Genomic DNA, 53,774 nt, shown 5'->3' with positions numbered 1-53,774 from the left:
GCGAGCTGGTCTGGACCGTCGACCCGACGCATCCGATCGCCCAGGGCGTGCCCCACCCGTTCGTGATCCCGCAGCAGGAGATGTACGGGGAGTTCTTCGACGTGCCGGCACCCGACGAGCTGGTGTTCCTCTCGACGTTCTCGGGCGGCGAGGTGTTCCGCTCGGGCATGACCTGGAAGCAGGGGCACGGCAAGATCTTCTTCTTCTCGCCCGGCGACCAGGACTACCCCGTGCATCACCACGCCGACGTGCGCCGCGTGATCGCGAACGGAGTGGAGTGGGCGCGGACCGTCCGACCCGAGCGCACGCTTCCGGTGCTGCAGCGCTACGAGACCGAGGACTTCTACACCGGGCACGACTACCAGGGGAGCGCTCGTCCGATGAGCGCTCCGGTGCGCATCGTCCAGGTCGGCGCGGGGGCGATGGGGCGCGCGTGGCTGCGCGCGCTGCGCGACTCGGCCGACGTCGAGCTGGTCGGGCTCGTCGACCTCGACACCGCCCTGGCCGAGCAGGCCGCGGCGGAGGAGGGGGTCGCCCCGGTCGCGATCGGCACCTCCGTCGCCGAGGTCGCCGCGCGCTCCGGCGCCGACGCCGTGGTCAACGTGACCGTGCCGCGCGCGCACCTGCCGGTGAGCACCGAGGCGCTGTTCGCCGGTCCTGCCGGTGCTCTGCGAGAAGCCGATCGCGCCGACGGTCGCCGAGGCGCTCGTGCTCGCGGCGACCGCCGAGGCCTCCGGGCGACTGCTGATGACCGAGCCAGTCGCGCCGGTACTACGCCGCGATCGCCGCGTTCCGCGCGCAGATCGCCGAGCTCGGGACGCTCGGGACCGCGACCGTCGACTTCGCGAAGGCGCCGCACTTCGGCGGGTTCCGCGAGGAGATGCCGCACGTGCTGCTCGTCGACATGGCGATCCACGCGTTCGATGCGGCGCGGTACCTGCTCGACAGCGATCCGGTGTCGGTCTACTGCGAGGAGTACAACCCGGGTTGGAGCTGGTACGCCGACGGCGCCGCGGCGACCGCGGTGTTCGAGTTCGCCGGCGGGCTGCGCTTCACCTACACGGGCAGCTGGTGCGCCGACGGGTTCGAGACGTCGTGGAACGGCAGCTGGCGCGTGAACGGCGCGGGCGGCACGGCCCGCTGGGACAGCGACGGGGCGCCGGAGGTGCAGGCCCGGGAGTCCTCCGAGGTGCGGACGGCGTCGCTCGGGCCGGTCCCGGAGGAGATCCACGGCTCGCTCGCCGAGTTCGTCTCCGCACTGCGCACCGGTGGCACGCCGTCGGGCGAGGTGCACGCGAACGTGCGGAGCCTGGCGATGGTGGAGGCGGCGGTGCGCTCCTCCGAGACGGGCTCGAGGGTGCGGATCGAGGACGTGCTCGAGGGCGCGTACGCGGAGGCGCTGGGACTGGCGCGCGACCAGCGCGTGCAGGGGCGCTGGGCGCGTGGGGGACGGCGGCCGCGGGCCTCGCGGCGGCCCCTCCCTGCTGGTCGAGTAGCCGCGCAGCGGCGTATCGAGACCCGCCCTCCTGGGCCACGTAAATCTCGATGCGCCCGCTCCGCGGGCTACTCGATCAGCAGGCCGGAGAGCCCTCGCCTCACAAGTAAGGCTGAGGAGATCGATCCGCCCGGATCGCCGCGCTCAGCCTCAGTTCTGCTGGTCGAGTAGCCGCGCAGCGGCGTATCGAGACCCACCCCTTGGAGCACAGGGAACTCGGAGACGCCCGCTCCGCGGGCTGCTCGATCAGCGAGCCGGCGAGCCCTCGCCCTCACGACTGAGACTGAGGCGGCCGATCCGCGGCCGGGACGCGCAGGCTCGTCGTCACCACGCCTCCCTCCCTCGTGAGGACGACCTCACCGCCCATCGAGCCCGCGGCCGCGCCGAGATCGCGCAGGCCCCGCTCGGACGACGACATGACCGGCCCCGCCGGGATATCCGGCGGGCGCTCGGGTGACGTCACCGCGGCGACCACGCCCCCGCGTTCGTCGATCCGCACGGCGACCCCGAGCGGCCCCTCACCCGCGTACTTCAGGGCGTTGGTCAGTCCCTCCCGGCAGAAGCGCACCAGCACGGCCGTCGTATCGCCGCTGAGCGTGCCGGGATCGCCCTCGATCTGCACGTCGAGCGGCCGCCCCGTGGCCTGCACGCCCGCGAAGAGGCCGTCCAGGCTCGCCGCCGCCTCGGTCGAGCGCGCGTCCGGCGCGGCCCGGAGCGTCGCCGTGAGCGAGTCCACCGCAGCGCGCGCTCTGCCGCCGGATGGAGTTCGAGAGCGCCCGCAACTCTTCCTGCGACAGGGAGTCGACGTCGCGCAGCGCTGCGGAGTGCAAGCTCAGAAGAGTCAGCGAGTGCCCGAGGGAGTCGTGGATCTCGGCCGCGATCCGCTCCCGCTCTCCGTCCCGCGAGCGCTCCGCCTCCACCGTGCTCCGGTCGACGGCGGCGAGGAGGCGCTCCTCCGCCGCACGGTCGCTCCGGGCATCAGCGCCGCCGAGCATGCCCGCGAGGCCGATGACGACCGTGACCGCCATCGAGAAGACGCCGACGAGGATCGACGCGCCGAGGGTCTGCGGAGTCGCCCACCTCACGATGTAGAGCCCGAGCAGGAAGCCGTTGGCGAGGGCACCGGCGAGCACGAACCTCAGTGCGGTCCTGCGCGGCAGGCGCAGTCCCAGCACGACGAGCGCGGTCCACAGTGCCGGAGTGGCGATGGGAGTGAGGGCGGCTCCGACGATCGCGAACGCCGGCGGTCCTCGGGTGCCGGCGCTGGACGCCGAGGGGGAGGATCGCGGCGAGGCCGATCACCAGGGTCAGGAGGAGGTTCCAGAGCGGGAGCCGCGGTGCGACGAGAGAGAAGATCGCGAGTCCGAGGACGAGGTTGCCGCTCATCAGCAGCGGACCGGCCGTGCGCCGCTCGAGCCAGGGGGTGGAGGTCATGGTGGGGTTCTCTCGGAGAGTCGTGCGCCGCGGGGGTCCGGCGAAGGGAGTGCTAGTGGCTGCGCGGGGTCCCTCCGCCCTGCGCAGGCCCGAGACGGGAGAGGACATGGGTGCCGACGACCCCGCTGCACTCCCCGCACCGGGAGTACGGGTGCGCGTCCTCCTCGTCGACGACGACCCGCTCGTGCTCCTCGCTCTCCGCCAGGTGCTCCGCACCGATCCGCTCCTGGAGGTCGTGGGCGCACTCGACGACGGCGAGCTCGTCCTCGCACAGGCGCGGCGGCTGCGTCCGGACGTGGTTCTGCTCGACGTCCGGATGAAGGCGGTCTCGGCCCCGCAGGTGATCGGCCCGCTGCGACGCGCCCTCCCCGGGCTGGGCATCGTCGTGATGTCCTCGTTCCTGGGGGAGCAGGCGGAGGCGGCGGTCCTGCTCGCGGGAGCCGACGCGTTCCTGCCGAAGGTCGCTCCAGTCGCGTCGTTCTCGCAGGTGATCCGCCGCGTGGCGGGAGTCGCCCCCGCACCGGCACCCCGCGCAGCGCTGTCGGCCCGCGAGCGCGAGGTCGCTGCCGCCGTGGCCGCGGGCCGGGGCAACGACGAGATCGCGGTCGCGCTCGGCCTCTCGTCGAGCACCGTCCGCACCTACGTCTCCCGATTGTTCGACAAGGTCGGCGTGCGCACGCGGGTGGAGCTGGCGACAGCGGTCCAGGCGGGAGTCCTGCTCGTCGAGGGCGTGGAGGAGCCGCGCTGAGCGGGGCGCACGCGGACCCGGTCTGCTCCGTCCACCCGTGGCCGGTCGGCGTGAAGACGCCTGTCGACGCTGCGGCACGCCGTCCCGCACCTCCTCCGCCGCCTTCCCGGTGGGCGACGAGCCCGTGAGTGGACGCCCCGCTCGGGGCGTCCAGGGAGCGGCGGAGTCGGGCAGGATGAGGCGATGACGCAGCGGCGGACGTCCACAGCGTTGCCAAGGTGGAGTGCGAGCGCCGACCGCGCGCGACGACGGCGTTCCGGGCTCAGACGATCGCTGCCGGACTGATCGGTGCGGAGGCGTCCGCGCCGGTGGTCACCGACGTCGTCCTCGTCAGGGGCTGGCCGACAGGAAGACGAACAGGGCGGCGATCGGGCCCGCGGGCGAGCTGAACGAGTGGACGAGCGAGAAGAGCACGCTCACGCTCGACAGCGTGGCCCTGGATGCGCGCCGATCGTCATCGCGGTGACGACACCGGTCGGCAGCCGCACGCGCCTCCACCCGGTAGGCGCCAGGCTCTCCGAGCGGAGCGTCGAGGCGGACCCGGAGACGGCGGGCGAGGCGGCGGTTCCGTCCATCGAGGGCTCCTCCGCGCCGGATCGGAGGACCTGGCCGCCCGGGTTCCGCCCCGCTGACGGGAGCCAGACGGCCGTGTAGACGCCTGTTGATGCGGCCGGATGCCGTCGATCCGCCTCCTCCGTAGCGTTCGGGAAGCGGCTCGGGGTGCGCCGGTACCCGAACGACGCGCACTCCGAGCTCCGCCCTCCGACCCTCGTCGTGATGCCCCTCTCGAGAAGAGTCCGCCATGCTCCTGCCCGATGCTCCTCTGCCCCGACGCTCCCTCGTCACCGCCGGCATGTGGACGGCCCCGATCGTCGCCGTCGCCCTCGCAACCCCCGCCGCGGCCGCGTCCGGCGAGCCCGTTCCCGAGGCCGAGCGCTGGGAGAACAACCTGTTCCCGCAGTTCGCCCTCGGATCCTCGAACCTCGTCTGGGCCCGGACGACGGTGAACGTGCTCGGTCAAGGACCGCGTCCAGGTCCGCCTCTTCAACTACAGCTCCGCGGAGGACGTACCCGCGGGCGCCGCGACCATCACGATCACCGTCGCGCAGACCGCCGGGCCCTCGTTCCCGGCGGGCTCGCTGGTGGTCACCTCGCTGACCGCCCCGGCTGGTCTCCCGGCGCCGCTGGGCGTCACGGGCATCGGCACTTCGACGGTGACCTTCCTCAACCCGCAGGCGATCCTGCGGGACGGCGAGATCCGCGGCGTTCGACATCACGTTCCGCGTCGGCACCGGCGTGTCCGGCGTGGGAGCGGCCGCCGAGTGGTCGATGACGGTCTCGTCGACAGCCGGCGACGGCACGTACAACCAGGGCCGACTGGGAGCCTGGACCGGTCCGAACACGCTCTGAGCACGCGCTCTGAGCGCCGGACCGCACGGAATCGAGGGCGGGAGCCTCCCTTGGGCGCCGCAGCAGCCGCCGGCGCACTCCCGGCCTCGGTTCCGGACGGCGCACCGAGCGCCACGGGTCGGCGCCGGCGGAGCGGGGCCCCCGGCCTCCCGCTCACGGGGCCGCGGACACCTCGCGTTCCCCCGGCGGACACCCGAGCGACCCCGCGTTCACCCGGGCCGACCAGCGTGGTCGGGTTCCCTTCGAACCCGCTCAGGAGACCCGTGCCCCGTCCTCATGCCCCCGTCGCGCCGCCGGCGCCGCGATCGTCCTCACCCTCGCGAGCTGCACGCTCCGGAGCCGCCCTGCCCGCCGCGGCGAGCGGCGGCTCCTTCTTCACCCGCGTCGCCACCGTGCCCGCGTACCTCAACGCCGCCGACCCGGCCGTCGACTCCGCCGTCGCCGAGATCTCGAGCGCGTCGCCCGACGGCCGCCTCGTCTACTCGACCGACTCGGCCGGCCAGCGCATCAACGTCCTGGACATCAGCGACCCCGAGTCGCCCGAGCCGCTCGGCGGCGTGGGCGTCGGCGGAGAGCCGACCTCGGTCTACGCGACGGGCGAGTACGTCCTCGCGGTCGTCGACACGAGCGACGGCGACTTCGCGAACCCCTCCGGGCACGTGAGGGTCCTGCACCGCCTCCGACCTCGCGCCGGTCGCGACGATCGAGCTCGGCGGGCGGCCCGACTCCATCGACGTCACCACCGCCGGCGACACCGCCGTCATCGCGATCGAGAACCAGCGCGACGAGGAGTTCACCCCCGAGGGCGCCGAGGAGGGCGACCTGCCGCAGGCGCCCGCCGGCGAGCTCGTCGTCATGGACCTGGCCGGGGACCCCTCCGCCTGGGTCGCCGAGCACGTCTCGCTCACCGGACTCGCGGGCCTCGACACCCCCGAGGACCCCGAGCCCGAGTACGTCTCGATCAACCCCTCCGACACGGCCGTGGCCGTGACCCTGCAGGAGAACAACGCCGTCGCGATCGTCGACCTGGCCTCGCGCGAGGTGCTCACCTCCTACTCCGCGGGCACCGTCTCGGTCGACGGCATCGACACCCTCGACGACGACACGATCTCGCTCACCGGATCGATCACCGACGTGCCGCGCGAGCCCGACGCCATCGGCTGGGTCGGCGACGCGCACGTCGCGATCGCGAACGAGGGCGACTGGAAGGGCGGCACGCGCGGCTGGTCCATCCTCGACGCGGCCACCGAGGCGGTGCAGTGGGACGCGGGGAACTCCTTCGACCACCTCGCCGTGAGCCTCGGCCTCTACCCCGACAAGCGCTCCGACGCGAAGGGCTCCGAGCCCGAGGGCCTGCTCTCGGCGACCTTCGACGGCGTGCCCTACGTCTTCGTCGGCGCCGAGCGCGCCAACTTCGTCGCGGTCTACGACGTCTCGGACCCCACCGCGCCGCGTCTCGTGCAGGCTCTGCCGTCCACGCCCGGTCCGGAGGGGCTGCTCGCCCTGCCCGAGCGCGACCTGCTCGTCGTCTCGAGCGAGACCGACGACGCCGAGGCCGCTCTGCGCGCCACGGTGCAGCTCTACGGGCTCGGCGCCTCCGCCCCCGCGTTCCCCACTCTCGTCTCGGCCGACGTCGACGGATCGCCGCTGCCCTGGGGCGCCCTCTCTGGCCTCTCGACCGACCCGGCCGACGCCGACCGCCTCTACGCGGTAAGCGACAGCGCCTACGCCCCGAGCACGATCCACTCGATCGACACCTCCGTCACCCCTGCGGTGCTGGACGCGACGACGACCGTCACCGAGGCGGGTGAGCCGGCCGCCCTCGACCTCGAGGGCATCGCGGCGCGCGCCGACGGCGGCTTCTGGGCCGTGACCGAGGGCGCGACCGGACCCGAGAACGCCCTGCTGCGCCTCGACGACTCCGCCGCGGTGCTCGAGCGCATCGCCCTCCCGGCCGAGGTCGCCGACGCACTGGGCTCGCAGGGCTTCGAGGGCGTGACCGTCGAGTCCGGAACGGACGGCGAGATCGTCTGGACCGCGCTGCAGCGCGAGGCCTCGATCGACGCGGACGAGGTGGTGCGCCTGGGCCGCTACGACGTCGCCGTCGGGACCTGGAGCTTCTTCGGCTACCCGCTCGAGGCTCCGTCCGGGTCGAGGGGCGACTGGAACGGACTGTCCGAGATCACGCTGACCCCGGCGGGCACGCTCGCCGTGATCGAGCGCGACAAGCGCAACGGTCCGGATGCGTCGCTCAAGGCCGTCTCACGGTCCCGCTGCCCACGGGCGCGGGTGCCGCGGTCGGCGAGGAGCTGCCGGTGCTCGAGAAGACGCTCGCAGCCGACGTGCTGCCGGCGCTCCGAGGCGGGCAACGGCTGGACCCAGGAGAAGCTCGAGGGGCTCGGCATCACGGGCGCGGGCGAGGTCTTCGCGGTACGGACAACGACGCAGTCGACGACGCGAACGGCGAGACCGTGCTGGCGTCGCTCGGCTCGGCGGAGTCGGTGTTCGGCACGGCGGTCACGCCCGAGCCGACGCCGGTGCCGACGGGAGAGCCCACGGCGGAGCCCACGGTCGCGCCGACCACCGCGCCGACGGCGGAGCCCACCCCGGCGCCGACCGCGCAGCCGACGGTCGCCCCGACCGCGGCCCCCACCGCCGCGCCGGCCCCGCACGCCACCACCCCGGCCGCCGCCGTGCCGCCGCGCACCCCCGCGAAGCCGACCGGCGGACTCGCCAGCACCGGCGTCGAGGGCGGCTGGCTCTCGGCCGCGGCCCTCGGCCTGCTGGCCGCCGGCGCCGTCGCACTCGGACTCGGACGCCGCCGCTCCGCGCGCTGACAGCGCACTGAGCCGAGGGGCCGGCCCCCGCGAGACGCCCTGCGCGTCCCCGGGGGTCGGCTCCTCCGTCGTGGAGGCGCCGCTTCGGCCGAGACCCGCGCAGAACATCAGCTGAGAGAGGGGTCTGTCGCCTGACGGCCGAGAGACCCCTCTCTCAGCCGACGTTCCGCAGCACGCCTCCACCGCCCCCGTAGTCTGGAGCCCCCGCCCGGTCGCGGGTCCCCCGATCGAAGAGGCCGCCCCGGCGTGAACGTCCGCGAGCTCCTCACCCATCCCGAGCTCCAGCTGACCCTGGTGACCGGCGACGAGGTGCAGCTCTCCCGAGCGATCTCGGGCACCTACACGATCGACCTCCCCGATCCCGGCCGCTTCCTCTCCCCCGGCGACGTCGTGCTCACGAGCGCGCTGTGGACCTCCGGGCGCGAGAGCGTCGAGCGGTTCGTCGGCCAGGTCGCCGACCGCGGAGTCGTGGCGATCGTCGTCGGCCTCATCGCCGTCGGCACGCTGCCCGCCGGCATGGCCGAGATCTCGCCGTCGGCACGGAGTCGCGCTGCTGACGGTCTCGCCCGAGGTGTCGTTCAAGACGATCGGCCAGACCGTCGCAGGGGTGCTCGCGCAGGCCGATCTACCCACGCTCGGCCGCGACGCCCGCTTCGCCCGGCGGCTGCTCCAGGACCTCGCCGCGGGCGAGGGCGTGCACGCCGCCCTCCGCGCCTTCTTCGAGGAGTTCGCGCACGGCAGCTGGGCGATCGACCGCGCGGGCACGCTCGTCGCGTCGGCGGGCGGCATGCCGTCCCCCGCCGAGTCCGGATCCGCGTGGGACGCCTCGCTCGCCTCCTCCGACGACCGCTGGGACGTCGCGCCCGGCAGCCGCACCCTGTCCCGCAAGGCCCTGTTCTCCTCCTCCGGCGAACGGCTCGGCGTGCTCGTGGTGACCGGCGATCGAGGGGCTGGTCGGAGGAGTCGGCCGACGCCGCCGACCTGCTCGCCAGCACCGTCGCCGGTCGCCTCGCGCTCGCCCGCCGCCGCGAGCAGGAGGCGGCGGAACCGCTGATCGACCTGCTGCGCGCCGTCGAGAACGACGAGCTGCCGGACGGCGAGGTCTCGGTGCGGCTGCGCCTGCTCGAGCACGGCTCGGAGCGCCGCTGCGGGTGGTGCTCGCCCGCTCGGACGATCCGTCGCTCCCTCCCGAGGCTCTGCTGCGGCCGTTGCGCGAGGCGGGCGAGCGCGAGCACGCTCTGACCCTCGGTGGTGTGCTCGACGGAGGCGCGGTGCTGCTCCTGGGCGATCCGCACGACGAGGAGAGGCAGTCGGGGCCCGCCCTCCGCGCCGCCGTCGAGGCCGAGCCGTGGCTCCTGCGAGGACGTCGAGGTGTCGATCGGCGTCGGTGACGGCTCCCGCTCCGTCGGGCAGCTCGGAGCCTCCCTGCTCGCCGCCCGCGCCCGGGCGACCGCGGCCGCCGACTCCTCCGCAGACCCCGTCACGGTGCTCGCGCACACGGTGCCGGTCTCGAGCGGTGCTCTGCTCGAGCTGATCTCGCCGCGCACCCGCGCCGCCTTCGCCCGCGAGGTGCTCGGCGAGCTGGTCCGCTACGACGACGAGCACCGCTCCGACATGGTCGAGACCCTTCGCGTGTTCCTCGAGAGCGGAGGCGCGTGGCGCCGGGCCGCGGACCTCCTGCACCTGCACGCCAGCACGCTCCGCTACCGGGTGCAGCGCATCGAGGCGCTGACCGGCCGCGACCTCGGCTCGATGTCCGACCGCGTCGACCTGCACCTGGCGCTGCGGTACCTCTGAGCGGCGCCGACGCGAGTCGGAGGCTGTCCATCGCGACCAGCTCGCAAGCCGCGTGGGCCTGCTGGTGCCGGTAGAGCGTCGCACGGCTCCACCTCACGAGACGGGCAGCGTCCTCGGCGGTGCGGCCGCGTGCTCGCGCGTCCGAGGCGATCGCGAGCTTGACCGCAATCACGACCGGATCTGACAGAGGCCTACTGGAACTGGGCGCCGTTCGCGCGGGCGGCCGCGATACCGGCGTTGACCCGTTCGACGATCAGTTCGCGCTCGTACTCCGCGAGCGTGGCAAGCATGTTCAGCATCAACCGGCCCGTCGACGTCGGCGGATCGATGCCGTCAGAAATCGTCCGGACCTGCACACCGCGCTCGCGCAGCAGGTTCACCGTGTTCAGCACGTCGATCAGGGAGCGGCCAGCCGGTCGACTCGCCACGCGACGACGGTGTCCCCGTCCTCGGCCTACTCGAGGAGCTTCTTCATCCCGGTCCGCTCGATCGCGGTCTTGCTCCCCGAGGTGACGTCCGCGAACACGTCGCGCTTCTGCACCCCCGCTGCGACGAGCGCGTCGAGCTGCAACCGCGCGTCCTGACTCGACGTGCTCATACCTGTATGGCCGAGAAGCCTCACGACCTCGTTCTGACTCGGAAACACCCGCCGCGCCTCTTCCTGAGACGAGACGCGGCAAGAGGTCTTTCCAAGACAGCAGACCTTCCGAGAACCCGGACCTGCCGAGAGCGAAACGACCGCTGAACGGTGCGTCTCCGAAAAGCTAATGGTTTCCGGGCAGCCAAGGACAAGGTCCCCCTTCCCTGAACAGGGGGTCGGGTTTCGAGCTAGGCCCTCGGCGGCGGTCCTGACGAGGCGCCTTCCTCGACGACAACGCACTGCAGCCTCAACGTCTCCAAGACGTGGCTGCGTCGATGGCGGCTTCGACGTCACACAGCACGGGAGACGTCATGGGCATGACCGCGGGGTCGTCTCTGCAACCGCACGGTACGCGGTTGCGTGGCGGGGAGTCGGCATCAGCGACGTTCGATGCTTGAATATCTTTGGTGTTGCTTTGGGGTTGCACTTGCGATTCCTAACCCGGTTGATTTGGAGACCTTGTGGCCATTGACGTAGAGAAGCTGGCGCTTCTTCGATCTATTGCGAACGCACTAGCGGAGCGCGATCTGACGGACGTCAATCTGCTCTTTCATGAGGCGGGACTAGGTGAAATTCGATGGGAACGTTGGCACGACAACGACCAGTGGGACGTTACCGAAGCTGACCGCTCGGGGGCCGTGCTGGATACGATCCGGGATCTGCCTCGTGCGGAGGTGGACGAGCTTGCATTGGCCGTTCGCCAACTGTTCGAGGTGTCGATTGAGGTGCAGGCCGAAGAGGAGGCAACACCCCTATTCCTATTCGCGTCCCACCTGGCGTCACAGCGGGCTCTGGTTAGTGAGGTGGGAGAGCACCTCGCCGACTGGGGTGTCACGCTGTTCGTTGCCCACGATTCGATTGAGCCGGATCAGGAGTGGCACGCGGAGATTGAGCGCGCGCTACGCACCTGTGACGCGGGCATCGTGTTCCTCTTTCCGGGGTTCGTTGAGAGTCGGTGGTAAGCGACCAGGAGGTGGGTTGGCTCCTCGGCCGTGACGTGCCCTCCTACCCGCTGAAGTTTCGGGGAAGACCCCTATGGACCACTCGGAAAAAAGCAGGCCTTCACTGTTCGCAGCGGCATGACAGCAGCGCAGGTGGGCGACGCGATCATCGACTGGGTCGGCACCAAACCTGTCCTGGTATCCAAGCGCAATGCATCTTTGGTTGAAGCACTCAAAGCATCGCGAGAGCTTCAACCGCACAGACTTGATCTGGGCACGGTTGCATGCAGCGACTGGCATGGGTGCGCAGGAAGTGGGCGGGCTTCTAACTGCGGTGCGGGACAACGATCAGGTCTTCAATGCCTCCGGGGGCGTCCGAAACGGCGAGACGGGCCCGTATGCGGAGTTGGTGTTCAAGCTTGCGCTCGCCCAGCCTGGCTTCAGAGCCAACATCGATCTCGCGCGTGAGGTTGCCCGGGTGCGAAAACTTGAGAGCCTTCTCCCTACTGCTGCCGCACCAGATGCTGACCTAAGGATCTAGCCGGAAGCGACGCTAAACAGACGCCATTGCAGTCTCGCTACCGCTTTTTGACGACCCGCAGTGGCAGCGTCGCTCAGATCGGGTGAACCTTGAGCTCGTCGACGCGCCCGACCGATCGCGAAGCGAGATGGTAGGCCGTCGGTCGGTCAGCCCACGTCTCGAGCACGAGTGGAATACCTAGAGTGAGTGTTGCCATAGTGGCGGACCGCACACGCATCGGGCTCATCCTCGTCGAAGATCCACGGCCCGCACCAAATGAGTCGATACCAATCCAATGCAGGCCCGCACGACGCAGTGCGGCGCGCTCGTCGTCGTGAATGAGTTGCTGACGGTCGCGGGTGATGATGCCGTCGAACTGCTCGTCCGATAGGCGCGCCAGGAGATGCACATCCGAGGCCCCACGCGTCTGGAGATCCTTCGCGCTCTGAAACAGCGACCCTCGAAAAAGAATGCGCAGGGCCGTGGTGGTGCTCTCGCCAAGGCACTCGTCGACGAAGAACATGCGCCGGCCGTCGTGCCGGGTCACGCGACCATCCTCACGCGCTGGTCGAAGCGGAGAACATCGGCGATCGCCTCGCGCGTCACCCCGGGGTAGTCGTCAATGAATGCCTCGACGGAATCGTCCTCGAGCGGGTCGACCTGCTCGAGGACGGTCTCGATGTCGACGCGGGTGCCCGCCACGGTCGGCATGCCGCTCATCCGGTGAGGGTCGAGCTCAACGAACTTGGAGGGCCGACGGAAGTCAGCTGACTTCGTCTCCGCGGAAGTTTTGCGAAGCTCTCGGAGATGTCCTCGAAGGTGTAGATCGGTACCGACCCCGGACTGGCTGCGAGGCCGATCACGAGGCCATCCGGGCCCTCGACGAAGATCTCAGGCTTGGCATACCCGAACCGGTACTCGGAGGGATGGTCGATGAGACCGATGAGGGGGAGGGTCTCGAACGCCTTGGCAATGCGCTGCGCGCTCGCTTGGCCGCGAAGGCGGGCAATCGTACGCAGCGCAGCAAGGTCTCGGAACGAGTAGAGCGGCGGCCGTCCGGGACTGGATCTCCGGAACCAGAATCCTCTTCTTGCGCCAGAGTCGGAGCTGGGACGGGGTTACGCCGGTTAGGACGGATGCGAGCCTGTCCCCGTACATCTCGTACCCTCCCCCGGCGCCGTTACTGCTGCGTGTTCCCGGAGCTTATCGATCGGCGCCGACAGAGCACGAGCACCAGGCTGGCTGCGGCTACACTGACGCTCTGACACTCTGACGCGCGAGACCTTTGTGCTCAGATATCCGAGGGCGTCCGTGCCCTGCTGGACCGCGACGCCCAGCAGGATACGGAGGATGCGCATCAGACTGCGGTAGACCACCGGAACTCGTGGTGCCCGGAGCCGATCGCAGGCCAGTGTCCGGCGAGAACGTCGGCGCCGGCCTCGTTCTCGCGCTCGTGCAGCGCGCGCGCGGAGGGTGTCCCCAGCCCTCGGCGCTGCTGCTGCAGTTCCCATACACCGACCTCACCACGAGCAGGCAGAGCTTCGATCACGGACCGGACGAAAGACATCCTCAAACGCGACGACATCCTCAAGGTCGCCGCCCTCTACGCCGGCGACCACGATCTCCGCAAGCCCGGCATCTCCCCACTGTTCGGCTCCTCCGCCGGACTCCCGAAGACCTACATCTTCACCGGCACGCGCGACCTCATCCACAATGCCCCCCTCCTCCCGCATGGCGGCGAAGATGCGTGAAGACGGCGTCGACGTTCAGCTCGGAATCTGGCCTAACGGCACCCACCGCTTCACCGGCATGCCGTGGGTCGAAGACCGCGACGCCCGAGCCCGCGTGAACGACTTCATCCACGCCAACCTTCCCGCGAGTACTGACGAGCTGAACCCAGAGCCACGGATGTCTCCGCTCGAGCCTCCACGGAACCGACGCATCCGGTTTCTTCAGGGCGGGACTCACCGTGCCCAAGAGCACGGTCCCGTCCTGATTCCTGTTCGTCACGCCCCCGTGACCGCGATGCCCTGATTTGTATGACGCCGCGCAACGGCCTGAGAATGCCGCCGTGGAAGATTGAAATCAACGTATTGCGCCGCATCTGCTAAGACTTCTGGCTCATGGCGTCGGATGCCTCAAACTGTTCTGTAGCACCGAGAAAATCATCAGCGCATTTTGCAAGGCGACGACCGAGCACCAATTCGCCCTTCGACTCGCGGTCCGTCCAGTAGCTCCCACTCATGCGCGTCGTTGGGTCACCTGAGGCGCGAAGCACTCGGACCTGTGATGAATTGACTTCGGCCCCTAAACCTCAGCTCGGGTTCATTGGAATACAAGTAATGAAGAACCCACGTCTCATCCTCTCGAAGCACGCGAGCGGTCGACGATTTAGAACGCGACTCATTCGAGAGCATGGTCACGCTTACTTGCGAGCTCGTCTGCCTGACGACAATGTAGACCACCTTTGGCGAGATGCGAACACCGGTATTAGGATCGATCCAGAAGGACTCCAGCTGCGCCTCCCAAGTGCCGCTGAGATTGCGAGTCACGCCGGCAAACCGCTGAACTATTGGCCACTTCCAAACTACGCGATCCCATAGAGTAAAGGCGCTTGTAGCAAGAAACACTGCTATCGAAAATACCGCAAAAATGCGAAATCAGCCGAGTCTCCATTCAACCAGGAACCACCGACGAACACCGCTGAGATCAAAACAGCGATTATGCGGATCGTTGCTCCGCTAATCATTTCAAATCCCATGTATTCCCATGCGGCGGCGGCGAATGAGTGAACTTGGCTGCGAGTCCACTTTTGAGAAGAGTGGAAGAGATACTTAGCTTTCGTTCACTTCGAGCCATCGTTCGGACTCCTCGGAGGGCTCGGCCACTAGAGTGTAATTGAAAATGTCAGCAAGACACGCACGAAGAGTGGCGGTCCAAGTATTCGTCAAGAAATTGGAGTCAGGACATTGATAAATCAGGCACTCTAGAAGATAAGAAGGAAGTTCGTCTGTTTTTCCCGCGCTGACCAGCACGTTTTCTAGAGCGCTTAAGAATCCGTACGGTTTTCTTGTAGCGGTAGTTAGTACGGTTATTCTTCGCGATTCCGTTACTGAGCTGCAAGTTTCGCATAATTATCGAGGAAGCCGCCGTCCTTCTTGAAAACGCGCGTTCCTTCCCGCACAGCGCCATTAGCGAAATATTCCTTCAAAGTGAAATCCTCGGCACAACATCCGCGTCAATACGCGATGTGTTCGAATTTACTTTAATTGCAGTGGATCCTGAAGTATCGACGGCGTTCCCGAATTTCGCTCGAATCGCAATCTCTACTTGCTCACGTAGATACCGAGGCGTCCACTGCCCGGTATAGGGAGTTCCGGAATGGTCTCGGTTCGGATCTCTGTCATCATAGTAATAAACGCTTTGGCACTCCACCGCAACATCAACGTCGCTATCACTTCGCACATTGGTGTTGTTCGCGTACGAGCCTTTTGCATACACTGAATACGACGACTATCACTGAACGCAGGATGCGAATCGATCGCATCCTTAATCATCGTCTCAGTTCGTGTTTGCTTTTCCTGCTCCGTAGCACTGGACGGTCCCGTCCAATTTGCAAGCTGCTCTTCAGAAGTCAACGACCACCCCGTCCTCTTGTGAGGATCATTACTGAGGCATGGTGTGAACTGGTTCGCGGAGCACGCGGCAGACCGCCTCGCGGACGACCCCTCCTCCACCCTCCTCGCTTCTACCGCGACGCTCTCGCCCTCAGGCGAACTCTCCTCCACGGCGAGACGATGCAGTGGCAGCCTTCCCCGAGCGGCAGTCTCCTCTTCAGCCGCACCCCCACGTGGAGTGTGCTCACCAACTTTTCCGACGCGGCCAGGCCGCTGCCCGGCGGGACCGTCCTTCTCGCCAGCCAGCCGCTCCACGACGGATGCGTCCCACCCGACACGACCGTCTGGTACACCCCCGAGGATTCCCACTTCCACCAGGGTGGCCGACCGTGACAGCACGAGCCGTCACCCCGCCTCCTCGATCGAGGAACCGTGGCTCTGCTCGCGACCTTCACCGCTCGACGTGGGAAAGGGGACCTGATCGCGGAGCTGCTCAGCGACTACGCAATGACCGTCCGCGCAGAGCCGGGCAACCGCCTCTTCGAACCGTCGCGCTCAGCGGAGAACCCCGAGCGATTCGTCGTGGGCTACCTACCTGCACAGGTAGGTAGCCCGTGCTCGTTCAGCTCGCGGCGGCCGTCTCGGTGGCGGCCGTGGTACGGGCCGCCTCGACCTCGGCAGCGGCGTGGTGTCCCTGCACGTCGGCGTAGGCGACTTTGTAGGGGCGGGTGGTGTCGTTCCAGTCGAGGGCGACGGTCACGCTCTTGGGATTCACGCGGGTCACGACGTGCCAGCCGAACCGGTGATTGATCATGTCCCCCTTGTTGATCGTCTCGCGGCTGTGGATTGTGACCTGTCCGGCTGCGGCCTGCGCCTCGCGGACGGCGGCCCAGTAGTCGCGCTGGTCTTCGAGCTGCGCGCGCTGGGTGAGCAGGCGCTCCCGGTAGGCGCCGGTCGCGGGGGCGGTCAGTCCTCGATGTAGCCGCCGCCGAAGTTGTGCGAGCTGCCCTCGATCTTCCGCGTGCAGCCGCGAATATCGGTGTCGAGCCGGTCGATCCGGCGGGCGACCATCGCGGGCGCGTAGCGGGATTCGGTGGTGTGGGCGGCGACGTCGGCGCGGGTGCGGGCGCGGGTGGCCCGCAGGTCGGCCTTCGACGCTGCGGCCCATCGCGTTGTGGGCCTTCTCGATCGCGTTGCGGTGCCGGGTCTCGGAGTGGTGGCCGATCTTGATCGGCTCGCTACCCTCCGGGAGCCGGTCGAACGCGCGGCGCGCGGCCGCGTCGGCGGTGTCGGCGTCGGCGGCGGCGGTCGGCCTTCGCGTCGAGCGCGTCGACCCTGGCGGTCTGGCGGCCTGGCGCTCGATGGTCGCCGCCTCCGCCTCAATGGTCGGGCGGATCGGCTTCTTCGGCCTCGATGGTGACCTCGTGTCCCGCGTCGCGCAGGGCGGTCGCGGCGCGGTTGATGGTCCACCACTTCGGCAGGCTGTCCCTGGACTGCGGGACGTACCAGGCGCCGATGGAGCGGCCCCAGCGCCAGCCGAACGCCTTCAGGATCTCGGCGGTGCCGTCGCCGCGGCTGGTGCCCTCGATGAGGGCTCCGGCTTCTCCCGACCTTGATCGCCTCGCTGAAACTCCGCTGCAAAGCCCTACGCCGTCACCGCGTGGCGCGTCGATCCGCGCGAGCAGCTCCTCCTGGACCTCGGGGGACGCCCACGAGCCGAGCACCGAGTTGCGTGCCAGCTGCACCAGCTCGTCGCGCGTGAACCCGGCGCGGGAGGCCAGTGCGAGGTAGTTGTCGGCGATGTACCCGCCGAAGTAGGCCGGGTCGTCGGAGTTGACCGTCACCCGCACGCCGCGCTCGAGCAGCGCGCGCAGCTCGACCGCCTTCATGTCGCTCCGAGACGAACGAGTTCGACAGGGGGCAGCAGGTCAGCGCGAGCCCGCGCTCGAGCACGCGCTCGACGAGCTCGGGCGCCTCGACGATGTTCGTGCCGTGGTCGATCCGGTCGACGCCGATCTCTTCAAGCACCTGGCGCAGGTGCTCGATGCTGTTGGGCTGGTCCACGTCGCGGTGCATGGTCAGGCGCAGCCCCGCCTCGCGGGCGAGCCGCGAACACCTCGCGGAACTTGGCCGGCGGGTTGCCGCGCTCGTCGGAGTCGAGCCCCACGCCGATCAGCCGGTCGGCGAACGGCAGGGCGCGCTCGAGCGTCTCGCGCGCGCTCTCGGCCGACAGGTCGCGGAGGAAGCAGAGGATGAGCGCGGCGTCGATCCCGAGCTCGGCCGCGTCGACGGCGGCGCGGTGGTAGCCGCCGATCACCGACTCGAACGGCACGCCGCGCGAGGTGTGCGCCTGGGGGTCGAAGAAGACCTCGGCGCGCACCACCCGTCGGCGGCGGCGCGGCGGAAGTACTCCGTCGCCAGGTCGTAGAAGTCCTGCTCCTCGCGCAGCACGTCCATCGCCGGGTAGTAGACGGCGAGGAACGAGGCGAGCGAGTCGAAGTCGTACGAGAGCGCCGCGGGTACCGGCAGCCCGTTCCGCTCGGCGAGGCGGGCGCGCAGCTCCGGCTCGAGCGTCCCCTCGAGGTGCACGTGGAGCTCGGCCTTGGGGAGGCCGCGGACGAAGGAGTCGAGGGTCACGGGGGCCTTCCGGTTCAGCGGGCCGCCGCGATGAAGTCCATCGCGACGAGGGGTCGGGCAGTGCCGCGCCGAGCACGGTGCGGGCGGGCGGATCGACGGGGAAGCGCTCGGCGTAGACGGCCGAGGAGGCGGCGAAGTCGCGCTCGAAGTCGGCGAGGATCATCGTGATCCGCACCACGTCGCGCAGCTCCAGGCCGAACTCGGTGCCGAGCAGCCGCTCGATGTTGTCGAGCGCGGCCGCGGTCTGCGCCGCGACGCCCTCGGGCACCGAGCCGTCGCCCGGCGCGAAAGGGCCGATGGCGGATCCGTAGACCACTCCGTGCGCCTCGACCGCGTGGCTGTAGGCCCCGCGGGGCGCGCCGAGCGCTTCGGCCGAGACGAACCGGCGGGGTGCGGCGGTCATCGGAGCGCCGTGGAAGCGCGCCCGACACGACCCGGCCGCGGGACACGACGGCCACGATGCTCTCGGCCAGCAGGTCGTCGATGCTCTCCCACGGGCGCCCGCGCAGCACGACGAAGTCGGCGCCGAAACCGGCGGCGAGCCGCCCTACGCGGGAGCCGAGCCCGACGACGGCGGCCGCGTCGGAGGTCGCCGCGATCAAGGCGCGCTCGAGCTCCAGCCGAACGCCGTGCGCATCCGCCGCACCTCGTCGAGCTGCTCGCCCCAGTCGACGTAGACCCCGTTGGCGTCGGTGCCGAGCACGAAGCGCACCCCGGCCTCGCCCGCCGCGAGGAAGCCGGCGTCGCGGTGGCGACGACGTCCTGCGCCTTGAGCGACGCCTCCGGAGACGACGGCGCACGACCGGCGGCGATCACGTCGTTGATGAAGAGGGTGGGGGCGACCGGGAGGTTCCGCTCGACGAGCGTCGCCCAGTGCTGCGGCCCGATCGCGGTGCCGTGCTCGATCGAGTCGATGCCCAACGCGAGCGCACGGTCGAGGCCCTCGACGGAGCGGGTGTGCGCGGCGACGGGCATTGCCCAGCGCGTGCGCCTCGTCGATCGTCGCGGCGATCTCGGCGTCGGTCTGGTTGCGCCAGCCGACCCGGTCGCCCATCGAGAGCACTCCGCCGCTCGTGTAGATCTTGATGCCGTCGGCGCCCGCCCGCGCCCAGGTGCGGGACCAGCCGCTCGGCACTCGTCGGGGCTGTCGGCGACGCGGTCGCGGTGCGGGTAGTGCGGAGGCACGAAGAGGTCGCCGTGACCGGCCGTCATGCCGACCGCGCCGTGCGTGACGAGCCGCGGCCCGTCGGCGATGCCCTGCTCGAACATCCGCGCGACCGTCATCTGCAGCTCGTCGGCGCCGAGATCGCGCAGGGTCGTGACTCCGGCGCGGGCCGCCTTGCGGGCGTTGTTGGCGATGTGGAACACCCGCTCCTCGCGCGGGGTGATCAGCGGCCAGGAGGCGAAGTCGGCCGTGCCCGCGCCGGAGTAGGCGCCGAGGTGCACGTGGGTGTCGACGAGGCCCGGGATGATCGAAAGGGCCTCCTCGCCGCCGGGCGCCTGCCCGCGGGCGGGGTCGACGGCGGGGTCGACGGAGACGATCTCGTCGCCGCTCCACGCGAGGGTCGCGGTGCCGAGGGCGCGCTGCCCGTCCCAGACCGTGCCGGTGATGGTTCCGTTGCTGCTCATGCCGTTCCTCAGTTCTGTCCGGCCGTGAAGCGGACGGCCGCCAGTCTCTCGCCGATCGCCACGACCGCGTAGGCCACGACTCCCAGCGCCGTGATCACCGCGAGCGACGCCCACAGCTCGTCGTAGCGGAAGCCCGCCGACGCGCGCTGCACGGCTCCGCCCAGGCCCTTCCCCGTCGCCAGCCACTCGGCCAGCATCGCCCCGCTCAGAGCGGAGGGGACCGCCACCTTGGCCGCCGCGAAGATCGCCGGCACCGCGGTCGGCAGGGCGACCTTGAGCAGCACGTCCAGCGGCGATCCTCCGTAGACCGTCACCAGCTCGAACGACTCGCGGGACAGCGAGCGGAGCCCGAAGACGACGGTCACGAGCGCCCGGGAAGAAGACCGCGACCGGCTCCGACCACGGCGACCGCCGCGAGCCCGTTGCCGATCGCGAGCGTGATCAGCGGGGTGATCACGATCAGCGGCATCGACTTGAGCAGCATCGCGATCGGCATCACCGTGGCCTCGAGCGACCGGACGAGCACGAAGAGCACTGCGATCGCGAGGGCGACGAGCATGCCCGCGGCGTAGCCGATCAGAGCGTCGAGCGCGGTGACGCCGAGATTGCCGAAGACGACGGCGCGGTTCGCGGCGGCGTCCTCCTCGACGAAGAGGTAAGTCGCGACGTCGGTCGGCGTCTTGCCCAGCAGCGGCGAGACGTCGGCGATCGCGAGGAATGCGTACCAGAAGCCGATCGCGAGCAGCGCGGCGAGGGCGAGCGGGACCAGCTCGGCGCGGACGATGCGGAGCGCGAGGCGCGGCGTGAGGTCGCGGGCGCGGCGCGCGGGGGTGCGGGTGGCGGTGGCGGTCATACGACTCCTCCTGTGCGGCGCAGGATCGAGCGGCGCGTGGCGCGCGGAGTGCCGGTCACGCGGGGCATGACCCAGCGGCCGACGGCCGCGATGAGGGCGTAGCCGAGGATCGTGACCACTCCGCTCAGCACCGCGAAGGCCCAGGCGCGCTCGACGTCCATCTGGCGCTGCGCGACCGCGAGCGCGACTCCGAGGCCCGTCGTCACTCCGCCGAGGTACTCGCCGAGCACGGCGCCGAGGATCGCCGCGGGCACGCCGACCTGCAGCGCCGTGAGCGTCGCGGGCACGGCCGCGACGGCCTGCACCTTCACGATCTGCGCCCAGCGGCCGCCGCGGTAGGCCGCGACGAGGTCGAGCGCGGTGCGCGGCGCCGAGCGGACGCCCAGCAGCGCGCCGATGAGGGTGGTGAAGAAGACCAGCAGCGCGGCGAGGAAGATCGAGGTGGTCCGGCCGCCGAAGATCACGAGGATCACGGGTCCGACCGCCGTCAACGGGAGGCAGTGGCTGATCACGCCGATCTGCTCGATCACGCGGTGGGTCCACGGCAGCAGCAGCGCGACGACGGCGAGCGCCAGCGCCGCGAGGGTGCCCCAGAGGTAGCCCCACCCGGCCGCGAGCACGGTGTCGCCGACATTGCGGAGGTAGAAGAGCGGGCCGTCGCGGAGGAACGCGGCGACGATCGCGCCGGGGCTCGGCACGGCGCGGCTCTCGCGGTAGACGGTCTCGGCGAGGATCCACCAGACCGCGACGAAGACCGCGAGGCCGGCGAGGACGCGCCAGTTCGTGCGCAGCCGGGTCACCCCTCGTCCTCCATCGCCACGCCGTGCTGAGAGAACAGCAGGTCGGTGATGCGGTCCTCGATCGCGTGGAACTCGGGGCTGCGCAGCATCTCGACGGTGCGCGGACGCGGGAGGTCGATGTCGATGACCTCGACGATACGGCCGGGCCGGGGCGACATCACGGCCACCGTGTCCGACAGGAGGATCGCCTCGGCGATGCCGTGCGTCACCATCAGGGTGGTCGCCGGCCGCGCGGTCCAGATGCGCTGCAGCTCGAGGTTGAGCCGCTGGCGCGTCATGTCGTCGAGCGCTCCGAACGGCTCGTCGAGCAGGAGCAGATCGGGCTGCACCACGAGCGCGCGGGCGATCGAGGCGCGCTGGCGCATGCCGCCCGACAGCTGCGACGGGTAGGCGTCCTCGAAGCCGGTCAGCCCGACCAGGTCGAGCAGGTCGGGGATGCTGTCGCGCTTGGACGCCTGCCGCGTCAGCTCGAGCGGCAGGCGCACGTTGGAGCGCACCGAGCGCCAGGGCAGCAGCGCCGAGTCCTGGAACGCGATGCCCAGCTCGGCCTTCCGCTTGGTGCCGACGACGGGCGTGCCGTGGATCGAGACCGAGCCGGTCGTCGGCTTCTCGAGCCCGGCCAGCATCCGCAGGATCGTCGACTTGCCGCAGCCGGAGGGCCCCAGCAGCGACAGGAACGACCCGCGCGGCGTGACGAGGTCGACCTCGGCGAGCGCCTGCACCGACCGGGAGCCCAGGTCGAAGCGCTTGCTCAGGCCCGACAGGCGGATGCCCTCGGTGCCGTTCTCGGTGGTGGTCAACGTCTCGTCCTCTCGCGCGGGTCGTCAGGGGTGCTCGGGGCTCGGCCCTCGAGCAGCTCCGGGTGCTCGGGGCCTAGCCCTCGAGCAGCTCCGGGTGCTCCTCGTAGACCTCGTCGATCAGCGTGGTGTCGAACAGCTCGTCGGCGTCGAGCTCGATGCCGGTCAGCGCGAGGGAGGCGACCGACTGCTCCTGCAGCTCGTCGCTGATGGTGAGCAGGCCGTTCTCGTCGGTCTCGGGAGTGCTGATCAGCTCGGTCTGGGTGACCATGACCTGCGCCTGCTCCTCGACCTTGTAGTTCTGGTCGGCCGCGTAGTCGGTGACGACGGTCTCGGCGGTGGCCTCGGGGTCGGCGACGGCGTCCTGCCAGCCCTGCACGAGGGCCAGCAGCAGCGCCTTCACCTTCTCGCGCTCGTCGTCGATGCTCGACTGCGCGACCACGATCGTCTCGCCCACCATCGGCAGGCCGGTGTCGGCGAGCAGGAACTGCTGCGCCGAGAAGCCGCGCTGGTTGAGCGTGTTCGCCCCGGCGGTCGCGTAGCCGATGTAGCCGTCGACCTGGCCGGTGGTGAGCAGCGTGGAGTCGGTGAGGGGCACGCGGTTCACGTCGGACTCGTCGATGTCGTTGGCGGCGAGGAACGCGCGCCAGACGAGGTCGTTGCTGTCGCTGACCTGCCGATGGTCTTGCCGACCATGTCCTCGGGGGTCTCGATCGGGGCGTCGGTGAGCGACACGATCGCGAACGGGTTCTTCTGGTAGGTCGCTCCGACGATCTTCATCTCGGCGCCCTCCGAGATCGCGGGGCCGGTGATCAGGGGGAGGAGACGCCCGCGAACGCGGATCCGCTCGCGATGGCGGTCTCGGCGCCGGTCGCGCCGGTGCCGCCGGGGGTCAGGGTGACCGAGTCGAAGCCGGCGTCGGTGAAGTGGCCGTTCGCGTCGGCGAGGTACTCGCCGGCGAACTCCACGTGGGGGACCCAGGAGAGCTGCATCGCGGCCTCGCCGAACGAGCCCTCCTCGCCGGTCCCGGAGGCGCTCGCGTCGGAGCCGCTCGAGCAGGCGGTGAGGGCGGTGGTGGCGGCCAGGGCGACGGCGAGGACGCCGAGCGCGGCGCGGCGGCGCGACCGGGTGAGGACGGTGAGGGGCATGCGGGCTCCAATGAGGCGACGGGTGAGGTGGGGCGGGCCGGGGGAGGCGGGTTCCAGTCGACCGCAGTCGGGACGCCGAGCGCCTCGTCGCACGGAGGATTTCCGTCCGCGGTCCGCGCGCGCTCCTCGATGCAGGGGGAAACCGTGTTGCGGTCAGGTTTCCAGCCTGCCATCGCGGGTTTCGACTCCGCTCTGCGGGAGTGTGGGAAAGAGTCGCACCTGGAGTGCTGCACGATTCGAGGAACCTGGCGGGAGGCGGCCACGATGCGATCGGGCCGAGCCGCTCCGGGCACCCCCGGGAGGCCCACGCCGCGCACAACCTCAGCTGAGAAGGGGGTCCGACGGCTGACAACGGACAGACCCCCTTTTCAGCTGAGGTTCTGCGATCGGTCACTCCGAAGGACGCCCCGCGACGCCGCCCGAGCGCATTCGGCCCACCCGCTCGCCCACCCGAACCCCTGACGGGTGCCAGCGGACCTCGGGGGTGCGCTTCTAGGTTGAGGGACACCCGCCGCCGCGGGCATCGCCCCCAGGAGCCGCCCGTGTCCGATCCGTCGCTCGTCACCCGTGTGCCCGGAGAAGCGCTGATGCAGGCGCTGCGGGAGGCCATGTCACCGGAGCAGCCGCAGGCCTCCGCCGCCCGGCTCTTCGGGGCGAGCCCGATCCCGACCTCCGCGCGCAGCTGGTACACCGGCCTCCTCGGTGAGCTCGCGGTCGCCGACGAGCTCCGCTCCCTGCCCGAAGGGTGGCTGGTGCTGCACTCCGTGCCGGTGGGCGACCGCGGGAGCGACATCGACCACGTCCTCGTCAGCCCCGCCGGCCGGGTGCTCACGGTGAACACCAAGCACAGCCCGGGCGGACGGGTATGGGTCTCCCCGAGGGCCTTCCTCGTGAACGGGCAGCGGCGGCCGTACCTCCGCAACTCGGGCCACGAGGCCGCTCGCGCCGCGCGGCTCCTGAGCACGGAGACCGGCGGGAGCGTCGACGTGCTCGCCGTCATCGTGGTGGTGGGCGCGAAGCTCACCCGGAAGGGCACGCCCGAGGGCGTCGCGGTGATCACGATCCGCGAGCTGTCGGCGTTCCTCGCCCGGAACGCGTCTCCGACGCAGAGCGCGGTCTCGACGGAGCTCGTGCGCCACGCGGTCGTCCAGCCGCGGACCTGGACGCGCGGCAGCACGGCACCGGAGCTCTCGACCGATCACCTCGTGTGGTTCCTCGACCTCCGCGACCGCGTCCGCGCCGCCGCTCGACGCAGGAACGCCTGGGTGCTCACGGCGCTCGTCGGCTCTCTCGCCGTCCCCGTCGGTGCGTTCGCCGTGATGGCCGCGACGGTGACGTCGGTGGGCTTCTGAGCGGAGCGCCGCCTCAGGCCGGCGCCAGCTCCTGCAGGCCCGTCACCCGCAGCAGGTCGAGGCGCGCCTCGTCGCCCGATCCGGGGGCGGCCGTGTAGACGACGATCCGCAGGTCGCTGCCCGGCACGCTCAGCACGTCGCAGTCGATCGTCAGGGGTCCGACCGGAGTCGAGGTGAGCGTCTTGCGGCTCGACCGGTGCTCGGCGACGCGCGCCTCGACCAGCGGCGGGCGAAGTCGGGGACTCCGCCAGCAGCCGCGTCACGAGCTGCGCGAGCGCGCGATCGTCGGGGTAGCGGCCCACCGCGGTGCGCAGATCCGCCGTGAGGTCGGCCGCGAACTCCTCCTCGTGCCACTCGTCGAAGTCGGTGCCCGCGTGCCCCTGCGTGAAGTGCCGCCACACCAGGTTGCGGTCGAGCCCCGTGAGCGCCGAGGGATCGCCGTTCACCGCGGCCCAGAGCGGGTTCCACAGCAGAATGTCGTGGGCCGCGCTGAACACGGCGAGCGGCACGTCGCCGAGCCGGTCGACGATCCGCTGCACGCCCGGCGTGATGTGGCGCGGGACCTGCGCGCGGGTCGGCGGCGCGACTCCGGCGACCCGGAAGAGGTGGTCGCGCTCCTCCTCCGTCAGCCGCAGGGCGACGGCGAGCGCGCCGAGCAGCTGGGCCGACGGGTTCACGGCCCTCCCCTGCTCCAGGCGGACGACGTAGTCGACGCTGACGCCGGCGAGGGCGGCGAGCTCCTCGCGCCGCAGCCCGGCGGTGCGACGGCCGGACCCGGCGGGCAGGCCGACCTCGGCCGGGCGGACGCGCTCGCGCCAGGACCGCAGGACACTCGCGAACTCGCTCATGCCCCCATCGTCCTCCGTTCTCGGGCGCCGGTCCTGGTACCGGTGGTCCCCCTGTCGAGCGGTACCTGGGCGCCGTCGTCGACCTGCCGCACGCTGGGGACATGACAACGACACTGATCACCGGGGCCAACCGCGGCCTCGGACTCGAGACCGCCCGCCGCCTCGTCGAGGCCGGCCACACCGTCTATGCCGGCCTGCGCGACCCCGCCACGGGCGACGACGTCCGCGCGCTCGGCGCCCATCCCGTGCAACTCGACGTCGCCGACCAGGCGAGCGTCGACTCCGCCCTCGCCTCGCTCCCCTCCCTCGACGTCCTCGTGAACAACGCCGGCGTGCTCGGCACCTCGTTCGGCGTCGACGACCTCTCGGCGGAGGCGATGGCGAGCGTGCTCGAGACCAACGTGGTCGGCCTCGTGCGGGTGACGCAGGCCGCGCTGCCGCTGCTGCGCCGCTCCTCCGCCCCCGTGATCGTCAACGTGGCGTCGGGCGTCGGCTGGCCGCGCTCCCTGTCGACGGAGGGGCACGACGAGTTCCCCGTGCTCGCGGTGCCCTACGCGGCGTCGAAGGCGGCCGTGATCGCGCTGACCGTGCAGTACGCGAAGAACCTGCCCGCGATGCGGATCAACGCGAGCGACCCCGGCTACACGGCGACCGACTTCAACGGCAACAGCGGGCACCAGACGGTGACGGAGGGGACCGACGCGACCGTCGCGCTCGCCCTGCTCGGCGCCGACGGCCCGACCGGCGAGTTCCACGACCGGCGCGGGCGCATCGAGTACTGAGCTCGCGCGCCGCGCCGGACCGGGTGGCGGTCAGCTGCCGAGGGACGGAGTGTCGAGATCCGTCGGAGCCTCGGAGTCGTCCTCGGCGGGCGGAGTCGGGCGCGGCGCCTCGTCCCCGCGCTCCGCGGGCGGGGTCGGGTGCTCGCCCTCCGCGGGCGCGGTCGGGCGCTCGCCCTCCGCGGGCGGGGTCGGGCGCTCGCCGTCGGCGGGCGGAGTCGGGGCGCCCTCGGGAGGTGTGGGCAGCTCGCCGTCGGCCCCGGGCGCGGGGGCGTCGGGCGCTCCCCGTCGGCCGGCGGAGTCGGGAGCCCGGCGGCGCCCGGTCCGGCGGGTCCGCACTCGCCCGGCGCGGGGAGCGCCGGAGCCGTGCCCTCACCGGCCGCATCCGTCGCTCCGGGCGTCGGCGCCGTGCTCGACCCGGGCACGGGGCGGCGCTCGGCGTCGCCATCGCACTCGATCCCGGAGTCGACGAGGGCCCGGGTGCCGCTGCGAAGGCGGCCGTCGAGCCGAGGGCCGCGAGCCCGAGAGCTCCCGCCGCGATGCCGACCACGAGCCGGGTGCGGGGGCGGCGGGGCCGCGGGGCGTGTCGGTGGTGGTCTCGTCCATGGTGCTTCTCTCCTCCGTCCGGCGTTGCGGCGGACCTGGTCGGGCCCGGCTCGCCGCCGGTTCCTCATCAGACTCCGAAGCGGTTCTGAAGCCCCGCTTAAGAACAGCGTCCGCACAGGTGGCGCTGTGCCGGCCGATAACGGCCGCTCCTACGCTCAGCGGATGCCCTCCGCCGCCCGCGTCCTCCTCGTCGAGGACGACGACGTCCTCCGCTCCTCCGTCGACACCGCTCTGCGCAGCGAGCGCTTCACGGTCCGCGCCCTCGCGAGCGGCGAGGACCTCGCGCGGGAGGTCACCGCGTTCGCACCCGACCTCGTCGTCCTCGACTGGATGCTGCCGGGCCCGAGCGGCATCGTGCTGGCCGAGCGGATCCGCCGCTCCAGCGACGCCGCCGTGATCATGCTCACCGCCCGCGACGCGGTCGACGACTCGGCTCCGCGCGTTCGGCGAGGGAGTGGACGACTACGTGGTCAAGCCGTTCTCCCTCGCGGAGCTCGTCGCCCGGGTGACCGCGGTGCTGCGGCGACGCGGGCGCGTCCCGTCGATCATCGAGATCGGCGACCTGGTCGCGGATCCCGAGGCCGGTCGCGCGCGCCGCGCCGGTGCACTGCTCGACCTCACCGCGACCGAGTTCCGACTGCTCGCGTTCCTCGCGGGCAGTCGTGGACGCACGCTGACGAAGACGCAGATCCTCACCCAGGTCTGGGGCTACGACCATGTCGACCCCAACCTCGTCGAAGTCCACCTCAGCTCGCTGCGCAAGAAGATGGAAGTACACGGCGATCGCCTCGTCCACACCGTCCGCGGACTCGGCTACCGGGTGGACGCGTGAGCACCGTGCCGCTGCGCACCGGATCGCTCCGCCCGCACCGTCGTCGCGGTGCTGGTGCTGCTCACCGTGCTGCTGGCGGCCCTGTCGGTGACGGTGCAGGCCGTCCTCGGCGAGCGCCTCCGCTCGCAGATCGAGGGGCGGCTGGCCGATCGCGCCGCCGCCGCGGCCGCACTCGTGGGCACCCTCGGCGACGACGACCTGGCCGCCCGCCTGTCGGCGCAGGGCGTCTCGGTGCGCATCACGAGCCCCGACGGCGAGGCGGTCGTCGCGGGGCCGAGCCCGGAAGAGCTGCGCCGCGGACCCGGCAGCGGTCTGCCCTCCGGCCCCGGTCCCGCGCCCGAGACTCCGGCGGCGGCGAGCGCTCCGGCTGATCCGGCGGACACCGTCACCGTCGTCTCCTCCGCCGTCACCGCCGACGACGATCTCGTCACCCTCGCCTCGACCCTCAGCGACGGCACCGAGCTGGTCCTGACGGCCGACGGGAGCTCGGTCGGAGCGACGCTCGCCTCGCTGAACGGGATCCTGCTCGGGGCCTCGGCCGCAGTCCTCCTGCTCGCGGCGGCGGCGCTGATCGTGGTCGTCCGGGCGACCCTCCGGCCCCTCGAGCGGATGACCACCGTCGCCCGCTCGATCGCCCGCGGCGACCGCGGCCGCAGGCTCCGCCCCTCGCGCCCCTCGACCGAGCTGGGCCGCACGGCGTCCGCGTTCGACGAGATGCTCGACGACCTCGAGGCCGCGGAGAGCAGCGCTCTGGCGGCCGAGCAGCGGATGCGCGCCTTCGTGTCCGACGCGGCGCACGAGCTCCGCACCCCGGTGGCCGGCATCCGAGCCGCCGCCGATGCCCTCGTGCGCGCCGACGGCCTCGAGCGAGGAGCGCGAGCGGCTGGCCGTGCTCGTCGTGCAGGAATCGCTGCGTGCAGGGCGGCTGATCCAGGACATGCTGCTGATGGCGCGGCTGGACGAGGGGCTGGCCGTGCGCTGCGAGCCGGTCGACGCGTCGGCGGTCTGCGCCGCGGTGCTCGAGCGGCAGCGCCTGCGCCGACCCGGATCGCGCTCGAGCTGCGGAGCGCGGACGCGGCGCCGCTCGTTCTGGCGGATCCCGACCGGCTCGAGCAGATCGTGGGCAACCTGGTCGAGAACGCGGGGCGCTTCGCCCGCTCGCGCATCGAGGTGTCGATCGCCGCGACATCGGGCGGAGTCGCGCTGAGCGTCGCCGACGACGGGCCGGGCGTCGCCGAGGCCGATCGCGAGCGGGTCTTCGATCGGCTGGTGCGCCTGGACGATGCCCGCAACCGCGCCGACGGCGGCGCCGGACTGGGACTGCCGATCGCCCGCGGACTCGCGCGAGCGCAGGGCGGCGACCTCGTCTGCGAGCCGCGATCCGGCAGTGCGTGCTTCCGCGTGACACTGCCGGCGTCGACTCCGGCCGCCGCTCGCTCCGCCGCTCCGTCCGCCCGCTCTGCCGCTCCGTCCGCCCACTCTGCCGCTCCGTCGTCGCGCTCTGCCGCCCGCTCCGCCGCTCCGTCCGCCCACTCTGCGAAAATCGTCGTACTCGACTCCGAGCACGACGACTTCTGAGGACTCGACGACGGGTCGCTCGCCCCACTCCGCGGAGGTCGTCGCACTCGAGCCCGAGTACGACGACTTCCGAGGACTCGACCCGAGCAGAGCCGACCAACCGGCCCGCCACTCGCCAGAAGTTGCGGTGAACGCTCGCGCTTCCCGCAACTCCTGAGGAAGCGCCGCCACCGCGCCCGAATTTCGTTGGCCATGGCAACAAATCCTGCGAGCACCGGGCAGAATGAGCGCATGACGCAACGGAGCAACTGGGCGGGCACGTACGAGTACCACGCCGCCGACATCCCCGAGCCCGAGTCGATCGAGGAGGTGCAGTCCCTGGTCCGCTCGAGCGACCGGATCCGCGCCCTCGGGACCCGCCACTCCTTCAACGCCCTGCCCGACACCCCCGGCACCCTGGTGCACCTGGGCCGGATCGCGCCCGAACCGGTCATCGACGCCGAGGCGAGCACGATCACGGTCGGCGGATCGACGCGCTACGGCATCGTCGCCTCGCACCTGCACGCGGCCGGCTACGCCCTGCACAACATGGGCTCGCTCCCGCACATCTCGGTCGCCGGTGCGATCTCGACCGGCACCCACGGGTCCGGCGACCGCAACGCCAACCTCCTCCGCCGTCTCGGCGCTCGAGATCGTCACCGCCGACGGCTCGCTCCGCACGATCCGCCGCGGCGAGCCCGGCTTCGAGGGCGTGGTCGTCGGACTCGGCGCCTTCGGCATCGTGACCCGCGTCACCCTCGACATCCAGCCCACCTTCGACGTGCGGCAGGACGCGTTCGTCGACCTGCCCTGGGACCGCGTGCTCGACGACTTCGACGCGATCACCTCCTCCGCCTACAGCGTCAGCCTCATGACGCACTGGTCGAGCCCGACCGTCGAGCAGCTGTGGCTGAAGACGAAGGTCGAGAAGGGGAGCGTCGCCGACGTCGACGCGACGCACCTGGGCGCGGTCGCCGCCTCCGCGAGCCTCTTCGCCGTGTCGGAGGGAGTGGACTCGAACCTGAACCCGTTCGGCGGGTCGGTCGGGCCGTGGTCCGAGCGGCTGCCGCACTTCCGCCTGGACCGCGAGCCGAGCGCGGGCGACGAGATCCAGAGCGAGTACATGGTGCCGCGCGACCGCATCCGCGAGGCGATCGTCGCACTGCGCGCCATCGGCGACCGGATCGACGAGGTGCTGCTGATCACGGAGCTGCGCACCATGGCGGGCGACGACCAGTGGCTGTCCCCGGCGTCCGGTCGCGACAGCGTCGGCATCCACTTCACGTTCGCGAAGGACCGCGCCGGAGTCGACGCCGTGCTGCCCGCCGTCGAGGGCGCGCTGCTGCCGCTGGGCGCGCGCCCGCACTGGGGCAAGCACTTCCTGGTCGGAGCGGACGAGATCGCCCTGCTCTACCCGCACCTGCCCGAGTGGCGCGCGCTGGTGGGCGAATGGGATCCCTCCGGACGCTTCGCGAGCGACTTCGTGCGCGAGCGCCTGCTGGCCGACGCCCTTCCACGAGATGCCACTCCGGTACACGACACGCCGATGCCGGCGTACCGGAGTGGCATCTCGCGGGCTCGTCAACGGGGTGATGGCGGCGGGAGTCGGGTCGTAGCGTCGGAGGGGACGAGAGGGAGGCACCATGCCCGCACGCGACGAGATCCCGTCGACCATCGAGCGCTCCGACAAGCACGCGCAGGACCTCTGGTCGGCCGCGCACGACTCCGCCGTCGAGAGCTACGGAGAGGGCGAGCGCGCCCACCGCACCGCCTTCGCCGCGCTGAAGCACGAGTACGAGAAGGTCGGCGACCACTGGGAGCGCAAGGACGAGAAGGGTCCGTCCGACTCGCGAGGCCGCCGAGCGCGGCACCGACGGCGGCGGAGAGACGGCGGGCGGAGTCGACGCGAACGCCTCGAAGGCGCACCTGATGGACCTCGCCAAGCGCCTCAAGATCTCCGGCCGCTCCCGCATGACGAAGGACGAGCTCGTCGAGGCACTGCAGAAGGAGAACGCCCGGCAGACCCGCAAGGCCCGCTGACTCCCCTGCTGGTCGAGTGGCCGCGCAGCGGCGCATCGAGACCCGCCACCGCCCGGAGACGGGGATCTCGATACGCCCGCTCCTCGGGCTACTCGATCGGCAGACCCTGCTGGTCGAGTAGCGCCGCCGGCGGCGTATAGAGACCCTCCCCGCCCCGTCACCGCAGCAGTACCGGCCCCGCTCCGATCGCGACGCGGAACAGCGAGTACGGATACGCGCGCAGGTCCACTCCGCCCTGGTAGTCGGCCTGGCGGTGCAGCTGGTTCGCCGTGAAGTAGAGGTGCTCGTCCGTCGCGACCGACATCGTGTCGGGCCACAGCATCCGCTCGTCGTGGACCAGCGTCTCGAGCACGCCGTCGGTGCGCCGGCGCAGGATCGCGTTGTGCTCGTAGTCGGTGGCGTAGAAGCGGCCGAGCGCGTCGGTCTCGAGTCCGTCCGATCCGCCGCCCTTGTCGCCCTCGTCGACGACCGTCGCCGAGACCTCGTCGTCGGACACCGCCCGGTCGGCGAGCGCCGCCGTCGAGACGCTCCACCAGCGCCGCGAGACGAGCGGGCAGTACCAGAGCCGCTCGCCGTCGGCCGAGATCGCGATGCCGTCGGCACCCATGGTGACGGGCTGCGGATCGCCGTCCTCGGGCCGCTTCATCAGGACGCGTCCCTCCGCCACAGCCACCATCTCGGGCGGCGTGAGCGCCTTGGTCGAGGGGTGCTCGTGCAAGCGGCGCCAGGCCGTGCCCGATTCGAGGTCGACCACGATCAGCCCGTTGGGGCCGGAGTCGGCGGAGTCGGTGATGTACGCGACCCCGCGGCGCAGATCGAAGCGCACGTCGTTGAGGTAGGTCGTCGGCAGGGCGACGTCGGGCTCGAAGACGATGACCTTCTCGACCGTGTCGGTGGCGAGGTCGACGCAGACGAGCTTCGGTCCGCCCCGCTCCGTCGGCTGGAACAGCGGACTGCCGGTGTCGAGGATCCACAGCCGGTCGGCCGGATCGACGACGATGCTCTGCACCGAGACGAGCGCGGTCTCGTCGTGGTCGCTCGCGGGGCTGTTCCACTCCTCGCTCGGGAACGGCACCGCCACTCCGTCGCGCAGCTCGACGACCGTCGCCGGCACCTCGTCGCCCCACTTCGGGAAGTTCACGAAGATCCGCCCGGTGTGCGACACGCTCACCCCGGTGGGCATCGGCCCGCTCTCGAACGCGTGCACCAGCTCGAGCTCGCCGACCGGCTCGTCGACCGGCCTGGTCTCGCGTCCGGCGTCGTGCTGTCCCCAGAAACCCATCGGATGCCCTCCTCGCGTCGGCCGCGCGGCTCGCGACCTCTGTTCGACGCTAGGCATGCGGGGCGCGGAGCGGGGGCCGCTTGACAGGTCGCGGAGGGGCGGGGCAGAGCGGGACGGGCGCGCTCAGCGCAGCGAGTCGCGCACCTCCGCGAGCCCGAGCTCGAGCTCGGCGAACGTCGTCGACAGCGGCGACAGTCCGATCCGGATGCCGTCCGGGTTCCGGAAGTCGGGGATCACGCCCTCGCCTGCAGCTCCGGCACCAGCGCGGCCGACTTCTCGTGGTCGACGGTGACGTGCGATCCGCGGGCGGCGGGATCGCGCGGAGTCGCCACGCGGGCGCCGAGCGGCACCAGCCACTCGTCGATCAGCTCGAGCGCGTACGCCGTCATCGCCTCGGACTTGGCGCGGATCGCGGGCATCCCCACCTCGGCGATCAGCGCGATCATGTCCTGCATCGCGAGCATCCCGGTGATCGGCGGCGTGCCGCTGAGGAAGCGCCGCATCCCCTCGGCGGGACGGTAGCCGGGACCCATCTCGAACATGTCCGCGACGCCCATCCAGCCCTGGATCGGCTGCGCCAGCGACTCCTGGTGCCGCACGGCGACGTACGCCCAGGCCGGCGCTCCGGGACCCCCGTTCAGGTACTTGTAGGAGCAGCCCACGGCGAGGTCGGCGCCCCACGCGTCGAGCCGCATCGGCACGGACCCGACAGAGTGGGAGGCGTCCCACAGCACGAGCGCGCCCGCGTCGTGCGCCTGCGCGGTGATCGCCGCGGCGTCGGCGAGGAAGCCCGAGCGGTAGGCCACGTGACTGAGGAGCACGAGAGCGGTGCGGTCGCCGAGGACGGGCGCGAGCTCCTCGGGCCGCACTCCCGCGTTCGGATCGGACGCGACCCAGAGCAGCGTTGCTCCGGTCTCGGCCGCGATGCCCTCGAGCACGTAGCGGTCGGTCGGGAAGTTGTCGCTGTCGACCACGATCTCGTCGCGGCCGAGGGGCAGCTGGTGCGCGAGGGCCGCGCGGGCGAGCTTGTAGAGCAGCACGGTGGTGGAGTCGGCGACGACGGTCTGCCCGGCCGCCGCTCCCAGCGCCGCGGCACCGAGCGCGTCGCCGACGGTGAGCGGCATCCCGAGCCAGCTCTCGGACCAGCCGCGGATGAGGCGGCCGCCCCACTCCTCCTCGGCGAAGCGCTGGAGCCGCTCGATACTGGCGCGCAACGGCCGCCCGAGCGAGTTGCCGTCGAGGTAGGAGCGCACCTCGGGGGTGCGGACGAAGAGCTCGGGGTACTGCGCGAGCGGGTCCCGGGCGTCGAGGGGATGCATGCCCTCACCCTACGGTCGCGGCGCGTGCGGCTCCGGGGGTGGACGGCGCCCGCTTCTCGCGACCCACTCCTCGAAAGTCGTCGTACTCGAGCCCCAGTACGACAACTCCTGCGGACTCGAGCACCTTCACTCTCTCGCCCCCGCTGCCGCCGCCGCCGACTCCTCGAGAATCGTCGTACTCGAGCCCCAGTACGACAACTCCTGCGGACTCGAGCACCAGCCCGCTTTCCCAGCACCCCCACGACCCTGAGAAATCAACGAGCAGACGCGGATCCGCCCTGCACCTACCGTCGATGCAGGACGACCCCCACCCTCGACCCTCCGAGCCGCCCCATGCCCGCACCCACCATCGGCCTGCACGTCTCGCACGAGCAGCTCGACCCCCGCACCGCCCTCGACGTCGCCCGCCGCGCCGGCGAAGTCGGCTTCACCGAGGGCATGTGCTCCGACCACCTCACGCCGTGGAGCGAGCGGCAGGGCGAGTCCGGCTTCGCCTGGTCGTGGCTCGGCGCCGCGCTCGCGTCGACTCCGCTGGGCTTCGGAGTCGTCAACGCACCCGGCCAGCGCTACCACCCGGTGATCATCGCGCAGGCCGCCGCGACCCTCGAGCTCATGAATCCGGGCCGCTTCTGGGTCGCACTTCGGCAGCGGTGAGGCGATGAACGAGCACGTCACCGGCGAGCGCTGGCCCGCCAAGCCCGAGCGCAACGCCCGCCTCCGCGAGTGCGTCGACATCATGCGCGCCCTGCTCGCCGGCGAGGAGGTCAGCCACCGCGGTCTCGTCACGGTCGATCGGGCCCGCGTCTGGTCGCTGCCCGCGATCCCTCCGCCGTTCGTCGGAGCCGGAGTGACGGCCGCCACCGCGGGCTGGCTCGCCGAGTGGGCCGACGGCTTCGCGACCATCTCCCAGCCCGAGGACAAGCTGCGCCGCACCATCGCCGCCTACCGCGACGCGGGCGGTCGCGGCGAGGTCATCGTGCAGGCCCAGGTCGCGTACGTGCCCTCGCAGAGCGGAGGCGGCGCGCCGCCCGCAGACTCGCCCACGACCAGTGGCGCACCAACATCTTCGAGCCGCCGCTCTGCTGGGACCTCGACACGACCGAGCACTTCGATCTCGCCGCCGAGCGCACCACCGAGGACCAGGTCGCCGAGTCCGTGCTCTGCACCGACTCGGCCCAGGAGCTCTCGGACGCGATCGCGCTCTACGCCGACTGCGGCGCCGACCGCGTCTACCTCCACCACGTCGGCAAGGAGCAGGACGAGTTCCTCGACGCGATGGGCACCACCGTCCTCCCCGACTTCCAGGAGCGCTCCGCATGAGACTGACCGACACCAGCGACCTGTGGTGGCGCTCCGCCGTCTACTACAACCTCGACGTGAAGACCTTCATGGACTGGAACGACGACGGGGTCGGCGACCTCGAGGGCCTCGCGCACCGCATCGACTACCTCGCCGAGCTCGGCGTGAGCTGCCTCTGGCTGGCGCCGTTCTACCGTTCGCCCGGCAAGGACAACGGCTACGACATCAGCGACTTCTTCGGGGTCGACGAGCGCTACGGCCACCACGGCGACGTCGTCGAGGTGATCCGCACGGCGCACGACCGCGGCATGCGCGTGATCATCGACCTGGTCGTGAACCACACGTCCGACCAGCACCCCTGGTTCCAGGCCGCGCGCTCCTCCCCCGACAGCCCGTACCGCGACTACTACGTCTGGCGCGACGAGCCGCCGGCCGACCAGCCCGCGAACGTCTTCCCCGATGCGGAGGACGGCGTCTGGTCATTCGACGAGGAGGCCGGCCAGTACTACCTGCACAACTTCTACCGGCACCAGCCCGACCTCAAGACGGACAACCCGGCGGTGCGGGACGAGATCGCGAAGCTGGTCGGATTCTGGCTGCAGCTCGAGTCGACGGCTTCCGCGTCGACGCGGTCCCGTTCCTGATCGAGCCCGGCGCGCACGACGAGCACGAGTGGCTCCGCCTGCTGCGCCGCTTCGTCTCGCGCCGCTCGGGCGAGGCGATGATGCTCGGCGAGGTCAACGTGAGCCGCGACCAGCAGCTCGCCTTCTTCGGCGGATCCGACGCCGACGAGCTCTCGATGCAGTTCGACTTCATCGCGAACCAGCGCCTCTACCTGGCGCTCGCCCGCGGCGACTCCGCGCCGCTGGTCGAGGCGCTCGCGAGCCGTCCCGAGATCTCGGTCGGCAGCCAGTGGGCGAACTTCGCGCGCAACCACGACGAGCTGACCCTCGACCAGCTCGAGGACTCGGAGCGCGACGAGGTCTTCGCAGCGTTCGCCCCGGACGAGTCGCAGCGGATCCACGGACGCGGCATCGTCCGCCGCCTCCCCACCGATGCTGGGCGGCGATCCCCGACGCCTCCGCATGGTCTACAGCCTGCTGTTCTCGCTGCCCGGCGCCCCGGTGCTCTACTACGGCGAGGAGATCGGCATGGGCGAGAACGTCGGTCCCGGGCCGCAGCGCCGTGCGGACCCCGATGCAGTGGAGCTCGGCCGCGAACGGCGGCTTCTCGCGGGCCGACGCGTCGGATCTGATCGCGCCCGTCACCGGGGACGGCTTCGGCCCCGAGCACGTGAACGCCGCCGATCAGCTCAAGGCCCCGGAGTCGCTGCTCGCGCATCTGAAGGGCCTCGCGTGGCTCTACCGCCGCTCCCCCGAGATCGGCTGGGGCGAGTACACGCACCTCCTCGCCGACGAGTCGTGCGTCTTCGCGCACCGGATGTCGGCCTCGACCGGTTCGACCGTCGCGGTGCACAACTTCGCCTCGAGCCCGCGGACGGCGGCGCTGACCCTGCCCGACGTGCAGCCCGGCGCGCGCCTGGTCGACTCGCTGAGCTCGGAGGAGTACCCCGTCGGGGACGACGGCGCGGTGTCGATCCCGATCGACGGCTACGGCGGCCGCTGGTTCCGCCTGCTGTCGGACGGCTCCCGCCGCCTGGTCTGACGCGGGCGCCCGGTCGCCCGACTCCGACTGCGGCCGCGACCCCGCAGAAGTTGTCGTACTCGACGCCCAATACGACAACTTCCGCGTACTCGGGGCGATGCTCACCGCGCCCGAACCACCCGGCCGGCGACTCCGCAGAAGTCGTCGTACTCGACCACCCAGTACGACAACTCCTGCGGACTCGAAGGGAGTCCGGCAGCCGCGGGGGTCGGGCCGCTCAGCGCACCCCTGAGAATTCGCGAGGCGTTCTCACGGCGAGCATCCCTACTGTTGCTCCGTGGATCTCGACACCCTTCTCAACATCGGCCTCGTCGTCCTCTTCGTGCTGATCGGAGGAGTGTTCGCCGGCACCGAGATGGCGATCGTCAGCCTCCGCGAGAGCCAGGTCCGCGCGATCGAGGCGCAGGGCGAGCGCGGGGCCCGCATCGCGACCCTCGTGCGGAACCCCAACACGTTCCTCTCGGCCGTGCAGATCGGCGTCACGCTGGCCGGCTTCTTCTCGTCCGCCTACGGAGCGTCGACCATCGCGCCCGACCTCGCCCCGCCGCTCGAGGCTCTGGGCCTGTCGGCCGGAGTCGCCTCCACCGTCGCCTTCATCGGCCTCACGCTGGTCATCGCCTACCTCTCGCTCGTGCTCGGCGAGCTGGTGCCCAAGCGCCTCGCGATGCAGAAGTCGGTCGCGTTCACCAAGGTCCTGGCCCCGCCGCTCAACGGTTTCGCGCGCCTGATGCGCCCCGTCATCTGGCTGCTCTCGGTCTCGACCGACGGCGTCGTGCGCCTGCTCGGCGCCGACCCGCGCGAGAAGGGCGAGAGCGTCTCGGCCGACGAGGTGCGCGACATGATCTCGAGCAACACCGAGATCCACGAGGACAGCCGCCGCCTGCTGACCGACATCTTCCGCGCCGACGACCGCCGCGTCGCCGAGGTCATGCGCCCGCGACCGGACGTGGACTTCCTCCGCGGCGAGCCCCTCGAGGAGGGCTACCGCGCCGTCCTCGACCAGCCGCACTCCCGCTACCCCGTGGTGGGCGAGAACCGCGACGACGTGCTGGGCTTCGTGCACGTCCGCGACCTGATGGCCGCGTTCCCGGACGCCGCCCAGGAGGGCACCGCGAGCAGCGTCGCCGACATCACCCGGCCGATCCTCGCGGTCCCGGGATCGACGAAGGTGCTCGCAGCGCTGCGCACGATGCGGCAGGACGGCCATCAGATCGCCGTCGTCGTCGACGAGTACGGCGGGACCGACGGCATCATCACGCTCGAGGACCTGCTCGAGGAGCTGGTCGGCGAGATCTACGACGAGTACGACGGCGCCCGGCAGGAGGTCGACGCGAAGGCGGCCGAGCAGCTGCACGACCTCGACGGAGGCATGATCCTCGAGGACCTCGAGGAGATGCTCGGCGTCGAGCTGCCCGACGGCCCCTACGAGACGGTCGGCGGCTACATCCTCGACCGCATCGGCCGAGTGGCCGTGGTGGGCGACTCGATCGTCATCGGCGAGCACCTCCTCCGCGTCGCCGAGACGGATCGCTACCGCATCTCGCGCGTGACGCTCACCCCGCAGCCGGCCTCGTCGACCTCCGCGGACCCGGCCGAGCCGAGCGCGTAGCCCCCGCGTCCCGCGGCGACCGAGTCGCAGCGGCCGAGCCGCGCGCCCCCGCGCCCTTCTCCGGCAGCCGCGTCCCGACCCCTCACGGCAGCCGCGTCTCGACCCACCGCGTCGCCGGGAGCCCGCGCATCCCCGGACGCGCGGAGCCAGAGCCCGCCCGCGAACGGCGTGCGCCGCCCGCTCGTCGGCCGACAGGTCGCGCGACGCCGAGCTCACGACCGCCACGTCGAGCCCCTCGCCCGCGAAGGCGATGCTCGAGGAGTGCGGCGCGTCGACCTCGATGCCCTCACCCTCGACGAGGCGCCCCTCGGAGTCGTAGACCCGCACCCCGGAGCCGCCCCAGATCGCGACCCAGAGGCGCCCGTCGGCGTCGACGGTCATCCCGTCGGCGAAGACGCCCTCCTCGAGCTCGACGAACGTCTCGCGCGCGCCGTGCGACCCGTCGGAGTAGGGGCGGCGGAAGATCACGCCGGACTCGGTGTCGATCGAGTACATCACCGCGCCGTCCGGCGACCAGCCGAGCCCGTTCGAGAGCCGCAGGTCGTGGTCGAGGACGGTGACGGATCCGTCGTGCTCGAGGCGCAGCAGCACGTCGTCGCCGACGGACTCGCCGAGGGTCAGGGAGCCGACGACGAGCCGGCCCTGCGGGTCGATCGAGCCGTCGTTGAAGCGGTGCCCCTCGGGCAGCAGCTCGGAGCCGCGCGTGAGCGACCCGTCGACCTCGAGGATCGCGAGGCGGCGGGTCAGCGCGACGAGCACGCGCCCGTCGCCCAGCGGCAGCGCGCAGCCCACCTGCTCGCCGACGTCCGAGCGCGAGACGGCGCCCAGCCCCTCGGCCCCGAGCGGCGCCGACAGCACCGCTCCGGACTCGATGTCGACCCAGGTGAGGCGGCCGGTGGAGGCGTCCCAGACGGGGCCTTCGCTGAGGACGTAGGAGGGGGTGCCTCGCGGGCGTCGCGACGATCATGGACTCAACCCAGTCAGCTGCCGCCCCGGCACGGGCTCCGGGGTGGACGAGCCGGTGGAGAAGCGTGCCGACCCACGAGTGGGGAGGAGCGCCGCCTCCCGAAACGCACTGTTCTACACCCGCGCGGCACCACTCCGATAGCCCGGCGATACGAATCCGCCGCAGGGCTATCGTCTGATCTCGCCGCGACCGGATGAGGGCTGCACCGAGCGAACCGGGGCGACAGGAAGGCGTTCGCCATGTCGACCACCGACACCCTCGGGGCCCCGTCCGGAGCCTCGTCCCCGCCCGGATCGACCGGCTCCCGTGGACCCGGTTCCACTGGTCGATCGTCGTCGGACTCGGATTCTCCTGGGTCCTCGACGGACTCGAGATCCAGATCGTCGCGAGCGCCGGCTTCGCGAGAGAGTTCGACCTCTCGGCCGCCCAGGTCGGCGTGCTCGGCACGGTCTACCTCGTCGGCCAGATCGCGGGCGCCCTGATCTTCGGCCGACTGAGCGACAAGCTGGGCCGCCGCAAGCTCTTCATCCTGACCCTGGTGATCTACCTCCTCGCCAGCGGCATCGCGGGATTCTCGCCGAACTACGCGTTCCTGGCCGTGTTCCGCTTCTTCGCGGGCATGGGCATCGGCGGCGAGTACGCGGCGATCAACTCCGCGATCGACGAGCTGATCCCCTCCAAGTACCGCGGACGCGTCGACATCGCGATCAACGGCACCTACTGGGGCGGCGCCGCGCTGGGCTCCGCCGCCAACCTCTTCTTCCTCAACGACGAGATCTTCGCCGAGAACATCGGCTGGCGGCTCGGCTTCTTCCTCGGCCCGATCCTGGGCCTCGCGATCATCTACCTCCGCCGGCACATCCCCGAGAGCCCCCGCTGGCTGATGACGCACGGCCGCGAGGAGGAGGCGGAGCGCACCGTCGACGAGATCGAGCGGCGCGTGGAGAAGGAGGGGCGTGCTCGAGCCGGTCGATGACGCGAAGGCCATCACGGTGAAGGCCACCGAGAGCATCCCGTTCCGCACGATCGCGCGGGTCCTCATCCGGCAGTATCCGAAGCGGACGCTGGTGGGCGCGACCATGATGGTCACGCAGTCCTTCCTGTACAACGCCATCTTCTTCACCTACGCACTGGTGCTCGAGAACTTCTACGACGTGGAGCAGAGCGCCGTCTCGTACTTCTTCTTCCCGTTCGCGATCGGCAACCTGATCGGCCCGCTGGTGCTGGGCCACCTGTTCGACGTGTGGGGCCGCCGCAAGATGATCTTCCTCACCTACGGCGTCTCCGGGAGCGGTCCTCGCCCTGTCGGCCGTGCTGTTCAGCATGGACGTGCTCACCGCGACGACGCAGACGATCCTCTGGTGCGTGTCCTTCTTCTTCGCCTCCGCGGGCGCTTCGAGCGCCTACCTCACCGTCAGCGAGATCTTCCCGCTGGAGCTGCGCAGCCAGGCCATCTCGTACTTCTTCACCCTCGGCCAGATCGCCGGCGCGATCGCTCCCACCCTGTACGGCGTGCTGATCGGCGACGGCAGCGACCGCGGTCCGCTCACCGTCGGCTACTTCGTCGGGGCCGGGGTGATGATCGTGGGCGGCGTCGTGGCGCTGATCTTCGGGGTCGACGCCGAGCGCCGCAGCCTCGAGAGCATCACGGGAGCCGCTCTCGACGGTCCGCGACGGGGACTGACCGCGCAGAACGTCGGTCGGGAGTGCTGCTCAGCCACGATCGTGGCCGACGGGCGCTCCTGGCCGACGTTCTGCAGACCACCGACGCCGAGTGGCACCCGGCGCCTCCTCGGCCGAGCCCGATCTCCTCGCCCAGCGGCCACCGTCGGGCATCTTCCCCGCTGCTCTGAGCCGCTCAGAGCAGCAGATCGTGTCCAACGGGGAGCCGCTGCGGTCCGATCCGTCGCGAACGGCAGCCGCCGGACCACTCCTCGGCCGACGTTCCCCGGGTCAGAGCGCCGCGGGCGGGACCGGCGGCGGATCCGGATCTCGTCCACCGCCGACCGCGGCCAGATGACGGTGGGCATCCGCTGCCGCTCGGTCAGTGCGAGCGCCTCGCGCGCATGGGCGAGCACGTGCGCGCTGAACCCCGCATCGACGGCGCCCGGCGGATCGAACGCGTCGAGGAGGTCGCGGAGCACGCGCTCCGGAGGGACGGGAAGCTGTTCGGGTTCGTTCACGTCGACCACTGCCGATCCGGTGGTGGGTCTCGCGCCGGGGTCCAGGGCACGCCGCGAGTGGAGAGAGGGTCGACGCCGCGGCGCCGGATCGAGCGGGGACTCCCGTCCCTGCCGTCGCACCGGATGCGGACTCGACATGGTCGTCGTCGGCACCCTGTCATCCATCGTGCAAGGCTGCCGCTCAGCGCCCCTTCCTGGGAGTGGGTTGACAGCGCTCCAGCGGTCCTCGGTCAGCGCAGTCCGTCGAGCACCGCCTCGAGCTCGTCGACCGCGAAGTCGATCTCGTCCTCGGTGACGACCAGCGGAGGAGCGAGGCGGATCGTGGATCCGTGCGTGTCCTTGGCCAGCACACCGCGCGCCATCAGCGCCTCGCAGACGGCCCGGCCCGTGGCGAGCGCGGGGTCGATGTCGATGCCCGCCCAGAGTCCGGCTCCGGCGCACGGCGACGACGCCGCGGCCGATCAGGGCGGTGAGCCGCGCGTGCAGCTGTGCGCCGCGGGCGACGGCGAGCGCCTGGTACTCGCCGGTGGCGAGCATCTCGACGACCGCGAGGCCCACGGCGGCGGCGAGCGGGTTGCCTCCGAAGGTCGAGCCGTGCTGACCGGGCTGCAGCACTCCGAGCACGTCGGCGTTCGCGACCACGGCCGAGACCGGCACGATGCCGCCGCCGAGGGCCTTGCCCAGCAGGTACACGTCGGGGACGACTCCGACCAGATCGCAGGCGAAGGTCGCACCGGTACGGCCCAGTCCCGACTGGATCTCGTCGGCGATGAAGAGCACGTTCCGGCGAGCGGTGATCTCGCGGACGGCGGGCAGGTAGTCGGCCGGGGGCACGACGATGCCGGCCTCGCCCTGGATCGGCTCGATCAGCACGGCGACGGTGTCCTCGTCGATCGCCGCCTCCAGCGCCGCCGCGTCGCCGAACGGCACCGTGCGGAACCCCGGAGTGAACGGAGCGAAGCCGTCGCGCGCCTCCGCGTCGTCGCTGAACGAGATGATCGTGGTCGTGCGCCCGTGGAAGTTGCCCGCGGCGACGATGATGTCTCGCGCGTCCCGGCGTCACGCCCTTCACCCGGTAGCCCCAGGCGCGCGCGACCTTGATGCCCGACTCCACGGCCTCGGCGCCCGTGTTCATCGGCAGGACCATGTCCTTGCCGGCGAGCGCCGCGAGCGCGGTGACGAACGGGCCGAGCCGGTCGTTGTGGAACGCGCGACTGGTGAGCGTGACGCGGTCGAGCTGGTCGCGGGCCGCGGCCAGCAGCACCGGGTGCGAGTGGCCGAAGTTGACGGCGGAGTAGGCGGCCAGGCAGTCGAGGTAGCGGCGCCCCTCGACGTCGGTGATCCAGGTGCCCTCGCCCGTCGCGGCGACGACGGGCAGCGGGTGGTAGTTGTGCGCGGCGTGCGCCTCCTCCTCGGCGATCAGGGCGGCGGAGGCGGTGGTCGTGGCCAGGATGCTCATGTCGGTCCTCTCGTGATCGGGGGTCAGCGGCGCAGCTCGAGGGTGCGGCACTCACGCCGCTGCCGCCGAGCAGCAGCTCGGACAGGTCGACGCCGATCGGCTCGTAGCCGCGCTCGCGCAGCTGGCGCTCGAAGCCCACGGCGCGCGAGGCGATGACGACGTGCAGTCCGTCCGAGAAGGAGTTGAGCCCGGACGGAGGCGTCCTCCTCCGACACCAGGATCGCGTCGGGGTAGAGCTCCTGCAGCACGCGGTTGCCTCTCGTCGCTGAACGCGCTGGGCAGGTAGGCGATGTTCTGGTCGTCGAGCACGGCGATCGCCGTGTCGAGGTGGTAGAACGACGGGTTCACGAGCTCGAGGGTCACGACCTCGCGGCCGAAGACGCGGGCCACCTCGGCGTGCGAGTCCGAGGCGGAGCGGAAGCCGGTGCCCGCGAGGATCCGCTCGCCGACGAGGAGGAAGTCGCCCTCGCCCTCGTTCACCTCCTCGGGGACGCGCACGTCGAAGCCGGCGCCGCGGAACCAGTCCATGTACGCCGGACCCTCGGGCTGCCGCTCCGGGTAGGTGAAGGAGGCGCCGTAGGCGATGCCGTCGATGACGAAGCCGCCGTTCGCGGCGTAGACCATGTCGGGCAGGCCCGGCTCGGGGTCGATCAGCTGCACGTCGAAGCCGAGGCCGACGTAGGTGTCGTAGAGGGTCTGCCACTGGCGCACGGCCAGCGCGGTGTCGGTCGGGACCTGCGGATCCATCCACGGGTTGATCCGGTACACGACGGTGAAGTGCTCGGGTCGGCACATCAGGATCGTCTTGGCGACGGGGGTGCGGGTCGGGGCGGCGGAAAGCACAGCGGTGTCGGTCATTCGAGTCCTCCTGCGAAAGGCTGCGGATGAGCGGACCGGGTCCAGTGGCGCCGGATCCCGCGGAAGATCATCACGGGGGGTGGCGCACGCTCCCGCCCAGTCTCGCACGCGCGGATCCTGCGATTTCCACCGCTCGGCGCAGGATCCGCCGAGAACGCGCGCCTTGACGCCCGATCCGTGCGGAGTGCGCGACGGCGGCGTCTCCCCGGCCCTCCTCCGCCGACGTCCTCGCCCGACGTCGTACCCACCGTTCGGGGGAACCCGCCGCGACCCCCGCCCCCGAGCCGTCCTCGGCCCGCAGCTAGCATGCAGACGAGCCGCGTCCGCGCGCGGCCCGCCGCGAATCCTCTCGGAAAGATCTGCCGCGCCCACACCGCCGCCGTCGCGCGCCGCGCCTCGTCCCCTCAGCTCCGTCGGTCTCGCCGCCGTGCTGCTCGCCGGTCTCGCCACCGGCCCTGCAGCGAGCGCCGCCCGCCCCCTCCGCTGGGATCGGCGACGTCCGCCGAGACCGCTCCGTCAGCGGCCCCCGCACCCTCCGCCGCGTCCGCTGACCCCGTCGCCGTGGCCGCTGAGGGCGACATCGTGGTGACGGGCACCCTCGCCCTGTCGGGCGTCGACGAGGCGCACCCGGCACCGGAGGGCGACGCGTACACAGTGCGCGTCACGAACGAGGACCTCGAGACCGTCAGCGAGACGGTCACCGGAGCGGCCTTCAGCGTGCCCTCCTCGCCGGCGGCCCGTACCACCTGCAGGCGTCGGTGACCGGCAGCACGACCTGGTACCCCACCTGGTACGGCGACACCCCGAGCCCCGAGGACGCCGACCCGATCAGCGCCAGCGCCGAGATCGTCGTCACCCTGCCGCGCACCGCCTCCGTCGCGGGGACAGTCGGCACCCCCGACAGCAGCTACCTCGAGGGCGTCGCCGACTACACGGTCCAGGCCTCGGTGGATCGACCCGGCGAGCAGCGAGCGGCCCCGCCTCCTCGGCGAGACGGCGACCTCGGCGCCGCGCTCAGCACCTCGGACTGGTCGTTCAGCGGTGCCGCGGCGCTGCCGGTCGGCTCGTACAAGTTCCGCGTCACGCAGCCCGGCTACCCGGACTTCGACGACCAGTACTACTTCGACAGGTCGAGGCTCAAGGACGCGCGGGTCGTCCCGCTGACGACCGCTGGTCGCACCGGCATCGACTTCACCATGCGCGACTTCGGGTCCGCCACCGACCGCATCGCGGGCGACGACCGGTACGGCACCTCGGCGAAGACCACGCAGCTGGCCTTCCCCGGGACGGTCCCGGTGCTCTACGTCGCGAGCGGTGCGAACTGGCCGGACGCCCTCACCGCCGGTCCGGCGGCCTCGTTCCAGGGCGGGCGCTGCTGCTCACCGATCCCGGGCAGCTGTTCCCCGTCACCGCCGCCGAGATCCAGCGGCTCCAGCCCGAGGAGATCATCGTGGTGGGCGGCGCTCCTCCGTCAGCGAGGACGTCCTCCGCGCGATCGACGCGCTGTCGCCGACGGACACCGTCCGGCGCATCGGCGGACTGGACCGCTACGAGACGAGCCGCATGATCGTCGAGGACGCGTTCCCCGCCGGCGCGTACCGCGAGGTGTTCCTGCCCACCGGGCTCAACTTCGACGCCCTCTCCGTCGCACCCATCGCCGGGCGCGAGGGCCAGCCGGTCATCCTCGTGGACGGGGCGCAGAACGCCCTCGATGCGCCGACCCGTGCGGCGATCGACCGTCTGGACGCGGACCTGGGCCAGCTGGTCGGCGGCACCCCGTCCATCTCGGCGGGCATCGAGGCCGATCTCGTCGCCTCCGGCCTCGTCGGCGACGTCGACCGGATCGCCGGAGTGAACCGCGACGCCACGAGCCGCCTCCTCAACGCCGCGTACCCGCCGTTCGAGCTCCAGGACCGCGCGTTCCTCGCCCGGGCCGACTCGTTCGCCGACGCCCTCCTCGATCGGCCCGACGGCCGCCGCCCTGGGCGCCCCGCTCTACCTCGGCTACCGGGACTGCGTCCCGTACGACACCCGGGTCGAGCTGCAGGCGCATCGAGCTCGACTACGTGACGCTGCTCGGCGGGACTCGCCCACGTTCCAGGCGTCGGTCGACTCGCTCACGACCTGCCGCTAGAACGGTCGGGACGCCCCGTCGCCTCGCGCATCTGCGGAGCGACGGGGCGCCTGCAGAAGACCGCGCCCGCGGCCACGAGCCCCGGCGCGACCGCGGGATTCCACTCGACCGCCGCCGATCTGCCCCCCGGCCAGGGGCGTCGCCCCCGCACCGCCCCGTTAGATCCAGAAGACCTCGTGTCCGCCGCGGTCCGCCGCGACCATCGGAAAGACTCCCGTGACTCCTCGCCGCCGTCGGCCCTCCGCGCGTCTGCTCGCGCTCACCCTCTCCACCGTCGGCGCCGTCGCGCTGACCGGACTCGTCGCCTCGCCCGCGCACGCCGCTCCGGCGCCGGTGGTCGGCTCGATCACCTCCCCGGCCTCGGTGCCCGGCTCGCACACGTACACGGTGCAGGCCTGGACCCTGGCGGGCGACGTCGCCGAGGCGAAGCTGGTCGCCTCGACGGTCACGACCCTCGCGAGCGGAGCCACGGGCGGCTACACCCTTCCCGCCCTGCCCGACGGCTCCTACGTCGTCCGCGTCCTCGAGACACCCTTGCAGGGCGCCGTCCCGACCGTCGGCGACCTCTTCTGGCAGGACACCGACTGGGTGGGCTCCTCGACCCGCGTGGACGTCGCCGGCACGACCGTCACGGGCATCGACTTCGCGCCGGACCCGTACTTCTTCTCCACCACCCGCGTCGAGGGCAGCGATCGCTACGCCACCTCAGTCGCCTCCACGCAGTCCTTCGAGCCCGGGGTGCCCGTGCTCTACATCGCCAGCGGCGCGGGATGGGCGGACGCCCTGAGCGCCGCCCCCGCCGCCTCCGTGCAGGACGGAGCGCTCCTGCTCACCGACCCGAACGCGCTCTTCGCGAGCACCTCCGCCGAGATCACGCGGCTCGCTCCGAAGAAGACCGTCGTCGTCGGCAGCGACGCGACCGTGTCCGCAGCCGTCTACCAGCAGATCGACGCACTCGTCGCCGGCCCGATCACCCGCATCGGCGGGACGGACCGCTACGACACGTCACGGAGGATCGTGGCGGACGCGTTCGGAGCCGGCTCGGCCGACGAGCTGTTCCTCGCCACCGGCGGCAACTTCCCCGACGCCCTGTCCGTCGCCCCGGTCGCGGGCCGGAGGGGCCAGGCCGTCCTGCTGGTCGACGGCGCCGAGCCCGACGTCGACGACGCCACCCGCTCCGCCATCACCCGCCTCGACCCCGAGAGCGCGGTGATCCTCGGCCAGGCGCCGTCCGTCTCGGCGGGGATCGAGGCCGACGTGGACGCCCTGGTCGGCGACACCACCCGCATCGGCGGCGCCAGCCGGTACGCCACGAGCCGGCTGATCAACGAGGCCTATCCGGCCCAGGGCCTCAGCGCCACGACGTACCTCGCCTCGGGCGAGGGCGCCGCGGACGCCCTGTCCGGAGCGGCCGTCGCCGCCGCACAGGGGGCGCCGCTCTCGCTCGCCCGTCCCGACTGCGTGCCCGCCGAGACGATCGACTCGCTCAAGCGCCAGCACCTCGACACCGCCGTCGTGCTCGGGAGCGAGCTGACCCTGTCGATCGGAGTCACCCGCTTCACGGCCTGCTGACACCTCCTCGCGGCTGCGGCCCGCGGATCGCGTGACGGCGCGACCGCGGGCCGCTACTGTCGGAGTGCCAACGTAGGACATTCATTCCGGAGACCCCCATGAGCACTGCCACCGCACGCCCCTCCTCGTCGGGATCGAGACCGGAGGCACCAAGGTCGTCGCCGCCGTCGCCGCCCTCGACGAACCGGAGCGGCTGCTCGCGACGACCACGCTGCCCACCCGCGGCCCCGTCGAGACCCTCGCCGACATCGCGGCGTTCGTCCGCGGGCACGGCGTCGAGGGCTCCGTCTCGGCGATCGGCGTCGCCTCGTTCGGGCCGCTCGACGTCGACCCCGGCTCACCCTCCTACGGCCACCTCACCTCGACGCCCAAGATCGGCTGGGAGGGCGTCGACGTCCTCGGTCCGTTGGGCGAGGCCGCGCCCGGCGCCCGCACCGCCCTGGTCACCGACGTCAACGGCGCCGCCCTCGGCGAGGCGCGCCGGGGCGCCGCCGCCGGGGAGCCCGACTTCGTCTACGTCACCGTCGGCACCGGAGTGGGCGGTGGCCTGCTCGCCGGCGGCCGCCTCCTCGCCGGCAGCGGCTGGCCCGAGATCGCGCACCTCCTCCCCGCCGCCATCCCGAGGACACCTTCGCCGGCACCTGCCCGTTCCACGGCGACTGCCTCGAGGGCCTCGTCGCCGGGCCCGCGATCTCGGCGCGCTGGGGCGTCGACGGCTCGAGCCTGGGGCCCGAGGACGCGGCGGCGAACCTCCGCTTCAGCTCGTTCTACCTCGCCCAGCTCGTCACGACGCTCGCGTACGTCGCCGGAGTGCGCCCGGCGATCCTCGGCGGCGGGGTGTCGAAGACGCCCGGACTGCTCGAGGCGGTCGAGGCCGAGGTGCAGCGGTTGATGGGCGCGCCGGGAGCGACGGGCACGTCGGCGGGGCGCATCCGCATCGTGCGTCCGGGCCTGGGCGACGAGTCGGGCGTGCGCGGCGCGCTGTCGCTCGCGCAGTCCCTGGTCTGAGCCTGCGGGTCAGCCGAGCAGCTCGGCGACCAGGCGCTCCACGCGACCGCGGATGTCGTCGCGGATCGGGCGCACCTGCTCGAGCGGCAGACCGGCCGGATCGGCGAGCTCCCAGTCCTCGTAGCGCTTGCCGGGGAAGATCGGGCAGACGTCGCCGCAGCCCATGGTGATCACGACGTCCGACACGCGCACCTGCTCGGTCGTCATCTGCTGGGGCACCTCCTGCGAGATGTCGATGCCCTCCTCCGCCATCGCGGCGACCGCGACGGGGTTGATGCTCGCACCCGGCTCCGAGCCGCCGGAGCGGACCTGGACCCGGCCGCCGGACAGGCTCGTCAGATAGCCGGCGGCCATCTGCGAGCGGCCGGCGTTGTGGATGCAGACGAACAGGACGGCGGGGGCGTCGCTCGTGGGGCTCCTCGGAGTGGGGATGGGGATCGGCCTGACGAGTATGACGGCGGACGGTGAACACGGGGAGACCTGCGGCGGCGCTACCCTCCTGTCCATGACTGGACACGAGAGCCGACCGCAGCCGGGAGCGGGCCGCGACGAGACGCCGGAGGAGCGCTCCGATCGCAACTGGAACGAGATCCTGCAGGAGCTGCGCGTCGTGCAGACCGGCACGCAGATCCTCGGCGGCTTCCTGCTCACCCTCTGCTTCCAGCAGCGCTTCACCGAGCTCGCCGCCCCGGATGTCGCGCTCTACCTGGTGCTCGTGTTCCTCGCCGCGTCGGTGACCGTGCTGGCGCTGGCCCCGGTCACCGTGCACCGCCTGCTGTTCGCACGCGGACGCAAGGCGGAGCTGGTGCGCTTCGGCAACCGCATCGTCCTGACCTGCCTCGCTGCCGGCTCCCTCCTCTCCGTGGGAGTCGTGACGTTCGTGTTCGACTTCGTCCTCACCCAGGCGGCGGGGCTCGTGGCGGGCGGCGCGGTCCTGCTGATCATCGCGCTGGTGTGGGTGACCGCGCCCGTGATCCTGCGGCGGAGCTGAGGGCGCACGGCGCTCCTGCGCCCGACGCGGTCGCGCGAGGATGCCAGGCGGAGCGGACGGAGTCAACCGGCTGCAGGCCTCGCGCGGCGCTCCTAGCGTGGTGACGTCGGCGCATCCCGCGCCGCGCGCGAAGGAGATCGGGCATGAGCGGCATCGACGGACCCCAGGACAACCCGCAGAACCACGACACGGTGAGCGACGCCGGAGTGGACAAGCCCTCGCAGGCCGAGGGCGACGACGCGCAGGTCAGCGACGCCGAGAGCACCGCCGAGGACGTCACGACCGCGGTCGACGACGACGACCTCGACGCGGGCGTCAGCGAGCCGACGGACTGAGCGTGATCCCCGCGCTGAGCGCCCTGGACAGCACCGCGGCGGTCCTCTCGGACGGCTACCTGTTCGGGACGAGGCGCTTCGGCGCAGGTCGAAGGCGACGCCTTCCGCACCCGGATCCTCGGGCGGCCCGTCGTGGTCGCCCGGGGATCGAGGCCGCGCGCTTCTTCTACGAGGGCGGTCGCTTCGACCGGGCGGGCGCCCTGCCCGGCTCGGTGCTGCACCTTCTGCAGGACGAGGGCAGCGTGCAGACCCTCGAGGACGAGCGGCACCGGCGCCGCAAGAAGCTCTTCCTCTCGCTGATCGAGGCGCCGGAGGAGCGCTCGCGGCTCGTCGACGCCTTCGCGGTCGAGTGGCAGCGGGCCGCCGCGCGCTTCGCGGGCGCTCCGGTGCCGCTGCAGGACATGGCGGCCGAGGTGCTCGGACGCGCGGTCCTCGTCTGGGCCGGTGTCGCGCTCCCCGATCGGGAGGCGCAGCAGCGGTCGGACGAGCTGCGCAGCATGGTCGACAACGCGGGCCGCTTCGGGACCGCCGAACTGGGGCGGCTCGGCTGCGGCGCCGGCGCACCGAGAGCTGGGCACGCGGCCTGCTCGAGGCGAGCCGGGCGGCGGGACTGCCGCCCGAGGACGGCGCGGCGTCGATCGTCGACCGGATCGCGCATGCCGAGGAGGACGGCGCCCCGCTGCCGATCGAGGTCGCCGCCGTGGAGCTGCTCAACCTGCTTCGGCCGACGGTGGCGGTAGGGCGCTTCGTCGTCTTCGCCGCGCTGGCGCTGCACGAGCACCCCGAGTGGCGCGAGCGTTTCGTGCACCCGGAGGAGCGCGCGGCCTTCGCGAACGAGGTGCGCCGGTTCCACCCCTTCTTCCCGATGGTCGGCGGACGGGCCCGCGGCGGTCTGGAGTTCCAGGGCGAGACCCTGCCCGACCGGCAGTGGTTCCTGCTCGACCTGTACGCGACCGACCACGCGACCGCGCACTGGGACGCGCCGGAGACCTTCGATCCCGAGCGCTTCCTCGCCCCCGTCGACCGCAACGGCTTCATCGCGCAGGGCGGCGGCCACTACGGCGACGGCCACCGCTGCCCCGGCGAGCCCGCGACCGTCGACCTGCTGGCCGAGGCGCTGGAACTGCTCGCGACCGGGCACCCGTACGACGTGATGCCCGGGCAGGACTTCTCGATCAGCCTCCGCTCGTTCCCGACGGAGCCGGCGGACGGCTTCGTGGTGACGTTCCGGGCCTGACGTCCTCCCCAGGGGCGCGGGACGGAGCGTCTCCACCGATCGCGTCACTCCGGATCCGCGCCGGCCAGCGCCGGGGCATCCTCGCGGCATGCAGGTGTCGAGTCAGTCCCCGTCGTCGAGAGCGTCCAGGTCGCGGAGCGCGTCCCGGGCGCGCGAGAGCCGCGCCTCCTCGGGCTCGTCCCACCAGGCGGGGCCCCGCTCCCCGAGCCCGTGCTTGGCGAGCCCGGTGCGGGTGCGGGCGGCGGCCACCGCGTCCTCGTCCCCGGCGCGCTTCGCCGACCGGGTGCCCGATCGGCCTCGGCCGAGGTGGGAGGTCAGGGCGGCGACGAGCTCCTCGGGGAGGATCGGGTCGGTGCGGCGCCAGCGGCGGCCGTTCACGACGAGCCAGCGCTCCGCGTCCTGCCGGGCGGCGGCCTGCTCGACGTCTTGCTCGACGGCGTCCTGCTCGTCGGCGTCCTGCTCGTCGTGCTGGTCAGCCACGCCCGTTGATCCGATCGCCGGTGCTCGTCAGGGTCGACGGATTCGGGCAGCCGCAGCGCCTCGATCACGCCGCGATCGGCGAGCGCGAGGATCCGGGCGACGAGCTCCTCCGAGCCGCCGATCAGCGTCGAGTCGAAGTCGATCTCGCTCGCGAGGTACCAGGCGCGGTCGTCCGGCCAGAGTGCGATCGGCGTCTGGAGGACTCTGCCGTCGGCGGTCGCGAGTCCTGCGTCGAGAGCCCAGGCCGGGTCGACGAGCGCTCGGACGTCGAGGTCGACCAGGAGCGACTCCCGCTGAGGCAGCGCGATGCTCTCGAGTCGCGACGTCACCCGACGTCCGCTTCCCGAGACCCGGGCGGCCCCGCTCCGATCCTCCGGAACGTCACGGGATCCGAGAACGATCGTGCTGATCACGCCCGTCCCCTCCCAGAACGCCGCCGAGCACCGCTCGCGAGTCGTGGTGGCGCCGGCGAGGACATCGGCGATCGCCGCCAGCTCGTCGAGGTCGAGCTCCCCGAGCCGCGGGGCGCCGAGCGTCCGGTCGTGGCGCGAGAGGTCCTCCCACTGCGCGAGCGGATGCAGCACCGTCCCGGCGCGCTCCGCGACATCGCGCCACCTGAGCCGCTCCCCGCGTCATCGGAGGCGGGATGCAGGATCCGCACGGCGGCCTCGAACAGAGGCGGAACGATGCCCTCGAACGTGGCGAAGGGGCCCAGCGCGTCGAGCACCCAGCGGCCCCGCTCCGGGTCGGTCTCGGCGTGGAGGGCGCTCATCCGGTCAGGCTAGCGGCGCGAGACGAGTCCGGACAGGGCTGCGAAGGCGCGCTGGGGGCCGGTCGTCCCCGTGAGCTCCGCCGAGAGGGCGGCGAGCCGCTCCCGTCCCGGGTGGTCGGCGGCGAGCAGCCGCCGGGCCGCCGCGGCGATCGCCCCGGATCCGGCGCTGTTCGGGTCGAGCACCTCGGCGACTCCCGCGTCCTCGAGCGCCGCCGCGCCGGCGAACTGATCGGTCGAGAAGGGCAGCACCACGAGCGGCACGCCGGCGGTCATCGACTCGGTGACGCTGTTGTTGCCGCCGTGGGTGATCGCGAGAGGCCGCGCGGCCCAGCAGCGTGACCTGCGGGAGGAACCCGCGCACCAGCCAGGTCGGGGGCAGCTCGCCCAGCGCAGAGCGGTCCGTCGCTCCGGAGGCGAGCGCGACGCGCACCGGCCGGCCGTCGACCGAGACGTCCGCGAGCGCCGCCGCGACGCGCGCGAGCACGTCGTCGCGCACCGAGAGGAAGCTGCCGAAGCTCACGTAGACGACCGGGTCGTCCGAGGCGGCGAGCCACTCCTCGACCTCGTCGTCGACCGGCTCGGAGCGGACGGCCGAGCCGAGGAAGGCGTGCGGAGGCAGCTGGGCGGTGCGCGCGGGGTCGTGCAGGCCGCCCGGGTAGTTCAGCAGCAGCACGTCGCCGGACTCGGCGAAGGCGTCCTGACTCGACGGGGCGGAGAGGTCCAGCGAGGCGAGGGCGGCGTTCCACTCGGCGGTGAACGCGTCGCGGACCTCGTCGCACAGGGCGCGCAGGGCGGCGAGCCCGTCCGGGTCGGGAGCGAAGGCGTCGGGCCAGGACGGGCGGGAACCCGTAGACCTCGCCGGGCACCGTGAGGGCGGTCGGATGCCCGAGCACCACGTCGCCGTAGGGCACGCCGAGCGCGCGCAGCGCCACCCGGGCGGTGAAGGCGAGGTGGTCGACGACGATCGCGTCGGGCTGCACCTCGTCGAGGATCTCGCGCAGCCGCGCGGCGACACCCGCCGGATCCCACAGCAGATCGGTCAGCCGCTCCCGCGCCTGGTAGGCGAGGGTCGGCACCATGCCGCGCCGGGTGGCGTCGAAGAACCCGCGGAGCGAGGCGCCCTCGTCCGGAGCCTGCTCCTCGGCGCGGATCGTGCCGGGGTTCGAGCCCCGGCCCAGTCGCAGCGCGACGTGGTCGAAGCCGAAGTCGTCCACGATCGACCGGGTCGCGTCCCCCGTCGCCACGACCACCCGCTCCCCGGCGTCGCGCCGAGGCGGTGCCGAGGGT

The 53,774-nt window shown here is 71.7% G+C and carries 55 protein-coding genes and 22 pseudogenes (2 of these 77 only partly in view); 39 read left to right on the top strand and 38 right to left on the bottom strand.

Annotation, left to right across the window (positions count from 1 at the left end; genetic code table 11):
* The 3 genes and pseudogenes from AC0CII_RS18235 to AC0CII_RS18225 form a co-directional block, all read left to right on the top strand.
* Positions 1-371, top strand: a pseudogene (locus AC0CII_RS18235) (ThuA domain-containing protein) (its annotated part extends 337 nt beyond the left edge of the window); the annotation flags it as partial.
* Positions 372-380: 9 nt separating this feature from the next.
* Positions 381-599 (top strand): annotated as a pseudogene (locus AC0CII_RS18230) (Gfo/Idh/MocA family oxidoreductase); the annotation flags it as partial.
* A 281-nt stretch (positions 600-880) separates the two neighbouring features.
* Positions 881-1,666 carry a Gfo/Idh/MocA family protein gene (locus AC0CII_RS18225; RefSeq protein ID WP_465230252.1) on the top strand — a complete coding sequence of 262 codons (786 nt, stop codon included), beginning with the start codon at positions 881-883 and terminating at the stop codon, positions 1,664-1,666.
* 100 nt (positions 1,667-1,766) lie between these two features.
* Here the strand turns inward: AC0CII_RS18225 and AC0CII_RS18220 are convergent, their stop codons facing one another.
* From AC0CII_RS18220 to AC0CII_RS18210, 3 genes are read right to left on the bottom strand one after another with little or no spacing between them, the layout of a single operon-like run.
* Entirely contained in the window at positions 1,767-2,117 is a 351-nt protein-coding gene (locus AC0CII_RS18220; protein ID WP_465231130.1) for a sensor histidine kinase, read from the bottom strand.
* A complete protein-coding gene (locus tag AC0CII_RS18215; protein ID WP_465230987.1) occupies positions 2,014-2,490 on the bottom strand; it encodes a histidine kinase in 477 nt (158 codons plus the stop codon). Before AC0CII_RS18215 ends, AC0CII_RS18220 begins: the two co-directional genes overlap by 104 nt.
* On the bottom strand, positions 2,474-2,929 hold the full coding sequence (locus AC0CII_RS18210) for a hypothetical protein (RefSeq protein WP_465230251.1): 456 nt from the start codon (positions 2,927-2,929) through the stop codon (positions 2,474-2,476). Before AC0CII_RS18210 ends, AC0CII_RS18215 begins: the two co-directional genes overlap by 17 nt.
* 106 nt (positions 2,930-3,035) lie before the next feature.
* Here AC0CII_RS18210 and AC0CII_RS18205 point away from each other — a divergent pair, with 106 nt between their 5' ends.
* On the top strand, positions 3,036-3,677 hold the full coding sequence (locus AC0CII_RS18205) for a response regulator (RefSeq protein ID WP_465230250.1): 642 nt from the start codon (positions 3,036-3,038) through the stop codon (positions 3,675-3,677).
* A gap of 416 nt (positions 3,678-4,093) precedes the next feature.
* On the opposite strand, the gene AC0CII_RS18200 is transcribed toward AC0CII_RS18205, so the two are convergent.
* On the bottom strand, positions 4,094-4,252 hold the full coding sequence (locus AC0CII_RS18200) for a hypothetical protein (RefSeq protein ID WP_465230249.1): 159 nt from the start codon (positions 4,250-4,252) through the stop codon (positions 4,094-4,096).
* 227 nt (positions 4,253-4,479) lie between these two features.
* Between AC0CII_RS18200 and AC0CII_RS18195 the strand changes: the two genes are divergently transcribed.
* Positions 4,480-5,010: a hypothetical protein gene (locus AC0CII_RS18195; protein WP_465230248.1), complete on the top strand. Its 531-nt coding sequence runs from the start codon at positions 4,480-4,482 to the stop codon at positions 5,008-5,010.
* A gap of 388 nt (positions 5,011-5,398) precedes the next feature.
* Here the strand turns inward: AC0CII_RS18195 and AC0CII_RS18190 are convergent, their stop codons facing one another.
* On the bottom strand, positions 5,399-5,944 hold the full coding sequence (locus AC0CII_RS18190; protein ID WP_465230247.1) for a hypothetical protein: 546 nt from the start codon (positions 5,942-5,944) through the stop codon (positions 5,399-5,401).
* On the opposite strand from AC0CII_RS18190, the gene AC0CII_RS18185 reads away from it, so the two are divergent.
* The 4 genes from AC0CII_RS18185 to AC0CII_RS18170 all read left to right on the top strand — a co-directional run bounded on the left by AC0CII_RS18185 (position 5,943) and on the right by AC0CII_RS18170 (position 9,721).
* Positions 5,943-8,039: an esterase-like activity of phytase family protein gene (locus tag AC0CII_RS18185; protein ID WP_465230246.1), complete on the top strand. Its 2,097-nt coding sequence runs from the start codon at positions 5,943-5,945 to the stop codon at positions 8,037-8,039. The genes AC0CII_RS18190 and AC0CII_RS18185 overlap by 2 nt on opposite strands.
* A gap of 131 nt (positions 8,040-8,170) precedes the next feature.
* Positions 8,171-9,166 (top strand): PucR family transcriptional regulator ligand-binding domain-containing protein, encoded by a 996-nt coding sequence (locus AC0CII_RS18180; RefSeq protein ID WP_465230245.1) that lies wholly within the window; start codon positions 8,171-8,173, stop codon positions 9,164-9,166.
* The gene (locus AC0CII_RS18175; RefSeq protein ID WP_465230244.1) at positions 9,133-9,315 is read left to right on the top strand and encodes a hypothetical protein; all 183 of its coding nucleotides are present in this window, start codon (positions 9,133-9,135) and stop codon (positions 9,313-9,315) included. The genes AC0CII_RS18180 and AC0CII_RS18175 overlap by 34 nt, the downstream gene beginning before the upstream one ends.
* The gene (locus AC0CII_RS18170) at positions 9,296-9,721 is read left to right on the top strand and encodes a PucR family transcriptional regulator (protein WP_465230243.1); all 426 of its coding nucleotides are present in this window, start codon (positions 9,296-9,298) and stop codon (positions 9,719-9,721) included. The genes AC0CII_RS18175 and AC0CII_RS18170 overlap by 20 nt, the downstream gene beginning before the upstream one ends.
* Before the next feature lie 55 nt (positions 9,722-9,776).
* Here AC0CII_RS18170 and AC0CII_RS18165 read toward each other — a convergent pair.
* Positions 9,777-10,343: pseudogene (locus AC0CII_RS18165) on the bottom strand (recombinase family protein); the annotation flags it as partial.
* Between the two features lie 479 nt (positions 10,344-10,822).
* Between AC0CII_RS18165 and AC0CII_RS18160 the strand changes: the two are divergent.
* Entirely contained in the window at positions 10,823-11,323 is a 501-nt protein-coding gene (locus AC0CII_RS18160) for a TIR domain-containing protein (protein ID WP_465230242.1), read from the top strand.
* 593 nt (positions 11,324-11,916) lie between these two features.
* Here AC0CII_RS18160 and AC0CII_RS18155 read toward each other — a convergent pair.
* Together AC0CII_RS18155 and AC0CII_RS18150 are read right to left on the bottom strand one after the other, a co-directional pair.
* Positions 11,917-12,369, bottom strand: coding sequence for a PIN-like domain-containing protein (locus tag AC0CII_RS18155; protein WP_465226888.1), 453 nt, complete (start codon positions 12,367-12,369; stop codon positions 11,917-11,919).
* Positions 12,366-12,551: pseudogene (locus AC0CII_RS18150) on the bottom strand (DUF433 domain-containing protein); the annotation flags it as partial. The gene AC0CII_RS18155 and the pseudogene AC0CII_RS18150, both read right to left, overlap by 4 nt.
* Positions 12,552-13,117: 566 nt before the next feature.
* Between AC0CII_RS18150 and AC0CII_RS18145 the strand changes: the two are divergent.
* A complete protein-coding gene (locus AC0CII_RS18145) occupies positions 13,118-13,573 on the top strand; it encodes an alpha/beta hydrolase fold domain-containing protein (RefSeq protein WP_465230986.1) in 456 nt (151 codons plus the stop codon).
* A 507-nt stretch (positions 13,574-14,080) separates the two neighbouring features.
* Here the strand turns inward: AC0CII_RS18145 and AC0CII_RS18140 are convergent.
* The 3 genes from AC0CII_RS18140 to AC0CII_RS18130 all read right to left on the bottom strand — a co-directional run bounded on the left by AC0CII_RS18140 (position 14,081) and on the right by AC0CII_RS18130 (position 14,954).
* Positions 14,081-14,374 (bottom strand): Cap15 family cyclic dinucleotide receptor domain-containing protein, encoded by a 294-nt coding sequence (locus AC0CII_RS18140; RefSeq protein ID WP_465230241.1) that lies wholly within the window; start codon positions 14,372-14,374, stop codon positions 14,081-14,083.
* Between the two features lie 282 nt (positions 14,375-14,656).
* On the bottom strand, positions 14,657-14,857 hold the full coding sequence (locus AC0CII_RS18135; protein WP_465230240.1) for a hypothetical protein: 201 nt from the start codon (positions 14,855-14,857) through the stop codon (positions 14,657-14,659).
* Complete coding sequence (locus AC0CII_RS18130; RefSeq protein ID WP_465230985.1) at positions 14,784-14,954, bottom strand: hypothetical protein; 171 nt, start codon at positions 14,952-14,954, stop codon at positions 14,784-14,786. Before AC0CII_RS18130 ends, AC0CII_RS18135 begins: the two co-directional genes overlap by 74 nt.
* Positions 14,955-15,871: 917 nt before the next feature.
* Here AC0CII_RS18130 and AC0CII_RS18125 point away from each other — a divergent pair.
* Positions 15,872-16,012: pseudogene (locus AC0CII_RS18125) on the top strand (putative quinol monooxygenase); the annotation flags it as partial.
* 49 nt (positions 16,013-16,061) lie between these two features.
* On the opposite strand, the gene AC0CII_RS18120 reads toward AC0CII_RS18125, so the two are convergent.
* The 14 genes and pseudogenes from AC0CII_RS18120 to AC0CII_RS18055 form a co-directional block, all read right to left on the bottom strand.
* Positions 16,062-16,802, bottom strand: coding sequence for a DUF3560 domain-containing protein (locus AC0CII_RS18120; RefSeq protein WP_465230984.1), 741 nt, complete (start codon positions 16,800-16,802; stop codon positions 16,062-16,064).
* A 16-nt stretch (positions 16,803-16,818) separates the two neighbouring features.
* Positions 16,819-17,328, bottom strand: coding sequence for a hypothetical protein (locus AC0CII_RS18115; protein ID WP_465230239.1), 510 nt, complete (start codon positions 17,326-17,328; stop codon positions 16,819-16,821).
* A gap of 76 nt (positions 17,329-17,404) precedes the next feature.
* Positions 17,405-17,515 (bottom strand): annotated as a pseudogene (locus AC0CII_RS18110) (adenosine deaminase); the annotation flags it as partial.
* A gap of 112 nt (positions 17,516-17,627) precedes the next feature.
* Positions 17,628-18,028, bottom strand: a pseudogene (locus AC0CII_RS18105) (adenosine deaminase); the annotation flags it as partial.
* A 118-nt stretch (positions 18,029-18,146) separates the two neighbouring features.
* Positions 18,147-18,479, bottom strand: a pseudogene (locus AC0CII_RS18100) (RidA family protein); the annotation flags it as partial.
* Positions 18,480-18,564: 85 nt separating this feature from the next.
* A pseudogene (locus tag AC0CII_RS18095) lies at positions 18,565-18,876 on the bottom strand (amidohydrolase family protein); the annotation flags it as partial.
* A gap of 427 nt (positions 18,877-19,303) precedes the next feature.
* Positions 19,304-19,705, bottom strand: a pseudogene (locus AC0CII_RS18090) (amidohydrolase family protein); the annotation flags it as partial.
* An 8-nt stretch (positions 19,706-19,713) separates the two neighbouring features.
* Entirely contained in the window at positions 19,714-20,070 is a 357-nt protein-coding gene (locus tag AC0CII_RS18085) for an ABC transporter permease (RefSeq protein WP_465230238.1), read from the bottom strand.
* On the bottom strand, positions 20,067-20,558 hold the full coding sequence (locus AC0CII_RS18080; protein WP_465230237.1) for a hypothetical protein: 492 nt from the start codon (positions 20,556-20,558) through the stop codon (positions 20,067-20,069). Before AC0CII_RS18080 ends, AC0CII_RS18085 begins: the two co-directional genes overlap by 4 nt.
* Complete coding sequence (locus AC0CII_RS18075) at positions 20,555-21,358, bottom strand: ABC transporter permease (protein WP_207407936.1); 804 nt, start codon at positions 21,356-21,358, stop codon at positions 20,555-20,557. Before AC0CII_RS18075 ends, AC0CII_RS18080 begins: the two co-directional genes overlap by 4 nt.
* Positions 21,355-22,158 carry an ABC transporter ATP-binding protein gene (locus tag AC0CII_RS18070; RefSeq protein WP_251947046.1) on the bottom strand — a complete coding sequence of 268 codons (804 nt, stop codon included), beginning with the start codon at positions 22,156-22,158 and terminating at the stop codon, positions 21,355-21,357. The genes AC0CII_RS18075 and AC0CII_RS18070 overlap by 4 nt, the downstream gene beginning before the upstream one ends.
* 73 nt (positions 22,159-22,231) lie before the next feature.
* On the bottom strand, positions 22,232-22,777 hold the full coding sequence (locus AC0CII_RS18065; RefSeq protein WP_465230983.1) for an ABC transporter substrate-binding protein: 546 nt from the start codon (positions 22,775-22,777) through the stop codon (positions 22,232-22,234).
* Positions 22,759-22,935 carry an ABC transporter substrate-binding protein gene (locus AC0CII_RS18060; protein ID WP_465230236.1) on the bottom strand — a complete coding sequence of 59 codons (177 nt, stop codon included), beginning with the start codon at positions 22,933-22,935 and terminating at the stop codon, positions 22,759-22,761. The genes AC0CII_RS18065 and AC0CII_RS18060 overlap by 19 nt, the downstream gene beginning before the upstream one ends.
* A gap of 32 nt (positions 22,936-22,967) precedes the next feature.
* Positions 22,968-23,303 (bottom strand): hypothetical protein, encoded by a 336-nt coding sequence (locus AC0CII_RS18055; protein WP_465228148.1) that lies wholly within the window; start codon positions 23,301-23,303, stop codon positions 22,968-22,970.
* A gap of 587 nt (positions 23,304-23,890) precedes the next feature.
* Between AC0CII_RS18055 and AC0CII_RS18050 the strand changes: the two are divergent.
* A pseudogene (locus tag AC0CII_RS18050) lies at positions 23,891-24,295 on the top strand (nuclease-related domain-containing protein); the annotation flags it as partial.
* Positions 24,296-24,501: 206 nt separating this feature from the next.
* Here AC0CII_RS18050 and AC0CII_RS18045 read toward each other — a convergent pair.
* Entirely contained in the window at positions 24,502-25,503 is a 1,002-nt protein-coding gene (locus AC0CII_RS18045; RefSeq protein ID WP_465230235.1) for a helix-turn-helix transcriptional regulator, read from the bottom strand.
* Positions 25,504-25,604: 101 nt separating this feature from the next.
* Here AC0CII_RS18045 and AC0CII_RS18040 point away from each other — a divergent pair, with 101 nt between their 5' ends.
* Complete coding sequence (locus AC0CII_RS18040; protein WP_465226900.1) at positions 25,605-26,285, top strand: SDR family NAD(P)-dependent oxidoreductase; 681 nt, start codon at positions 25,605-25,607, stop codon at positions 26,283-26,285.
* Between the two features lie 30 nt (positions 26,286-26,315).
* Here AC0CII_RS18040 and AC0CII_RS18035 read toward each other — a convergent pair whose 3' ends face one another.
* Together AC0CII_RS18035 and AC0CII_RS18030 are read right to left on the bottom strand one after the other, a co-directional pair.
* On the bottom strand, positions 26,316-26,621 hold the full coding sequence (locus tag AC0CII_RS18035; RefSeq protein ID WP_465230234.1) for a hypothetical protein: 306 nt from the start codon (positions 26,619-26,621) through the stop codon (positions 26,316-26,318).
* Positions 26,622-26,654: 33 nt separating this feature from the next.
* Positions 26,655-26,888, bottom strand: coding sequence for a hypothetical protein (locus AC0CII_RS18030; protein ID WP_465230233.1), 234 nt, complete (start codon positions 26,886-26,888; stop codon positions 26,655-26,657).
* Between the two features lie 162 nt (positions 26,889-27,050).
* Here AC0CII_RS18030 and AC0CII_RS18025 point away from each other — a divergent pair.
* The 6 genes and pseudogenes from AC0CII_RS18025 to AC0CII_RS18000 form a co-directional block, all read left to right on the top strand.
* Positions 27,051-27,257: pseudogene (locus AC0CII_RS18025) on the top strand (response regulator); the annotation flags it as partial.
* A 97-nt stretch (positions 27,258-27,354) separates the two neighbouring features.
* Positions 27,355-27,720 carry a response regulator transcription factor gene (locus AC0CII_RS18020; RefSeq protein WP_465230232.1) on the top strand — a complete coding sequence of 122 codons (366 nt, stop codon included), beginning with the start codon at positions 27,355-27,357 and terminating at the stop codon, positions 27,718-27,720.
* Positions 27,721-27,768: 48 nt separating this feature from the next.
* Positions 27,769-29,298 (top strand): HAMP domain-containing sensor histidine kinase, encoded by a 1,530-nt coding sequence (locus AC0CII_RS18015; protein ID WP_465230231.1) that lies wholly within the window; start codon positions 27,769-27,771, stop codon positions 29,296-29,298.
* Between the two features lie 192 nt (positions 29,299-29,490).
* A pseudogene (locus tag AC0CII_RS18010) lies at positions 29,491-29,841 on the top strand (FAD-binding protein); the annotation flags it as partial.
* A 307-nt stretch (positions 29,842-30,148) separates the two neighbouring features.
* Positions 30,149-30,706 (top strand): annotated as a pseudogene (locus AC0CII_RS18005) (D-arabinono-1,4-lactone oxidase); the annotation flags it as partial.
* Positions 30,707-30,920: 214 nt separating this feature from the next.
* Positions 30,921-31,317, top strand: a pseudogene (locus AC0CII_RS18000) (ChaB family protein).
* Between the two features lie 157 nt (positions 31,318-31,474).
* Here the strand turns inward: AC0CII_RS18000 and AC0CII_RS17995 are convergent.
* Together AC0CII_RS17995 and AC0CII_RS17990 are read right to left on the bottom strand one after the other, a co-directional pair.
* Positions 31,475-32,599, bottom strand: a complete 1,125-nt coding sequence (locus AC0CII_RS17995; RefSeq protein WP_465226905.1) for an L-dopachrome tautomerase-related protein — start codon at positions 32,597-32,599, stop codon at positions 31,475-31,477.
* Between the two features lie 123 nt (positions 32,600-32,722).
* A pseudogene (locus tag AC0CII_RS17990) lies at positions 32,723-33,918 on the bottom strand (kynureninase).
* Positions 33,919-34,251: 333 nt separating this feature from the next.
* Between AC0CII_RS17990 and AC0CII_RS17985 the strand changes: the two are divergent.
* From AC0CII_RS17985 to AC0CII_RS17955, 7 genes and pseudogenes are all read left to right on the top strand, one after another.
* A complete protein-coding gene (locus AC0CII_RS17985; protein ID WP_465230230.1) occupies positions 34,252-34,572 on the top strand; it encodes an LLM class flavin-dependent oxidoreductase in 321 nt (106 codons plus the stop codon).
* Positions 34,573-34,576: 4 nt separating this feature from the next.
* A pseudogene (locus AC0CII_RS17980) lies at positions 34,577-34,819 on the top strand (LLM class flavin-dependent oxidoreductase); the annotation flags it as partial.
* Positions 34,798-35,238: a hypothetical protein gene (locus AC0CII_RS17975; protein WP_465230229.1), complete on the top strand. Its 441-nt coding sequence runs from the start codon at positions 34,798-34,800 to the stop codon at positions 35,236-35,238. The pseudogene AC0CII_RS17980 and the gene AC0CII_RS17975, both read left to right, overlap by 22 nt.
* A complete protein-coding gene (locus tag AC0CII_RS17970) occupies positions 35,235-35,861 on the top strand; it encodes an alpha-amylase family glycosyl hydrolase (RefSeq protein WP_465230228.1) in 627 nt (208 codons plus the stop codon). Before AC0CII_RS17975 ends, AC0CII_RS17970 begins: the two co-directional genes overlap by 4 nt.
* Positions 35,862-35,938: 77 nt before the next feature.
* Entirely contained in the window at positions 35,939-36,472 is a 534-nt protein-coding gene (locus AC0CII_RS17965) for a hypothetical protein (protein WP_465231129.1), read from the top strand.
* A complete protein-coding gene (locus AC0CII_RS17960; protein WP_465230982.1) occupies positions 36,415-36,882 on the top strand; it encodes a hypothetical protein in 468 nt (155 codons plus the stop codon). The genes AC0CII_RS17965 and AC0CII_RS17960 overlap by 58 nt, the downstream gene beginning before the upstream one ends.
* Positions 36,883-37,159: 277 nt before the next feature.
* Entirely contained in the window at positions 37,160-38,491 is a 1,332-nt protein-coding gene (locus tag AC0CII_RS17955; protein WP_465230227.1) for a hemolysin family protein, read from the top strand.
* A 264-nt stretch (positions 38,492-38,755) separates the two neighbouring features.
* Here the strand turns inward: AC0CII_RS17955 and AC0CII_RS17950 are convergent.
* Positions 38,756-39,364: pseudogene (locus tag AC0CII_RS17950) on the bottom strand (SMP-30/gluconolactonase/LRE family protein); the annotation flags it as partial.
* Positions 39,365-39,651: 287 nt separating this feature from the next.
* On the opposite strand from AC0CII_RS17950, the gene AC0CII_RS17945 reads away from it, so the two are divergent.
* Together AC0CII_RS17945 and AC0CII_RS17940 are read left to right on the top strand one after the other, a co-directional pair.
* Positions 39,652-40,434, top strand: a complete 783-nt coding sequence (locus tag AC0CII_RS17945) for an MFS transporter (RefSeq protein ID WP_465230226.1) — start codon at positions 39,652-39,654, stop codon at positions 40,432-40,434.
* Positions 40,435-40,781: 347 nt separating this feature from the next.
* Positions 40,782-41,936 (top strand): MFS transporter, encoded by a 1,155-nt coding sequence (locus tag AC0CII_RS17940; protein ID WP_465230981.1) that lies wholly within the window; start codon positions 40,782-40,784, stop codon positions 41,934-41,936.
* On the opposite strand, the pseudogene rocD reads toward AC0CII_RS17940, so the two are convergent.
* A pseudogene (rocD, locus tag AC0CII_RS17935) lies at positions 41,872-43,100 on the bottom strand (ornithine--oxo-acid transaminase). The gene AC0CII_RS17940 and the pseudogene rocD sit on opposite strands and share 65 nt — an antisense overlap.
* Before the next feature lie 23 nt (positions 43,101-43,123).
* A pseudogene (ddaH, locus tag AC0CII_RS17930) lies at positions 43,124-43,958 on the bottom strand (dimethylargininase).
* Positions 43,959-44,264: 306 nt separating this feature from the next.
* Between ddaH and AC0CII_RS17925 the strand changes: the two are divergent.
* The 6 genes and pseudogenes from AC0CII_RS17925 (at position 44,265) to AC0CII_RS17900 (ending at position 48,672) form a co-directional block, all read left to right on the top strand.
* Positions 44,265-44,720, top strand: a complete 456-nt coding sequence (locus AC0CII_RS17925; protein WP_465230225.1) for a hypothetical protein — start codon at positions 44,265-44,267, stop codon at positions 44,718-44,720.
* Between the two features lie 434 nt (positions 44,721-45,154).
* A pseudogene (locus AC0CII_RS17920) lies at positions 45,155-45,310 on the top strand (cell wall-binding repeat-containing protein); the annotation flags it as partial.
* 211 nt (positions 45,311-45,521) lie between these two features.
* Positions 45,522-46,028 (top strand): cell wall-binding repeat-containing protein, encoded by a 507-nt coding sequence (locus AC0CII_RS17915; RefSeq protein WP_465230980.1) that lies wholly within the window; start codon positions 45,522-45,524, stop codon positions 46,026-46,028.
* A 280-nt stretch (positions 46,029-46,308) separates the two neighbouring features.
* A complete protein-coding gene (locus AC0CII_RS17910; RefSeq protein WP_465230224.1) occupies positions 46,309-47,664 on the top strand; it encodes a cell wall-binding repeat-containing protein in 1,356 nt (451 codons plus the stop codon).
* A 79-nt stretch (positions 47,665-47,743) separates the two neighbouring features.
* Positions 47,744-48,265: pseudogene (locus tag AC0CII_RS17905) on the top strand (ROK family protein); the annotation flags it as partial.
* A complete protein-coding gene (locus tag AC0CII_RS17900; protein WP_465230979.1) occupies positions 48,247-48,672 on the top strand; it encodes an ROK family protein in 426 nt (141 codons plus the stop codon). The pseudogene AC0CII_RS17905 and the gene AC0CII_RS17900, both read left to right, overlap by 19 nt.
* Positions 48,673-48,681: 9 nt before the next feature.
* Here AC0CII_RS17900 and AC0CII_RS17895 read toward each other — a convergent pair whose 3' ends face one another.
* Entirely contained in the window at positions 48,682-49,179 is a 498-nt protein-coding gene (locus tag AC0CII_RS17895; RefSeq protein ID WP_465230223.1) for an arsenate reductase ArsC, read from the bottom strand.
* On the opposite strand from AC0CII_RS17895, the gene AC0CII_RS17890 reads away from it, so the two are divergent.
* From AC0CII_RS17890 to AC0CII_RS17875, 4 genes are all read left to right on the top strand, one after another.
* Positions 49,178-49,663, top strand: coding sequence for a DUF6328 family protein (locus tag AC0CII_RS17890; protein ID WP_465230222.1), 486 nt, complete (start codon positions 49,178-49,180; stop codon positions 49,661-49,663). The two genes, AC0CII_RS17895 and AC0CII_RS17890, sit on opposite strands and share 2 nt — an antisense overlap.
* A gap of 143 nt (positions 49,664-49,806) precedes the next feature.
* Positions 49,807-49,998 carry a hypothetical protein gene (locus tag AC0CII_RS17885; protein ID WP_465226918.1) on the top strand — a complete coding sequence of 64 codons (192 nt, stop codon included), beginning with the start codon at positions 49,807-49,809 and terminating at the stop codon, positions 49,996-49,998.
* A 2-nt stretch (positions 49,999-50,000) separates the two neighbouring features.
* The gene (locus AC0CII_RS17880) at positions 50,001-50,738 is read left to right on the top strand and encodes a cytochrome P450 family protein (RefSeq protein ID WP_465230221.1); all 738 of its coding nucleotides are present in this window, start codon (positions 50,001-50,003) and stop codon (positions 50,736-50,738) included.
* Entirely contained in the window at positions 50,699-51,235 is a 537-nt protein-coding gene (locus AC0CII_RS17875) for a cytochrome P450 (RefSeq protein WP_465230220.1), read from the top strand. Before AC0CII_RS17880 ends, AC0CII_RS17875 begins: the two co-directional genes overlap by 40 nt.
* 102 nt (positions 51,236-51,337) lie before the next feature.
* Here AC0CII_RS17875 and AC0CII_RS17870 read toward each other — a convergent pair whose 3' ends face one another.
* The 4 genes from AC0CII_RS17870 to AC0CII_RS17855 form a co-directional block, all read right to left on the bottom strand.
* The gene (locus AC0CII_RS17870; RefSeq protein ID WP_465228092.1) at positions 51,338-51,613 is read right to left on the bottom strand and encodes a biopolymer transporter Tol; all 276 of its coding nucleotides are present in this window, start codon (positions 51,611-51,613) and stop codon (positions 51,338-51,340) included.
* Positions 51,610-52,299 carry a hypothetical protein gene (locus AC0CII_RS17865; RefSeq protein WP_465230219.1) on the bottom strand — a complete coding sequence of 230 codons (690 nt, stop codon included), beginning with the start codon at positions 52,297-52,299 and terminating at the stop codon, positions 51,610-51,612. Before AC0CII_RS17865 ends, AC0CII_RS17870 begins: the two co-directional genes overlap by 4 nt.
* 197 nt (positions 52,300-52,496) lie before the next feature.
* Positions 52,497-52,760 carry a hypothetical protein gene (locus AC0CII_RS17860; RefSeq protein ID WP_465230218.1) on the bottom strand — a complete coding sequence of 88 codons (264 nt, stop codon included), beginning with the start codon at positions 52,758-52,760 and terminating at the stop codon, positions 52,497-52,499.
* A 387-nt stretch (positions 52,761-53,147) separates the two neighbouring features.
* A protein-coding gene (locus tag AC0CII_RS17855) for a glycosyltransferase (RefSeq protein ID WP_465230217.1) crosses the window boundary here: on the bottom strand, positions 53,148-53,774 show its end. It continues 651 nt past the right edge of the window; the window shows 627 of its 1,278 coding nt (coding positions 652-1,278); its start codon lies off the right edge, out of view; its stop codon occupies positions 53,148-53,150.

Source organism: Rathayibacter sp. AC182 (assembly GCF_979253875.1).
The sequence above is the reverse complement of the archived record's forward strand: the minus strand, read 5'-3'. Positions and strand labels throughout refer to the sequence as shown.

Excerpts from the sequence above, each read along its gene's own strand:
- AC0CII_RS18225 (WP_465230252.1), top strand. The coding sequence starts at position 881 with ATGCCGCACGTGCTGCTCGTCGACATGGCGATCCACGCGTTCGATGCG.
- AC0CII_RS18215 (WP_465230987.1), bottom strand. The coding sequence starts at position 2,490 with ATGCTCGGCGGCGCTGATGCCCGGAGCGACCGTGCGGCGGAGGAGCGC.
- AC0CII_RS18210 (WP_465230251.1), bottom strand. The coding sequence starts at position 2,929 with ATGACCTCCACCCCCTGGCTCGAGCGGCGCACGGCCGGTCCGCTGCTG.
- AC0CII_RS18205 (WP_465230250.1), top strand. The coding sequence starts at position 3,036 with ATGGGTGCCGACGACCCCGCTGCACTCCCCGCACCGGGAGTACGGGTG.
- AC0CII_RS18200 (WP_465230249.1), bottom strand. The coding sequence starts at position 4,252 with ATGGACGGAACCGCCGCCTCGCCCGCCGTCTCCGGGTCCGCCTCGACG.
- AC0CII_RS18195 (WP_465230248.1), top strand. The coding sequence starts at position 4,480 with ATGCTCCTGCCCGATGCTCCTCTGCCCCGACGCTCCCTCGTCACCGCC.
- AC0CII_RS18185 (WP_465230246.1), top strand. The coding sequence starts at position 5,943 with ATGGACCTGGCCGGGGACCCCTCCGCCTGGGTCGCCGAGCACGTCTCG.
- AC0CII_RS18190 (WP_465230247.1), bottom strand. The coding sequence starts at position 5,944 with ATGACGACGAGCTCGCCGGCGGGCGCCTGCGGCAGGTCGCCCTCCTCG.
- AC0CII_RS18130 (WP_465230985.1), bottom strand. The coding sequence starts at position 14,954 with ATGCGAAACTTGCAGCTCAGTAACGGAATCGCGAAGAATAACCGTACT.
- AC0CII_RS18115 (WP_465230239.1), bottom strand. The coding sequence starts at position 17,328 with ATGAAGGCGGTCGAGCTGCGCGCGCTGCTCGAGCGCGGCGTGCGGGTG.
- AC0CII_RS18080 (WP_465230237.1), bottom strand. The coding sequence starts at position 20,558 with ATGACCGCCACCGCCACCCGCACCCCCGCGCGCCGCGCCCGCGACCTC.
- AC0CII_RS18060 (WP_465230236.1), bottom strand. The coding sequence starts at position 22,935 with ATGAAGATCGTCGGAGCGACCTACCAGAAGAACCCGTTCGCGATCGTG.
- AC0CII_RS18055 (WP_465228148.1), bottom strand. The coding sequence starts at position 23,303 with ATGCCCCTCACCGTCCTCACCCGGTCGCGCCGCCGCGCCGCGCTCGGC.
- AC0CII_RS18045 (WP_465230235.1), bottom strand. The coding sequence starts at position 25,503 with ATGAGCGAGTTCGCGAGTGTCCTGCGGTCCTGGCGCGAGCGCGTCCGC.
- AC0CII_RS18040 (WP_465226900.1), top strand. The coding sequence starts at position 25,605 with ATGACAACGACACTGATCACCGGGGCCAACCGCGGCCTCGGACTCGAG.
- AC0CII_RS18030 (WP_465230233.1), bottom strand. The coding sequence starts at position 26,888 with ATGGACGAGACCACCACCGACACGCCCCGCGGCCCCGCCGCCCCCGCA.
- AC0CII_RS17995 (WP_465226905.1), bottom strand. The coding sequence starts at position 32,599 with ATGGGTTTCTGGGGACAGCACGACGCCGGACGCGAGACCAGGCCGGTC.
- AC0CII_RS17985 (WP_465230230.1), top strand. The coding sequence starts at position 34,252 with ATGCCCGCACCCACCATCGGCCTGCACGTCTCGCACGAGCAGCTCGAC.
- AC0CII_RS17970 (WP_465230228.1), top strand. The coding sequence starts at position 35,235 with ATGAGACTGACCGACACCAGCGACCTGTGGTGGCGCTCCGCCGTCTAC.
- AC0CII_RS17965 (WP_465231129.1), top strand. The coding sequence starts at position 35,939 with ATGATGCTCGGCGAGGTCAACGTGAGCCGCGACCAGCAGCTCGCCTTC.
- AC0CII_RS17960 (WP_465230982.1), top strand. The coding sequence starts at position 36,415 with ATGCAGTGGAGCTCGGCCGCGAACGGCGGCTTCTCGCGGGCCGACGCG.
- AC0CII_RS17945 (WP_465230226.1), top strand. The coding sequence starts at position 39,652 with ATGAGGGCTGCACCGAGCGAACCGGGGCGACAGGAAGGCGTTCGCCAT.
- AC0CII_RS17940 (WP_465230981.1), top strand. The coding sequence starts at position 40,782 with ATGGACGTGCTCACCGCGACGACGCAGACGATCCTCTGGTGCGTGTCC.
- AC0CII_RS17925 (WP_465230225.1), top strand. The coding sequence starts at position 44,265 with ATGCAGACGAGCCGCGTCCGCGCGCGGCCCGCCGCGAATCCTCTCGGA.
- AC0CII_RS17915 (WP_465230980.1), top strand. The coding sequence starts at position 45,522 with ATGATCGTCGAGGACGCGTTCCCCGCCGGCGCGTACCGCGAGGTGTTC.
- AC0CII_RS17890 (WP_465230222.1), top strand. The coding sequence starts at position 49,178 with ATGACTGGACACGAGAGCCGACCGCAGCCGGGAGCGGGCCGCGACGAG.
- AC0CII_RS17895 (WP_465230223.1), bottom strand. The coding sequence starts at position 49,179 with ATGGACAGGAGGGTAGCGCCGCCGCAGGTCTCCCCGTGTTCACCGTCC.
- AC0CII_RS17885 (WP_465226918.1), top strand. The coding sequence starts at position 49,807 with ATGAGCGGCATCGACGGACCCCAGGACAACCCGCAGAACCACGACACG.
- AC0CII_RS17860 (WP_465230218.1), bottom strand. The coding sequence starts at position 52,760 with ATGACCGCCGGCGTGCCGCTCGTGGTGCTGCCCTTCTCGACCGATCAG.